The following is a 54368-nucleotide window of genomic DNA, read 5'->3' on the forward strand; positions in this document are numbered from 1 at the left end:
GCGTTCTAGCTCGCCGGCCCTTCGGGCGACACGCGGTCCGCGAACTCGGCGCACTCGCTTTGCAGCACCTCGCGCGCGAATTCGATGATCTTCTGCTTGTTCGCCGTTTCACGGACGGCGAAAAACACGCGGTTCAATTCCAGGCCGAGCACGCTGTTGAGGGCGATGTTCTCGTCGTCCATCGTGGGTTTCCCGCTCTGTACGCCACAGCTTTGTACGCCACAGGTGTAACTTGACGTCACTTCTTCCACAAGTAGATTGAAGCTGCGGAGCAGGTGGATACCGGAGAACTACGGAAGCAGCGAATTGAGGCAGCCCCCGAATACGTGCTATAGCGGACGGCGAGGGTCAGGAAACGCATCGATGTCCGCCGTCGATTATGGCCGGGAAGCGCTCGACTTCATCGAAGGCCTGGATACCTATCGCAAGGTACCGGACGCCATGGACGCGCTTGAAACGGCCTTCGGCCGTTTCGGCTTCGAAACCATTATCGTGACGGGATTGCCGAACCCCGATCAGCGATTTGCGCAGATGGTGCTCGCCAAGCGCTGGCCGGCGGGATGGTTCAATCTCTACACCCAGAACAATTACGACCGCTTCGATCCCGTGGTGCGGCTGTGCCGGCAATCGGTCAATCCGTTCGAGTGGTCGGAGGCGCCGTATGATGCCGAGCTCGAGCCGAACGCGGCCGAGGTGATGAACCGCGCCGGCGATTTTCGCATGTCGCGTGGCTTCATCGTGCCGATCCACGGGCTCACCGGCTATGAAGCCGCGGTGTCGCTCGGCGGCGTGCATCTGGACCTCAATCCCCGCAGCAAGCCGGCCCTGCACCTGATGGCGATGTATGGCTTCGACCACATTCGCCGTCTGCTCGAGCCGACGCCGTATCCGTCGACGCGTCTCACTCCGCGCGAGCGCGAGGTGATCGCCTGGGCCTCGCAGGGCAAGTCGGCCTGGGAAATCGGCGAGATCCTGCACATCACGCAGCGCACCGCCGAAGAGCATCTTGCAACCGCTGCGCGCAAGCTCGGTGCTGTCAACCGTACGCATGCGGTTGCGCTGGCGATTCGCCACAAGATCATCAATCCCTGAGCGACGTACTGGGAAATTTCCCAATATCGAACCTGCCTCTTTTCGCAGAGGGTGCCCCCCATTGAGGCTGAATGGGGGTTTTCATGATTCATGCAATTTCTGCGGTCAATCGCCACTTATACGAAGACGTAATCGAGCAGCACTTCCGGCTGCGCCATGAGATCTTTGTCGAGGAGCGCCATTGGGAGGCGCTGCGCAGGCCGGATGGCCGCGAGATCGATTCCTACGACGACGAGGATACCGTCTATCTGCTTGCGCTGGAGGGCCGGCGCATCGTCGGTGGTCACCGGCTCTATCCGACGACCAAGCCCTCGATGATGAGCGAGGTCTTCCCGCACCTGGCGGCGGTACGCGGCTGCCCCTCGGATCCGCTGATCTGGGAATGGTCGCGCTACTTCGTCGTCCGCGATCGCCGCGACGGCGCTCTCAATCTGCAACTGATGGCGGCGGTGCAGGAGTTCTGCCTCGGCCAGGGAATCGCGCAGGTCAGCGCGATCATGGAAACCTGGTGGTTGCCGCGCTTTCACGAGGCCGGCTTCGTCGTGACGCCGCTCGGCCTGCCGGCTCTGGTCGAGAACGCCTGGACCATGGCGGCCACCATCGACATTCGTCGCCAGACGCTCGATGCCCTGCATGATCGCATCGGCATGGCTTCGATCGTGCAACAGGACGGCCCGCGTCTGGACGCCGTCGCCCGTGCCAACCTCTGCGGCCTCGCTGCCGCGCAACGAAAGAGCGCCTGAAATGTCGAACATGATGCGGGACAGCCAGATCATGGCGCAAATCAAGGACGAGAATCTCGGCTACATGTCCGACATGGCGCTCGAGCTGGCGCAGATGGCGGACGACTCCGGACTGACGACGCTCGCCTATCTGTTCCGGATGGCAGCACTGGAGGCCTCGACGGCAAACAACGTGCCCACCGGGCCGGACGATCTTCCCCACCAGATGACGTCGCACTAGACGCACCCTGCTTTAATTCCTGACAGCTTTCGCACCCTCCCCGCGGCCACCGCGGGGAGGGTGATCGTTTGGGTGCGGCAGGTTGCCCCATGCTGCGCGGCAGCCTTCTTGCATCGCGGGACAGGTTTCGGCCGTTTGCGCCGGGATGCAACAAAGTGCATGTTTGGTGTCAAATCGCTCTTGCCTCGGCACGATACTGCCATTACCCATTTTTCGGCCTTGAAGAGGCAGGGGGAGCTCTTTCACTGATGGCGACTGTGTTCGAACATCGGCGCGACGCTGCGTGCGCCTGAAAGAGTTTTGATGCTGCTCGTCGTCGAACAGTTCCTGAACGGATTGCAGTTTGGCCTGCTGCTGTTCCTGCTCGCCGCCGGCCTGACGCTGGTGTTCGGGATCATGGATCTCGTCAACCTCGCGCACGGCTCGCTCTACATGATGGGCGCCTATTTCGCCGCGACCTTCGCGGCCTGGACCGGCAGCTTCCTGCTCGGTGCGCTGATGGCGCTCGGTGCAACGCTCGTGCTCGGCATCGTGCTCGAGATGACGGCGCTGCGGCATCTCTACGGCCGCGACCATCTCGACCACGTGCTCGCGACGTTCGGCCTGATCCTGTTCTTCAATGAAGCCGTGCGGCTGATCTGGGGCCCGGCGGGCCTCGCGCTGCCGCTGCCGGCCTGGCTCACCGTGCCGGTGCCGATCCTGCCCGGCATTCACTATCCCGCCTATCGCCTCGCCATCATCGTGGTGGCGCTGCTGGTCGCGCTTCTGCTCTATCTCGGCGTGATGCGCACCCGCATCGGCATGCTGATCCGGGCCGGTGCCTCCAACCGCGAGATGATCGGCGCGCTCGGCATCAACATCAAGCTGCTCTACACGCTGGTGTTCGGGCTCGGTGCGGCGCTCGCCGGCCTTGCCGGCCTGATGCAGGCGCCGATCCTCACCGTGCAGATCGGCATGGGCGAGAACATCCTGATCCTCGCTTTCGTCATCATCGTGATCGGCGGCATCGGCTCGATCCGCGGCGCGTTCCTGGCCGCGATCTTCGTCGGCATGATCGACACGCTTGGCCGCGCCTTCCTGCCCAACCTGCTGCGGCAGGTGCTGAGCGGCGCCGCTGCCTCCACCGCCGCGCCCGCGCTGTCGTCCATGCTGATCTACCTGGTGATGGCGATCGTGCTGGTGGTGCGGCCGGAGGGGCTGTTTCCGGCCAATCGTCGATGAAGGCTTTCACTGTGAGCAAGGCCGTCACGGCCCTAATGCTGGCGGGCCTCGTGCTGCTGCCGCTCTATTCGCAGCTCTCCGGCAACGTCTTCATCCTGACGCTGTTCACCCGCATCGTCATCCTGGCGCTGGCCGCCGCGAGCCTCAACCTCATCATGGGGTTTGGCGGCATGATGAGCTTTGGCCACGCCGCCTATCTCGGCATCGGCGGCTACGCCGTCGGCATGCTCGCGCAGGAAGGCGTCGGCTCCGGCTTCATCCAGTTTCCAGTCGCGCTGGCGGCCTCCGCGACTTACGCGCTGGTGATCGGCGCGCTCAGCTTGCGCACCCGCGGCGTCTATTTCATCATGATCACGCTGGCCTTTGCGCAGATGGCCTATTACGTCGCCTCGGGGCTGGCGCGGTACGGCGGCGATGACGGCCTCACCGTCTACAAGCGCAGCGACTTCTCCGGCCTGGTCAATCTCGGCAACCGCACGCAGTTCTACTATCTCTGCCTCGCCTGCCTGTTTGCCGTGCTCATCCTGATCTGGCGCATCGTCAATTCGCGCTTCGGCCTCGTGGTGCAGGGCCTGCGCTCCAACGAGCAGCGCATGCAGGCGATCGGCTTCCCTGCCAAGCGCTATCAGCTGGTCTGCTTCGTCATCTCGGGCATGATGTGCGGACTTGCCGGCGCGCTGCTCGCCAACAACACTGACTTCATCAGCCCCGCTGTGATGTACTGGACGCGGTCAGGCGACCTCATGGTGATGGTGATCCTCGGCGGCATGGGTACGCTGTTCGGCCCGGTCATGGGCGCCGTGGTGTTCCTGCTGCTGGAAGAATTCCTGTCGCAGATCACCGAATATTGGGCGCTGATCATGGGACCGCTGCTGCTGCTGATCGTGCTGTTCGGGCGCGGCGGCATCATGGGCGTGCTCGGGAGGGCTGGCCGTGGCTGAACCCTTGCTCCGCGTCGAGAAGCTGGTGCGCCGCTTCGGCGGCATCATCGCGACGGACAACGTCTCGCTCGACGTAGCTAGCGGCGAGCTGCACGCCATCATCGGCCCGAACGGCGCCGGCAAGACCACGCTGATCAGCCAGCTCACCGGGCACCTCGAGCCGCATTCCGGCAGCGTTTCGCTGGCGGGGCGCGACATCACCTACCTGCCGGCCTATCGCCGCTGCGCGCTGGGGCTGGCGCGGTCGTTCCAGATCACCTCGCTGCTGCTCGACTTCACCGCCGCCGACAATGTCGCACTGGCGGCGCAGGCCCATGCCGGCACCTCGTTCCGCTTCTTTGCCGATGCGCGCAAGGAAAAGGGCCTGCGCGATGCCGCCCATGCCGCGCTCGACCGCGTCGGCCTGTTGCACCGCGCCGACGTCGTGGTGTCCCGGCTCAGCCATGGCGAGCGCCGCGAGCTGGAGCTTGCGGTCGCGCTGGCCAGCAAGCCGAAATTGCTCCTGCTCGACGAGCCCATGGCCGGCCTCGGCGTCACCGAATCCCAGCGCATGGTCAAGCTGCTCCAGGAGTTGCGGAAAGAAGTCTCGATCGTGCTGGTCGAGCACGACATGCCGGCGGTGTTCGCGCTGGCCGACCGCATCTCGGTGCTGGTCTATGGCCGCGTCATCGCCTCGGGCGATCCGGCCGCGATCCGCGCCAACGATGACGTCAAGCGCGCCTATCTCGGCGACCAGCATGTGGTGACGCACCATGGCTGACACGCTGCTCGACGTCGACGGCATCGAGACCTGCTACGGCCTCAGTCAAGTGCTGTTCGGCCTGTCGCTGTCGATCAAGCCGGGCGAGATGGTCTCGCTGATGGGCCGCAACGGTATGGGCAAGACCACCACCATCCGCTCCATCATGGGCCTGACGCCGGCACGCGCGGGTGCGATCCGCTTTGCGGGCACCGAGGTCAGGCAGCTCCCGTCCTACCGGATCGCCAAGCTCGGCGTCGGCCTGGTGCCCGAGGGGCGCCAGATCTTCCCGAACCTGACCGTGCGCGAAAATCTCGTTGCGGCCGCCGCCGACCGCTTCAGCAGCAGCAATCCCTGGACGCTGGCTTCGATCTACGTGATGTTCCCGCGCCTCGCCGAACGCGCGTCCAACATGGGCAACCAGCTCTCCGGCGGCGAGCAGCAGATGCTGGCGATCGGCCGCGCGCTGATGACCAACCCGAAACTCCTCATTCTGGACGAAGCGACCGAGGGCCTCGCGCCATTGATCCGCGAAGAAATCTGGAATTGCCTGTCGCTGCTCAAGAGCCGGGGACAGTCGATCCTGGTCGTCGACAAGAACGTCGACCACCTCGCCCGCATCTGCGACCGCCACTTCATCATCGAGCGCGGCAAGACGGTGTGGAGCGGCACGTCGCACGAGCTGATGGCCGAGCCGGATCTGCAGCACAAATATCTGGGGATTTAGCGGCGCGTTGAGGTGAGGGGCGGGACGCAGGCGCCGCTCACTCGGTGTCGTCCTGGCGAAAGCCAGGACCCATACCGCGAGGTCTATCTATTTCACGCGGTATCAGTTCCGAACCGCCAGTCTTCGCCAAACCCCTCCCTGGGGTAATCGCGACGAGCGCAAGCGCTCGCGCGGAGGTCCTGGCTTTCGCCAGGACGACGCCGGGGTGCGAACCAATCACCAATAAATCCCGTGCCGATGCAGCTCGCGGATCACGCGCGCCTCGGTGGACGGCTGGCGCTTTGGCTTTGCCGTCTCGGTCGTGGCGACCACCGGTGCGGCGGTGGGCCGAGTGGGTGTTGTCGCAACCGGGGCGGTCGCGACCGGCGCGGCTGCCGTCGGCGGTGTCGTTGCCGTGATTGCGGCTGGCGGCGCTGATGTCGGGGTAGTCGTCGCCGTCTGTGGCGCGGCCGCTGCCGTCGCGGCCGGCTGCTCGGTCGCCTGCTGGCTGGACTTGGTCGCCGCCAGGCTCAGGCTCCGCGAACCGCCGGCATAGGCCTCGGTTGCGAGCAGCGACATTGCCGCGATCAGGATCAGCTTGCGCATGGAAATCCCCGTGATCAGGTCAATCCATCTTACCCAATTCGCACGCGGCTGCGACTAACGCGCGAGGTGGTGCGTGCCGATTTCGATCAGGGTGGTCCGGCAGGACAAGCGATAGATCAGACTGAACAACTGAGCCAACATGACCGAACTCCATTGTTGATCATCGTCCGAAACTCTAGACCCCGTGTCTTTCCGGCGGTTTTCGAGGGGAAAGGAAAATGGCTTCGTCGGATGGGGATGAGATGTCGTCGGAACAGGCGGGACGAAGTCGCCTCACAGGGGCGTGAGGCGTGCGCTATGGCGCTCGCCAGGCCTGCCCGTCGAGGGGTGTCAGAACACCTCGAAATATTCCCGATGCTCCCAGTCGGTGACCTCGGCGAGGAAGCGATCGATCTCGGCGTTCTTGATGTGGGTGTAGTAGTCGACGAACTCGGCGCCGAGCTTCTCCCGGAAGAACGGATCGTCCTTCAGCGCGGCGACCGCATCGCGCAGCGACTTGGGCAGCAGCGGCGCCTTGGTCTCGTAGGGCGTGTCGGCCGACGGGCCCGGATCGAGCTTGCGGTCGACGCCGTCGAGACCAGAGAGGATTTGCGAGGCCATGTAGAGATAGGGATTGGCGGCGGGCTCGCCGATGCGGTTCTCGAGGCGCGTGGCGGCATCGCCGGCAGCCCCGAGCACGCGGATCATCACGCCGCGATTGTCGCGGCCCCAGATCGCGCGGTCAGGGGCCAGCGAATAGGAACGGTAGCGCTTGTAGCCGTTGATGGTCGGGGTGGTGAACACGGTGGACGCGCGGGCGTGGTCGAGCAGGCCGGCAAGGTAGGCGCGGCCGAACGCGCTGAGCGGCTCGCCGCCTGCCTTGACCGTTTCCTTGGCCATGAACTGGTTCTCGCCGCTCGTGCGCGAGACGATTGACTGGTGCAGATGCCAGCCGCTCGCGAACAGGTTCGGCAGTTTCGGTCGGCACATGAAGGTGGCGTGATAGCCGTGGCGGCGGGCGATCTGCTTCACCGCGGAGCGAAACAGCACCATGTTGTCGGCGGGCTCCAGCCCCTTCCTCGGCGCGAAGGTGAATTCGCACTGGCTTGGCCCGAACTCGACCTCGACCGAGCGCAAGGGCAGCCCGAGTGCGACGACGTCGCGGCGCAGGATCTCCAGCACCGGCTCCATCTGATCGAAGCGCTGCTCGGTGAGATACTGGTAGCCGTGGCTGAGCAGGCTCACCGAGGGCGGCGTCCCGGGCTGGCCGGCGTCCTCCGCACGCATATGCGGATCGTCGAGCTTGAAGATGTGGAATTCGACCTCGAGCCCCGCGACGAAATCGTGGCCGCGGCCAGCGAGATCATCGAGCACCTTGCGATAAAGCCCGCGCGTTGCGAACGGCACCGGGCGGCCGTCATTGAAATAGAGGTCGCACAGCACCCAGCCCGTCGTCGGCGCCCATGGCAGCACGCGGAACGTGGTGGGATCGGCGACCATCAGTACGTCGGCCGCACCCTCCATCTCCTTCATGCCGAAGCCGCCGCCCGATGTGAACACCGGAAACACCGTGCGGTGCGAGGTGTCTTTCGCCAGCATGGTGGTGGTGATGGAGCAGCCGCTCTCCAGCGCGGCGATCGCCTCGGCGGCGATGATGGTCTTGCCGCGCAGGATGCCGTGCTGGTCGGGGAAGGCGAGGCGGATGACTTCGAGGTTTTTCTCCTCGACGATGCGCCGCATGCGCGTCGCCGCGTCCCTCTGCTCATCCGACCACAGCGCATGACGCACGACGAAGGTCACTTTGCCACTCCTTCAACTGCCGTAGGGTGGGCAAAGCGGAACGTGCCCACCACGTCTGTCGTTTGCATGGTAACATGGTGGGCATGGCGCTTCGCGCCTCTGCCCACCCTACGGGCGCCGACCACAGGCCTCACTCCGCCGCCGTCAGCCGATGCACATTATCCGCGATCTCCTTTGGCACCGGCGCGGTCCAGGGCGCGCCGCGGCGGCGCTTGACGTCGACCTCCATCCAGTAGGTCTCCCAGCCCCGCGTCGGCCCGATGCCGTCCATGGTGGCCGGTCCCTGGATGCTGCGCGCATTGGCCTCGTCCAAGAACAGCATCGGCCTCTCGCCGCCGCCGACCTTCTCGATCTCCTGCCGCAGCAGGCGGCGGTATTGCACGATCGCCTTGTCGCTCTGGCCGAGATGCTCCTTGGTGCGGTCCTGGATCGCACCCATCGACTCCACCGCCCACTGGTCGTGGACGTTGATGTCGTTGCCCATGCCGGTATAGGTCGCCGTCTGCTGCTCGTGCGGATCGAAGCCGTAATCGTTGCTGCGGTTCTTGCGCGATTTGTAGTCGGGCAGCTCATAGAGCTCGAGCCGCTGGTCGCGCATCTTCTGCTTGTCGACCGGGTTCGAATAGCTGGTGAAGATCGCGTACCAGTAGCAGTTCTCGTCGTCGACCGGCACGTGCCACTGCGTGATCGTCATCTCCGTGCTCATGGGAATGACGAAGCCGTGCGGGAACAGCTGGTTGGTGACGCGCACATGGGTGCGCTCCTCGTCGATCTCGCGCAGCGCGATCAGCCGCAGGCCGTATTCGGTGTGCTCGACATTGATGATCGGACGGTCGTATTCGCGCAGGATCTTCGTCATCGGCAGGTCGCTGCCCGCGGAGGCGCCGCGGAACTGCTTGCCGTAGGCGGTGGAGGTGTCCTCGTCCTCGAAGAAACGATGCAGGTAGGACGCGTGCGCGGGATCGATGCCGACCTCGAGCGCCTGGAGCCAGTTGCAAGCCATGTGGCCCTTGAACGCAAACGTATGCGTGCCGGGTGCGACGAAGCAATCGATCTCCGGAAATGCCGGTGGCTCACCCTCGCCGAGATAGGCCCAGAGGATACCGCTCTTCTCCACCACGGGATAAGAGCGCTGGCGGATGTTCTGGCAGAGCTTTGAATCCTTCGGCTCGGCCGGGGTCTCGATGCACTGGCCGGTGGCGTCGAACAGCCAGCCATGGAAGGCGCAGCGCAGGCCGCCATGTTCGAGCCGTCCGAAGGCGAGGTCGGCGCCGCGATGCGCGCAGTGGCGGTCGATCAGGCCATAGCGTCCGGTGTCGTCGCGGAACAGCACCAGGTTCTCGCCGAGCAGTTTGACCGGGCGGATCGGCCGCGCACCTTCCAGCTCGTCGACCAGCGCCGCCGGTTGCCAGTAGCTCCGCATCAGCTTTCCGCAGGGGTCCTTCGGCCCGGTGCGGGTGATCAGGTCGTTCTGCTCCTGGCTCATCATGGCGGTCGCGTCCTTTGTTGCTCGAACAAGCAAGTCGAGCCGGTGTGCTCTTCGCCTCTCCCCGCGTGCGGGGAGAGGCCGGATTGCATCGAAGATGCAATCCGGGTGAGGGGGGCTCTCCGCGAGTCCCACTGTCGCCGACCCTGCGGAGACTCCCCCTCACCCCACCCTCTCCCCGCAAGCGGGGCGAGGGAGATCGCGAGCGTGCCTGCCTAACGAATTTTGTTCGTCTATTGAACGAATGGGCGAATTATGACATGCCTTGGATTGGCAGCAAGCACTATTTTGCAGGAAAGTCCCGGCGCCATGCCCAAGCTGAAGCGAAGCGAGAGCGACGAGCGCGCGACGGATTTCGTCGAAAGCCTCGATCGCGGCCTGCGCCTGCTTCAGTGCTTCGGCACGACGGTCGGTCCGATGACCTTGAGCGATCTCGCCCGCGCCGCCGATCTTCCGCGCGCCACCGCCCGGCGGATGCTGTTCACGCTCCAGCGTGGCGGCTTCGTTTCTGGTGACGGCAAGCTGTTCTCGCTGACGCCGCACGTGCTGACGCTGGCGGCGTCTTATCTGCGTTCCAATCAGCTCGTCACGGTCCTGCAACCGGTGCTCGATCGCGTCGCGACGGCGGCAAACGAAATTTCCTCGCTCGCGGTGCTCGACGGCGACGACGTCGTGTTCGTCGCGCGCAGCAGTCCGGCGCGGATGTTCTCCGGCGGGCTCGAAATCGGCTACCGCCTGCCGGCCTTCTGCACCTCGGTCGGCCGTGCCATGCTCGGCCAGCTCGACGATGCCGAACTTGCCGCACGGTTGAAGGCGATGAAGCGTGAGGCGCTGACGCCGCAGACGGTGACCGATCCCGGGGCGCTGCTCACGCGTATCGCCGCCGACCGCGCGCAGGGCTACTCGCTGGTCGACCGCGAGGCCGAGCCGCATTTCTGCTCGATCTCCGTCCCCGTCCACCGTTACGACGACGTGATCGTCGCAGCCATCAACATGGGCGCCCATGTCGATCGCGTGCCGGCACAGGAGCTGATCGACCGCTTCCTGCCGCTGCTGCGCGAGGGCGCCGAAGCGGTGCGTTCGCGGTTGCTGTAGCGCGTAGCCGGGTGAGCCAACGGGTCGGCGCGAAGCGCCGCCCGATGACAGGCTCCGCGCTACCCGGGAAAGTGTCGCAGACCCCGGATGTCGCTTCGCTCATCCGGGCTGCGCGACTATAATGCGCTCCACCCAAGACGAGGGAGGATGCCATGCAACATACCATGGTTCCCAGTGATCGCGTGGAGCACGTCGCCGTCTACGGGCGCGACGGCACGAAGCTCGGCACGATCGAGCGGCTGATGCTCGACAAGGTCAGCGGAATGGTCGCCTATGCCGTGATCAAGACCGGCGGACTGCTCGGTGTTCATCACCATTATCCGGTGCAGTGGACCGCGCTGAAATACGATCGCGGCCGTCAGGCGTTCCAGGTCGAGATGACGATGGACGAGTTCAGCAGCGGTCCGTGCGAGTTCGATGGCGACGAGTTCGACTGGGGCGACCGCTCGCGGTCCTACCCGCATCCGAACTATTGGTCGGTCTGAAGAGCAGAACGGGTTCGCAGCCGGATCGCGTTTGCGGGCTCGATCGAGCTTTCCGCGCCCGCCGAGCAGCATCAGATGCGACCGTCCGGCCTATCCCGGCAGCGGCCCTTCGCCGACCTTGGGCCAATAGGTTCCAAAGCTCCAGAGGCCGCCCTCGGGATCGCGCGCCGCGAAATCGCGGCTGCCATAATCGGTGTTGTAGGGCTCCATTTCGATCGTTGCGCCGGACGCCTTCACCTTCTCATAGAGTGCGTCGGGATCATCGACAGCCAGATAAATGGCATCCGTCCGGTGGCCGCCGATGTCGCCGACCCGTTTTGCGTAATCATCATCGCGATGCGCACCGAGCATGAGGATCGACGATCCAAATGCCAATTCGGCGTGAACGACCGTGCCCTCTTTGCGATAGATCACGCGTTCGGCGAAGCCGAGGACGTTTTTCAGCCAGGCGATCATCGCCTCCGCGTCCTTGCAGCGCATGGTGTGGTACAGGCGCGGCGCTTCATAGCCATTCTGCTGGTTCATGAAATGCTCCAGGTCCTTTGCAACGCCAACCCTAGTTCGGATCGCGCCAGCCGGGCTTGAACAAATGGGACCAGGCGCTATCCGCCGCCGTCCCGCATCAGGCGTGGATCCGCAAGATCGAGCCGCGCGGCCCATCCGGTCGGCGTCTCGCCGCTCAACATCCGGAAGTCGCGGGCAAGATGCGCCTGGTCGGCATAGCCGGCGTCAGCCGCGACGGCTGCCCAGCCGCCTGTCCCGTCCGTGCGGGCCAGTGAGCAGGCCCGATGAAAGCGCAGCATCTGGGCCATTGTCTTGGGCGGCACGCCGATCTCGTTGTGGAAGCGGCGCGTGAGATGCTTGCGGCTCCAGCCAATGTCGGAGGCGAGCTGGGTGATCCGGACCGCGCCGGCCCGTCGCCAGAGCGTATCGAGGGCGAAGGCGATCGCCGGCGAGGGCTCATGCACAGCGCGACGAAGCACGAAGTCTTCCACGATCTCAAATCGTCGCTGCCATCCGACCGCCTCGGCAACCCTGGCGCGGAGGTTCTCGCCATCCCGTCCCAGAATGTCGTCCAGGCCGACCATGCGCGCGGTCAGATCCGGCACCGCTCCTCCGAAGAAGCGATACGCTCCAAGCGGGGTGAAATCGACCTGAACGCATTCGGCGCGGCCATCGGATTCGATGAGGACCGGTCCGGGAAAGAGGCCTGCCGCGAAACTCGGCTGAGCGTCGGCAACATCCGGTTCGCGCCCAAGTGCAATGCGGAAGGGTGTCCCCAAATTCACGAGAAGAGGCAGCGCAAGCGGCGCCGCGTGCCGGAAGCCGGCCAACCCGACGCCGCGCTCGCGATAGAACGAGATGCTGGAGACCAGCCGCGCGAGGCGCGGCGAGGCGGGCCGACGGATGACATCGGGGTTTGCGGCAGCGTCCATCGCGCGCAGCATAGCGCCGCAATGGTGCCCCTCCAAGTGCAGGGCGCGCCCCGCCTTGCCTGTAGGGTGGCTAACGGTTGCGCATCCAGTCGGCGAGGCCGCACAGCGCCTTGTCGAGGTCCTGCCGCGCGGCAGCGTCCGCGACCGTCTCCTCCAGCGCGCCGCGCATGCAGGTGAGCCACGCATCGCGTTCGGCATCGCCGATGGCAAAGCCGATATGCCGCTGGCGCAACCGCGGATGGCCTTTCTCGACCGAATAAAGTCTCGGTCCGCCGGTCCATTCGGTGAGATAGCGCTTCAGCACGTCCTTGATCAGGCCGAGATCGGCTGCGTGCATCACGCGGATGGTGCGCGCCTCCGGCAGCGTATCCATCCGCTCGTAGAAGCGGTCGACCAGAAGGTCGATCGTGGCACCGCCGCCGATCCGCTCGAACATGGAAATTGCGACGTCGCTATCGGTCATCATTGGTCCTGATGTTTACTGCGAGCCTCTTCATATCGTTCTCTTTCGAGAAACGAAAAGGGATGCAAAGCGCATCCGAGCGCGCAACTGCGCTCCCTCCCCCCTTGCGGGGGAGGGCAGGGGAGAGGGGTGGCTCAGGAAGAGGTGTTCGTTGTTGTGAAGATAAGACTCTCGCGCGATCGATGGAGTTCCCGTGTGGCACCCCTCTCCCTAACCCTCCCCCGCAAGGGGGGAGGGAACGCAGCGAGTGTGCGGCGAGAGATCGCCCTACAGCGCCACGCTGCGCAGACCAAAACTGCGCGCTTCGTTCTGCAGCACCGGGCGCACCGCGTCGATCAGGCGCGCGGCGGCGGCATCCACGCTGAGTCCCGCGGTATCCACCACCGCCGTCGCACGCGCATACAACGGCTCGCGGCTGCGCAAAATGTTGCGCAACTCCGTCATGGCGGAACGATCGTCCGCCATCGGTCGAAGATCGCCCTGGCGGCGGACACGGGCCATGTGCTCCTCGGGCTCGGCCTTCAGCCAGATCGTGTAGAACGACGACAGGATCTGGTCGAAGGTCAGGGGCTCCGAGACGATGCCGCCGCCGGTCGCCAGCACCATCAGCTCGTTGCGCGCGAGCAGCTGTTGCAGCGCCGCCTGCTCCATGCGGCGAAAGCCTTCCTGGCCGTACAGCGCGATGATCTCGGCGACCGAGAGGCCGTTCTGCTGCTCGACCTCCTTGTTGAGCTCTACAAAACTCCAGCCGACCTTCTTCGCCAGCATCCTGCCGAGCGTGGATTTGCCGGCGCCGCGCAGGCCGATCAGCGCGATGCCGCAGAACGGCGCGCGCCGCTGCGCCGATGCGCTGCCTCCGGCGAGCAGATCCTTGGCCTGCGCGATCTGCGCTGGCGTCGCCTTGCGCAGGAGATCGCGAAACATCTGCCAGTCCGGCGTCGGATCGGCGCTGGGGAGCAGATCTTCGAGATGCGCACCCATCGCGTCGGAGACACGGCGGAGCAGCACGATCGAGACATTGCCCTTGCCGCTTTCGAGCTGCGCGATGTAGCGCTCCGAGATTCCTGATACCTTGGCGAGCACTTTGCGCGACATGCCGCGCAGTGCGCGCATGGTGCGCACGCGCTGGCCGAGCTGTTCGAGAAATCGGGATTCGGCGTCGGGACTGTCGGTCATGAGCCTTCTTTTGCGGATGTCCTGCGGCGCGTTTTAATGAAACATAATGCCTGCTAGCATTGACAGCAAGCCGCCGCGGTGTCTTTCTATGAATTATAATTCTAAATTCGGGGGAGAAGTCCGTGAGCGAGGGATCCTATAACGCGGTGACCTGGCTGCTCGACCGTAACGTCGAAGAGGGGCGTGGCAACAAGCTCGCCTTCGACGACACCGTCTCGCGGCTCACCTATGGCGAGCTCCAGCGCGAAAGCCGCCGCGCCGCCAACATGCTGCGCCGTCTCGGCGTCCGCCGCGAGGAGCGCGTGGCGATGATCATGCTCGATACGGTCGATTTCCCGATCGTGTTCCTGGGCGCGATCCGCGCCGGCATCGTGCCGGTGCCGCTCAACACGCTGCTGACCGCGGATCAATACGCCTACATCCTCGCCGACTGCCGTGCCCGCGTGCTGTTCGTCTCCGAAGCGCTCTATCCCGTCATCAAGGACGTCGTCGGCCGCATGCCCGATCTCGAGCATGTCGTGGTCTCCGGCGCCAAGCAGAACGGCCACAAGCAACTCGCCGAGGAGCTCGCGGGCGAGAGCGATCAGTTCACCACCGCCGCGACGCATCCGGACGAGCCGGCATTCTGGCTCTATTCGTCCGGCTCGACCGGCATGCCCAAGGGCGTGCGCCATCTGCATTCGAACCTGCAGGCCACCGCCGACACCTACGCAAAGCAGGTGCTCGGCATTCGCGAGAGCGACGTCTGCCTCTCCGCGGCAAAGCTGTTCTTCGCCTATGGTCTCGGCAATGCGCTGACCTTCCCGATGTCGGTCGGCGCCACCGTGGTGCTGAACAGCGAGCGTCCGACGCCGGCGCGGATGTTCGACCTGATGAACCGCTACAACCCGTCGATCTTCTACGGCGTGCCGACCTTGTTCGCGGCCATGCTCAACGACGAGACGATGAAGAGCGAGCGTGGCGGAAAATCGCTGCGCATCTGCACCTCGGCCGGCGAGGCGCTGCCGGAATCCGTCGGCAACAGCTGGAAGGCGCGCTTCGGCGTCGACATTCTCGACGGCGTCGGCTCGACCGAGCTCTTGCACATCTTCCTGTCGAACGCGCCCGGCGACATCAAATACGGCTCCTCCGGCAAGCCGGTGCCGGGCTACGCGGTGCGGCTGGTCAACGAGGCCGGCCAGGACGTCGCCGACGGCGAGGTCGGCGAGCTCCTGGTCGATGCGCCTTCCGCCGGCGAAGGCTACTGGAACCAGCGCCACAAGAGCCGCCGCACCTTCGAGGGCCCGTGGACCCGCACCGGCGACAAATATGTCCGGGATGCCGAGGGCCGCTACATCTTCTGCGGCCGTGCCGACGACATGTTCAAGGTCTCCGGCATCTGGGTTTCGCCGTTCGAGGTCGAGAGCGCGCTGATCACGCATCCGGCAGTGCTGGAAGCCGCCGTCGTGCCCGAGGCCGATCCGGAAGGCCTCCTGAAGCCAAAGGCTTTCGTCGTGCTGCGTCCGGGCGTGAAGACGGCGGATTTGCAGGAGACGCTGAAGGAGCACGTCAAGAAGAAGATCGGCCCGTGGAAATATCCGCGCTGGATCGACGTGGTGGAGTCCTTGCCGAAGACCGCGACGGGGAAAATCCAGCGGTTCAAGCTGCGGGAAGGGGCGAATTGATTGGCTTCGTCATTCCGGGGCGCGCGAAGCGCGAACCCGGAATCTCGATCCGCAGACTGCAATCTCGGGATTCCGGATCAACTCGCTTTGCGAGTTGTCCGGAATGACGGAATGAATGGAATCGACAGCATGACCAACCTCACCCCCAGCGGCTTCCTGACCATCGGCAACGCCAGCCTCGAATACAAATGGCTCGCGCCGCAATCAGCGGACGCGCCGACCATCGTCATGCTGCATGAAGGCCTCGGCTCGGTCGGCCTCTGGGGCGACTTACCGGAAAAGCTTCGAGAGGCGACCGGTGCCGGCATCTTCGTCTATTCGCGTGCGGGCTACGGGCAGTCGAGCCCGGTCACGCTGCCGCGGCCGCTCGATTACATGCAGCGCGAGGCGCTGGACGTGCTGCCGAAACTGCTCGATGCGATCGGCTTCAAGCGTGGCCTCCTGCTCGGCCATTCCGACGGCGCCTCGATCGCGACGATCTATGCCGGCGCGCATCAGGATCATCGCCTGAACGGCCTCGTGCTGATCGCGCCGCATTTCATCGTCGAGGACATCTCGGTGAAATCCATCGCCGCGATCAAGACGGCCTTCGAGACCACCGATCTCAAGACCAAGCTCGCGCGCTGGCACAAGGACGTCGACAACGCCTTCTACGGCTGGAACGGCGCCTGGCTCGATCCGAAATTCCGCGACTGGGACATCTCGGAATATCTCGCCTATATCCGCGTACCTGTCATGGTCCTGCAAGGTGTGGACGACCAATATGGCACGCTGCGCCAGGTCGAGATCGCGCAGGAAGAGTGTTATTGTCCGGTAGATTTGAAAGTCATTTCAGGCGCGGGACATTCCCCGCATCGTGAAGCGCCGGGGGCGACGCTTGACGCGATCGAGCAATTTGCAAAGGCGGCCCTGCGCGACGACCAGGGCCTTCAGGGACGCGCCGCATGACGTTGCGGAGGCGCACCTTTCATGAGTGCGCCGCCGAATGCGAGCGGCCAATTGCCGTGGCCGCGATGGGCCTATGTGCCGGGCGAGGCCGCCGGGCTGAATGCCGACTACGTGACGCTCGATATGGCCAAGGCGCTGGTGCCCTCGGCCTTTCGCGGCCATGTGCCGGCGCGCCATCCGGCGCTGCGCTACGGGCTGGCGCTCAACGACCGCGGCTATTTCTGGGAAGCGCAGGAGGTGCTGGAGGCGGTGTGGGCCGCGGCGCCCCAGGGCGGCCGCGAGCGCATTCTGCTGCGCGCCTGCATCCACATCGCCAATGCGAACTTGCGGCTGCGCATGCAGAGGTCGCACTCGGCGGCACGGCTGTTCGGCGAGGCGCTGGCAGAGCTGCGCGCGCTGAGCGCGCGCAAGACGGCTGCGGCCGGCGACGGCTTTGTCGAGAGCTTCCCCATTGCGGCGCTGACGGCGTTGCTCCAGGCCAAGATCGGCCGTCCCCAGCTCTCCAAGGCCGACTGGATCGCACTCGGCGCCATCGTGCGGTCCTAGGCGCCGGCATGAAACAAAGTGCATGTCCTGACCGTTAGGGACTAGACGCACTCCAAAATGTGCACTATTGTGCATCTAACGGTTAAACCAAGACGAACTCAAGGGTGGCCCATGGCCAGGGAAGATCGGCGCCTCGCAGGCGGCGCGACATTCATCGATTTCCAGACCGAACCGTCCCGCTACAAGCACTGGAAGCTTGCGGTCGATGGCGACGTTGCGACCCTGACCATGGACGTCGACGAGAATGGCGGCCTGTTCGAGGGCTATCTGCTCAAGCTCAATTCCTACGACCTCGGCGTCGACATCGAGCTTGCCGATGCGATCCAGCGCCTGCGCTTCGAGCATCCCGAGGTGAAGGTGGTGGTGATGCGCTCGGCCAAGAACCGCGTGTTCTGCGCCGGCGCCAACATCCGCATGCTCGCGGGCTCGACCCACGCCCACAAGGTCAACTTCTGCAAGTTCACCAACGAGACCCGCAACGGCATGGAGGATTCGTCCGAGAATTCCGGCCAGCGCTTCATCACCGTGGTGAACGGCTCCGCCGCCGGCGGCGGCTATGAGCTCGCGCTTGCGACCGACCACATCATCCTCGCCGACGACGGTGCGTCTTCGGTGGCGCTGCCCGAAGTGCCGCTGCTCGCGGTGCTGCCCGGCACCGGCGGCCTCACCCGCGTCGTCGACAAGCGCAAGGTGCGCCGCGACCACGCCGACTTCTTCTGCACCATCGAGGAAGGCGTGAAAGGCAAGCGCGCCGTGCAGTGGCGTCTCGTCGACGAGATCGCGCCGAACTCCAAGCTGGAAGGCAGGATTGCCGAGCGCGTCAAGGAATTTTCCACGGCTTCCAAACGCAGCGGCAGCGGCAAGGGCATTGCGCTGACGCCGCTCAGGCGCATCGTCGACGAGACCAGCCTGCGCTACGGCTTCGTCACCGTCGACATCGATCGTGCTGCCCGCATCGCCACCATCTCGATCAAGGCGCCGGAGGTGGCGCCGCCCGCCGACATCGACGGCATGATAGCGCAGGGCGCTTCGTTCTGGCCGCTCCAGGTCGCGCGCGAGCTCGACGATGCGATCCTGCATCTGCGCATCAACGAGCTCGAGATCGCCATGCTGGTGTTCAAGAGCCATGGCGACCGCGCCCATGTGCTCGCAGCCGACGCCTTCCTCGACGCCAACAAGGCGCACTGGCTGGTCAACGAGATCCGTCACTACTGGAAGCGCGTGCTCAAGCGTATCGACGTCACCTCGCGGACGCTGGTGACGCTGGTCGAGCCCGGCTCCTGCTTTGCCGGCACGCTCGCCGAGCTCGTCTTCGCCGCCGACCGCTCCTACATGCTGATCGGCACGCGCCAGGGCGACAACCGGCCGCCGCCGTCGATCGAACTGTCGGCGATGAACTTTGGCCCGTATCCGATGAGCCATGGTTTGACGCGGCTGCAGTCGCGCTTCCAGGCCGACCCGTCCGACCTGGAGCGCGCGGAAGCCACCGTCGGCACCAGCCTGGACGCCGAGGAGGCCGAGGAGCTTGGCCTCGTCACCTTCGCGCTCGATGACATCGACTGGGATGACGAGGTCCGCGTGTTTCTGGAGGAGCGCGCCAGCTTCTCGCCCGACAGCCTCACCGGCATGGAAGCGAGCCTCCGCTTCGTCGGCCCGGAGACGATGGAATCAAAGATCTTCGCGCGCCTCACCGCCTGGCAGAACTGGATCTTCCAGCGCCCGAACGCGGTCGGCGAGGAAGGCGCGCTCCGCCGCTACGGCAGCGGCCAGAAGCCGAAATTCGATATGACAAGAGTTTAGGGAGAAGCACGGCCATGAACATGAACATCATGAACGTCGACTACTCGACCAAGATTCCCAACAACGTCAATCTCGCCGAAGACCGCCAGGTGCTGAAGGCACTCGAGGGCTGGCATCCCGGCTACATGGACTGGTGGAGCGACATGGGGCCGGAAGGTTTTCAGGAGTCGCTGGTGTATCTGCGCACCGCCTACTCCGTCGACCCGCGTGGCTGGGCCAAGTTCGACTATGTCCGCATGCCCGACTATCGCTGGGGCATCCTGCTTGCGCCGCAGGAAGAGAACCGCGTCGTTCCCTTCGGCGAGCATTATGGCGAGCCGGCCTGGCAGGAAGTGCCGGGCGAGCATCGCGCCATGCTGCGCCGCCTGATCGTGATCCAGGGCGACACCGAGCCGGCCTCGGTCGAGCAGCAGCGCCATCTCGGCAAGACCGCGCCCTCGCTCTACGACATGCGCAACCTGTTCCAGGTCAATGTCGAGGAAGGCCGCCACCTCTGGGCGATGGTCTACCTGCTCCAGAAGTACTTTGGCCGCGACGGCCGCGAGGAAGCGGATGACTTGCTGCGCCGCCGCTCCGGCGATGCGGACGCGCCGCGCATGCTCGGCGCCTTCAACGAGGCGACGCCGGACTGGCTGTCCTTCTTCATGTTCACCTACTTCACGGACCGCGACGGCAAGATGCAGCTGCACAGCCTCGCGCAATCGGGCTTCGACCCCTTGTCGCGCACCTGCCGCTTCATGCTCACGGAAGAAGCGCACCACATGTTCGTCGGCGAGACCGGCATCACCCGTGTCGTGCAGCGCACCTGCGATGCGATGCGCGAAGCCGGCATCAGCGATCCCACCGACATCGCCAAGGTCCGCGCGCTCGGCGTGATCGACCTGCCGACCATCCAGAAGAAGCTGAACCTGCACTACACGCTGTCGCTCGACCTGTTCGGCTCGGAGGTCTCGACCAACGCGGCGAACGCCTTCAACGCCGGCATCAAGGGCCGCTATCACGAGACCCAGATCGAGGACGATCACCAGCTCAAGAACGCCACCTATCCGGTGCTCAAGTTCATCAACGGCGAGATCAAGCTGGTCGACGAGCCGGCGCTGACCGCGCTCAACATGCGCCTGCGCGACGATTACAGCCAGGATTGCGTCAAGGGCATACTGCGCTGGAACAAGGTGATCTCGACCGCGGGCTACGACTTCAAGCTGACCTTGCCCAACGTCGCCTTCCACCGCCACATCGGCGAGTTCAAGGACGTCCATGCGACGCCCGACGGCATCCTGATCGACGATGCCACCTGGGCCAAGCGCAAGGACGAATGGCTGCCTTCGACGGCCGACGGCGACTTCATCACCTCCTTGATGCAGCCCGTCACCGAAACCGGCAAGTTCGCCTCCTGGATCTCGCCGCCGAAAGTCGGCATCGACAACAAGCCCGGCGATTTCGAGTACGTGAAGATCGAGTCGTAAGCGCGGCCTCAAACTCAACTGTCGTCCCGGACAAGCAAACGCCTGGCAACGCGTAGCGTTGCCAGGCGTTTGTGCAGATCCGGGACCCATAACCCCAGGGAGAGGTCGTAGCGCGAGCAGCCAACCACGAGTCTTCGCCAAACCACTCCCTGTGGTTATGGATCCCGGATCTGCGCTCGCTTTGCTCGCTTGTCCGGGACGACACTAAATATTATGAGGTGAGGGCGCCGCGTCTATCAACCAGCGCATCTCATCGTCCCCCCGGTTCAGCTACCCCGCAATCTCCAGCCCGGCATTGGCGTAGACCACGCCGCCATCCACCGCGATGGTGTTGCCGACCACGTAATCGCCGGCACGCGAGGCGAGATAGATCGCGACCCCTGCCATGTCCTCGTCGGTTCCGATGCGCCGCGCCGGAATGCGCTTGGCGACCTCGTCCGAATGGTCGCGCGCGGCCCGGTTCATGTCGGACTTGAACGCGCCGGGCGCGATCGCGGTGACGTTGATGTTGTCCTTGATCAGCTTCGTCGCCATGCGCCGCGTCAGATGGATCACGGCGGCCTTGCTGGCGGCGTAGGAGTAGGTCTCGCCGGGATTGACGAAGATGCCGTCGACCGAGGCGATGTTGATGACCTTGGCCGGACGTTCAGCGCTTGCCGCCGCGCGCAGCGGCTTCGCCAGCGCCTTGGTCAGGAAGAACAGCGACTTGACGTTGAGGTCCATCACCTTGTCCCAGCCGCTTTCTGGGAATTCGTCGAACTCCGCGCCCCAGGCCGCGCCGGCATTGTTGACGAGGATGTCGAGCTTCGGCTCCAGCTTGATGATTTCGCCCGCGAGCTTGTCGCAGCCTTCGACGGTCGAGATGTCGATCGGCAGCGCGATACACTCGCCGTCATATTGGCCTGACAGCTCTTTCGCCGTCGCCTCGCACGGCCCCGCCTTGCGCGCGGTGATGTAGACCTTCGCAGCGCCCTGCGCCAGGAAGCCGGCCGCGATCATCTTGCCGATGCCGCGCGAGCCGCCGGTCACGAGTGCGATGCGGCCTTTGAGCGAGAACAGATCGTTGAACATGGTGCCTCCCTTGGTTTGGCGACGTTTTGAGCGGGGAGGAGAGGGGAGTCAAGAAACGGTGGGAGTGTGGTGCGTCAGCCGTTCAACCAACTCGGTGTCGTCCCGGCGGAGGCCGGGACCCATAACCACAGGGAGACGTATGGCGAAGACTCGTTGTCCGGTACTCATACCAACCGCAATCGATAGATTCCGCGGTATGGGTCCCGGCCTCCGCCAGGACGACAGCGGGGATGAAGCTATGCCGCCGCGATCCGGCGGAAGCCGTTCCACATCGCGGTCGCGGCGCCCGAGGTCAGCACCGGCAGGATCCGCGCGTCCTGGTAGTTGCCGTTGAGCGAGACGCGCGGCAGCGCGGTCATGTGGCCGGCGTTCTCGGCGAACAGCATGCCGGGTCGCGTCGTCACCGCGGTCTTGAAGCCGGCCGATGCGGCCAGCGCAAATTCGCGCATCCCGGCAGCCTCGCGGTCGCCATAGGGATAGGCGAGGTGCAGCACGGGACGCTCCAGCGCCTGCTCGATCCGCGTGCGGCTGACCGCCATCTCCTGCGCGGCGATCTCCTCGCTCTGCCTGGCGAGATTGCAATGGCTGATGGTGTGCGCGCCGATCGTGACCAGCGGATCTGCGGCCAACTGCTTCACCCCGTCCCAGGACAGGCAGAGGGTGCGGCACAGCGCTTCCATGTCGACGCCATGCCTGGCGCAGAGCGCGGCGATCTCGCGCGAGAGATCATGCTCGCCCGGCAGCGCGCGCAGCCAGTCGTGCAGGCGGTCGAACGCCGCCTGTTTCGCGGCAGGCGTCGTCGCGTCGAGCCGGAGCGCGGAATTGCCGATTGTTACGTCGATCTGCTCGGCGCCGGCGATCACGGCTTCCAGCGCCGTCCACCACAGCCGCCCCGTGCCCTCGGCAAAATCGCTGGCGACATAGACCGCCAAAGGCGCGTCAAATTCGCGCAGCACTGGCAGCGCATGGTCCAGATTATCGCGATAGCCGTCGTCGAGGGTGAAGGCGGCGAAGCGGCGGGTGAACCGGCCCTGCACCAGCCGCTCATGCAGCTCGTCCATGCTGACGATGTCGATGTCGCGCGAGCGCAGATGGCGCAGCGTCGAGCGCAGGAAATCCGGGGTGACCTCCAGATGCCGGTTCGGCTGGAACGCGGCCTCGCGGGCCGGCCGCACGTGGTGCAGCATGAAAATGGCGCCAACGCCCGACAGGAGCGGGCGCAACAGGTGGTGCGCTCCGCTGAAATAGAGTGCTCCCAGCCCGGCGCGGATGACGTTGTTACGAAGTTGTTTCATGACCCGCTGGCGGACTCTGGCCTTCCGTTTTCAACTTACGGAAGAACCCTTGAAGAAAAAGTTATTCCAATTGTCCACGCAAAGGCCTTGCGAGGGCCGCCATTTCCGGTTTGACAGCCTGCCAAGGGTTTGTTTTGTCTCCGGTTCCAGAGTTCGGGTCGTCGAATGCAGAAGCTTTTCAGGTGGGCCAGCAAATGGTGGCCAGGGCTGATCCCCCTGGCCGTCATGTGGGGATTTGCGGTCTGGAATAACACCTTACCGGTCGAGGCGGACCTGTCTGCCCGCAGCTCGGCGGCGCTCAAGGATACCGTTCTGGACAAGACCCGGATCGCGGTGGACGGCCGCGACGTCAGCCTGGCCGCGGACGCCTTTTCCGAGGAAGGGCGCCGTGACGCCGTGATGGCGGTGGAGATCGTCCCGGGCGTGCGCCTGGTCGATGACCGGACCCGCCTCGTTGCCGAGGCGAAGCCCTTCGTCTGGAACGCCGAACGTGACGTCGTGCGGGTGACGCTGTCGGGCTCCGCGCCCTTGCCGTCGATGAAGGCCCGCCTGACGGAGGTCGCACGCAAGGAGGTCGGCGGCGTCGAGGTGGCCGATCAGATGGGGCTGGCGCGTGGCGCGCCACCGCGTTTCGAGGCCGCCGCGATGCTTCTGCTCGACCAGATCGGCAAGCTCAAGGACGGCAAGATCACGATCTCCGACACAAAGGTCAATCTGTCCGGGATGGCGCGCGAGCTCGGCGGACGCGAGGCGATCGCGGCTGCGCTGAAGAATTTGCCGGAAGGGTTCTCGATCGCCGCCAACGACATCAAGGCGCCGCCCTACATCTTCCAGGCCTACAAGGACCCGGTTGCCGCGACCGTGACGCTGACCGGCTATGTTCCGGACAACAATGTCCATGCGGCGATCGCAACCAGCGCGTCGCGAAAATTCTTCAACGAGAAGGTCGTCGACAATCTCAAGGCCAGCCTCGGCGCGCCCGGCGCCTTCAACCCCGCCGTGGTCGCAGCGCTCGGAGCGCTGTCGCGGCTGTCGACCGGCACGCTCGTGGTGTCCGATCGCGAGGTGAAGCTGTCGGGCGATGCGCTCTATGAAGGCGCTGCCAACGACATTCGCGCCGGCCTCGGCAAGGACTTCCCGAAAAACTGGCAGTACAAGCCGGAAATCACGGTGAAGCCCGCGCCGGGTCCGGTCGACGGCACTGTCTGCCAGCAATTGTTCTCCGAGCTCCTGACCAAGGGCAAGATCCGCTTCGCAACGAAGCGCGCCGACATCGATCCGGACTCTGCGGGAATCCTCGACCATCTGATCGAGACGGCCCTGCGCTGTCCCACCACCAATATCGAGGTCGCCGGGCACACTGATGCCGACGGTGAGGACGCGTTCAACCAGGCTCTCTCGGAAAAGCGCGCGCAGGCGGTGATCGACTATCTGGTCAAGGCCGGCCTTCCCGCCAGCCGCTTCGCCGCGGTCGGCCACGGCAGCACGCAGCCGGTCGCCGGCAACGACACCGACGACGGCAAGGCGCAGAACCGCCGCATCGAATTTCTGGTGAGGTGACGATGCCCTATCTCCTCTCGTTCCATCTGGGCTGGCTGATCGGATCGCTGGTGCTGGGTTTCTGCATGGGCTGGATCTCGGTGGTCCAGCGCGGCAACGGCACCTCGAAGGTCACCGCGCGCTGGCTCGCCGCGCTCGCCGTCGCGCTGGTCGCGGCCTCGTTCGCGCATGTGGTCCCCGGCCGCTTCGGCTACTGGCTCGACCTCGGCCTCATCATGTTCGCCTGCTACCTGGTCGGCTGCACCATCGGTGCCTGGCTGCGCGACCGGGTAGTCTCGCGGAGCCAGCCTGTCGGCTGAGCGCTTACGCGCGAGTGAGGTGAGTGAGGCGGCCATCACTCTCTCGCTCCCTCCCCCCTTGCGGGGGAGGGTCGGGGAGAGGGGTCCCACACGGGGACTCTTTCCATGTGCACTCACATTCGATGCAATAATCGACTGCTTTTCCTGGGCCACCCCTCTCCCTAGCCCTCCCCCGCAAGGGGGGAGGGAACGCACCGCTATCGGGGCGCCAGGCGAGGCATATCCCAGCGAACCTCGATCCGACGTCGCGATAACCGCCTGATCAGCAAGCAAATCGCCGAGCGATCAAACTATGCTTGACAATAATACGTACGTACGTATTATTCGCTCCATGCCAAAGCCCTCGCTCAAAGACGCCATCCTCGACGCCGGCCTCAAGGTCATGTTCCGGACCGGCTATCACGGCACCAGCGTGCGCGACGTCACCGCTGCGGCGGGCGCGCCGCAGGGGTCCTTCACCAACCATTTCCGCTCCAAGGAAGCGTTCGCTGCGGAGGTGCTCGACCGCTACTTCGACGTCACCAGGGGGCTGGTCGAAGAAGCGCTTGAGGACTCCTCGCTGACGCCGCGCGAGCGCCTCAAGCGCTATCTCGACATCATCACCGGCCGGCTCAAGGCCGACGGTTATGGTCGTGGCTGTCTGATCGGCGATCTCAGCCTGGAGGCGACCGGCAGCAGCGAAATGCTGCGCACACGCCTGACCGAGATCTTTGCCGAATGGCGCGTGCCGTTCGCGGCCTGCATCGCCGACGCTCAGGCGCGCGGCGAGATCGCCTCCGATTTCGAGCCCGGGGAGCTTGCCGACTTCCTGCTCGCGTCCTGGCAGGGGGCGATCCTGCGGATGAAGGTCGATCGCAATCCGAAAGCGCTCGAACGTTTCAAGACCATCGCATTTCAAACTGTGTTCAAGGAGCCGACATGAGCAAGCCAATCGAGATCGAGATTCGCAACGCGCCCGTGCTGGGAAGCAGCATGGCTTATCGCGAGACGGGTGCGCAGGATGCGCCGGTCGTGCTGTTTCTGCACGGCAACCCAACCTCGTCGCACATCTGGCGCAACATCCTGCCGTTGGTGTCACCGGTCGCGCATTGCATTGCGCCCGATCTCATCGGCCTCGGCCAATCCGGTAAGCCCGACATCGCCTACCGCTTCTTCGACCATGTCCGCTATCTCGATGCGTTCATCGAACAGCGCGGCATCACATCGGCCTATCTCGTCGCGCAGGACTGGGGCACCGCGCTCGCATTTCATCTCGCCGCGCGCCGGCCGGATTTCGTCCGCGGATTAGCCTTCATGGAATTCATCCGCCCGATGCCGACCTGGCAGGATTTCCACCATACCGAGGTCGCGGAGGAGCAAGACCATGCCGAGGCGGCGAGAGCGGTCTTTCGCAAGTTCAGGACGCCGGGCGAGGGGGAGGCCATGATCCTCGAGGCGAATGCGTTCGTCGAGCGCGTTCTGCCCGGCGGAATCGTCCGCAAGCTCAGCGACGACGAGATGGCGCCCTATCGTGCGCCGTTCCCGACGCCCGAGAGTCGTCGCCCCGTTCTTGCGTTTCCCCGCGAACTGCCGATCGCGCGCGAGCCTGCCGATGTTTATGAGGCGCTGCAATCCGCCCATGCGGCGCTGGCCGCATCTTCCTATCCGAAACTGCTGTTCACGGGCGAACCGGGCGCGCTGGTCTCGCCGGAATTTGGCGAACGGTTCGCGGCCTCGCTGACGCATTGCGCGTTGATCCGGCTCGGCGCGGGATTGCACTATCTGCAGGAGGACCACGCTGACGCAATCGGCCGATCGGTGGCCGGCTGGATCGCCGGCATCGAGGCGGTGCGTCCGCAGCTCGCCGCGTGAGGAGGGATGAGATGTCGGATGTGACGATCACCTATTGCCGTCCCTGCGGCTACGAGAAGCGTGCGAAGGAAGTTGCCGCGGCGCTGCGCCGGCAACTGGCGCTGGAGGCGGATCTCGTGGCCGGCAAGGGCGGCATCTTTCAGGTCAAGCTCGGCGACAGGATTGTCGCCAGCCGCAGCAAGGGCCATTTTCCCGGCACCGACGAGATCGTCGCGGCCGTCGCCGCGGCGCGGCATTGATCCGGGGAGGCACGCAGATGTCGGTTGTCTGGAACGAAGGTCTGGCGGCAATCGACTGGAACGAGCTTTCCGCGCTCTACCGCATCGCTCCGCTCGGCAACAAGACACCAGCCGATCTCGCGCTCGTGTTCGGCAACAGCATGTTCTGTGCCTTCGCTTATGACCAGGGCCGGCTGGTTGGCGCCGGCCGGGCGCTGGCGGACGGCCGCGACTGCGCCTATCTCTGTGACGTCGCGGTGCACCCGGACTATCAGGGGCAAGGCCTCGGCCGCGAGATCATCGAGCGGCTGCTGGCGCGATGCCGCGGACATCGCAAAATCATCCTCTACGCGGTGCCTGGCAAAGAGGGCTTTTATGAGCGTCTCGGCTTCCGCCGGATGACGACGGCCATGGCGATCTTCGACGACCCGGCCAGCGCCTATCGGCGCGGCTATCTGACCGCCCCTTAAGCTGCCGCTGCGCTGCACCCGTCCGGTGCATCGGGAAATCCGTCCAGAACGACCCCGTCGCCCCTCTTTCAACAGCCGGGCGCGGTCCATAGATTGACGTCGGCTTAAAACGTGACGGAACATTGTGCGGCCGAAATCATCAAAACTTCATGGCGCCTGCGCAGGATTGCCATGGAGATTCGCGTCAGCCTTGCCGCCGAAAGCGCCAAACCGTGCATCAGGAGCCCGCAACCCTGCCTAAAATATTGAAGGCACGTGATTTTGTTCGAATTGACGAATTCCACTCCGCCGCAAAACGCGCTAGTGGAGGGGCAGGGGGCACGCGCGATGCCGGAGCCGGCGGCGAGGGTTCGTTGAGTGCCTGTACGTCGTCCGTCTGTTCGCCGGCCGTCCTGGCCGCTGAAGCGTTGTTCGAGGTCTAGATGCTGGAAGCCATACGCAGGGCGACGACGTTGCTGCGGCAGAAGCAAATCCTGCATAAGCTTGGAGTTGTGATCAGCGTCGCGGTCATCGGCATCGCTTGCTATGTGCTCTACCACATGCTGCGCGGCATCGACTTCAACGAGGTGATCGAGGCGATCAAGAGCACCGAGCCGAGCCAGATTGCGATGGCGGCGCTGTTCGTGGCCGCGGGCTATTTCACCCTGACCTTCTACGACCTGTTCGCCGTGCGCGCGATCGGCCACGCTCATGTGCCTTACCGCATCAATGCGCTCGCCGCCTTCACCAGCTATTCGATCGGCCACAATGTCGGCGCCAGCGTCTTCACCGGCGGCGCGGTGCGCTACCGCATCTATTCGGCCTATGGGCTGAACGCGATCGACGTCGCCAAGATCTGCTTCCTCGCCGGCCTGACCTTCTGGCTCGGCAATGCCGCCGTGCTGGGGCTCGGCATCTCCTACCATCCGGAGGCGGCGGCCTCGATCGACCAGCTTCCGCCCTGGCTGAACCGGACGCTGGCGCTGATGATCATCGTGGGACTGGTCGGCTATGTGGTCTGGGTCTGGACCCAGCCGCGCGTGGTCGGCCGCGGGCCCTGGACCGTGGTGCTGCCGGGCGGACCGCTGACGCTCCTCCAGATCGCGATCGGCATCATCGATCTCGGCTTCTGCGCACTCGCGATGTACGTGCTGGTCCCGGACGAGCCCAATCTCGGCTTCGTCGTGGTTGCCGTGATCTTCGTCTCGGCGACCCTGCTCGGCTTTGCCAGCCACTCGCCCGGGGGCCTTGGGGTGTTCGATGCCGCCATGCTGGTCGGCCTCTGGCAGATGGACCGGGAGGAACTGCTCGGAGGCATGCTGCTGTTCCGCGTCCTCTATTATCTGTCCCCTTTCGTCATATCTGTAATCTTGCTGACGTTTCGCGAAGTTATAATCGGCGCCCGATCGAAGCGTTTGCAGCAGGCGGCGCTCAAGCTCGACCCCGGCCCGGCGCGCGAAGCCGCCTATGTGAGAGAGCGCAGCGACAGCGGCGCCTGATCGGCCAAGCCTTTAGGTCAAAGCCTTCAGGACAGGGCCGTCAGGACAAGCCCTTAGGAGAAGCCCGCCCGATGGCGATCGACGCCCCCTCGTCTCCCACCGCGCAGCCCTGGTCCGACCGGCTGCGGCACTCGACGATCATCCTGATCGCCGCGGCGCTGGCGCTGTCGGTCGTGGTCTCGCTCGGCGAATTGTCGGCGTTGCACGCCATTGCCGTGTTCCTCTGCATCGCCGCTGCCGCGCTGATCCCCTGGCGGCTGCACGACACCGCCGCCTCGCGCGACGATGTCAGGCGCATCAATCCGGTCGAGAGCGCCGCGGTGGCCGCGGTCGTCGCCGGCATGCCGGACCCGGCGGTGCTGCTCGACCGCGCCGGCCGCGTCATCCATCTCAACGCGGCCGCGGCCCAGCTCGCGCCGGCGCTGCGCCGGAACGAACTCGCCCAGTTCGCGCTGCGCTCGCCGGAGATCATCACGGCGTTGCGCGAGTCGATCGCGACCACCGAGCCGCGGCGCGCGACCTATCTCGACCACGTCCCGGTCGATCGCTGGATGGAGCTGATCATCACGCCGGTGCCGGTGCCGACCACCTTCGGCGGCGCCGATAAATGCATGCTGATGACCTTCCACGACCAGACGCCGCTGCGCCGGGTCGAGGAGATGCGCGCCGACTTCGTCGCCAATGCCAGCCACGAGCTGCGCACGCCGCTCGCCGCGCTGTCCGGCTTCATCGACACGCTCCAGGGCCAGGCCAAGGACGACCCCAAGGCGCGCGAGCGCTTCCTCGGCATCATGCACAACCAGGCCACCCGCATGGCGCGCCTGATCGACGATCTGCTCTCGCTGTCGCGGGTCGAGCTGTCGGCCCATGTGCGGCCCGACACCCTGGTTGACCTGCTGCCGATCATCCGCCAGGTCGCCGACGGGCTCGAGCCGCTGGCGCGCGAGCGCCAGGTCGCGGTCGAGATCCATCTGCCGGAGCCGCCGGTGATGATCGCGGGCGACCGCGAGGAGCTGCTCCGCCTGTTCGAGAACCTGATTGAGAACGCGCTCAAATACGGCGCCTCGGGCGGACGCGTCATCGTGTCTCTGACCTCGGGGGCCGCGACTGATGGAACTCAGGAAATCCGGGTCATGGTCCGGGATTTCGGCCCCGGCATCGCGCCCGAGCACCTGCCGCGGCTGACCGAACGGTTCTACCGGGTCGACGTCGGCGACAGCCGCCTGCAGGGCGGGACCGGGCTCGGATTATCGCTGGTGAAACATATTCTTAACCGGCATCGCGGCCGGCTTTTGATCGAAAGCGTACCCAAACAGGGCGCCACTTTCACCGCCTGCTTTCCCCAGGTCAGGCCCCCGGCGACAGCCTAAAACTCAAGCGATTTCAATTGCTTGTGGCTGTCATCCGACTGTCACTAAACCTTCGTAAAAGCACAGCCGACCGCTCCTAAAGGGGCGGCACGGGGAGCGCGATCGGGCGCTGATGGCGCTTCGCTCCCCTGTATGGAGACCAGCATGAATTTCCTCAAAACCATCGTCGCTGCCGGCTTGGTCGCCGCATCGACGACCGCAGCCTTTGCTGCCGACATCACCGGCGCCGGTGCGACGTTCCCATTCCCGATCTATTCCAAGTGGGCTGACGCCTACAAGAAGGAGACCGGCAACGGTCTGAACTACCAGTCGATCGGTTCCGGCGGCGGCATCAAGCAGATCCAGGCCAAGACCGTGACCTTCGGCGCCAGCGACGCGCCGCTCAAGGCCGAGCAGCTCGAGAAGGACGGCCTCGTCCAGTGGCCGATGGTGATGGGCGCCATCGTCCCCGTCGTCAACATCGAGGGCGTGAAGCCGGGCGAGATGGTGTTCGACGGCGAGACGCTCGCCAGCATCTATCTCGGCAAGATCACCAAGTGGGACGATGCCGCGATCAAGAAGCTCAATCCGAACCTGAAGCTGCCGTCGGAGGCGATCACCGTGGTCCGCCGTTCGGACGGTTCGGGCACCACCTTCAACTTCACCAACTACCTCTCCAAGGCCAGCGCGGACTGGAAGAGCAAGGTCGGCGAGGGCACGGCCGTCGAGTGGCCGGTCGGCGTCGGCGCCAAGGGCAACGAGGGCGTGTCCGGCAACATCGGCCAGACCAAGAACTCGATCGGCTACGTCGAGTACGCCTATGCCAAGCAGAACAAGCTGACCTACGCCGGTCTCGTCAACAAGGCCGGCAAGCCGGTGCAGCCGACCGTCGAGGCCTTCCAGGCGGCTGCCTCGAACGCCGACTGGGCCAAGGCGCCCGGCTACTACGTCATCCTGACCGACCAGCCCGGCGAGAAGTCCTGGCCGATCACGGCGGCGACCTTCATCCTCATGCACAAGGATGCCACCGACAAGGCGGCCTCGCAGGAAGCCATCAAGTTCTTCCGCTGGGCCTTCAAGAACGGCGGCAAGGCGGCTGAAGAGCTCGACTACATCCCGATGCCCGAGGGTGTCGTGACCCTGATCGAGAAGACCTGGGCTGCCGAGATCAAGAGCTAAGCGCTGCTGTCCCGGACAGCGCGCCGGGATCTCAAAAGACCTCCGCTCCGGATCGGCCCAGCGCCGCATCCGGAGCGCAAGACCAACAACAAGACCGACAGCAAGCGTATATAACGGGTACAGGGGATCGGCGTGGCAGAGATGGCCGTTCAGAGCGATATAATCGACGACGCCGGACCGTATGATCGCGCCAAGGCCTTGAGCGCGTTCAAGCTCGGCGACGTCACCTTCTACTGGATCACGCGGCTCTCCGCGATCTCGGTACTGCTGATCCTCGGCGGCATCATCGTTTCGCTGATCGTCGGCGCTTTCCCGGCGATCAAGGAATACGGCCTGTCGTTCCTGTGGACGCAGCGCTGGGCGCCGTCGGCGGATCCGCCCGTGCTCGGCGCGCTCGGGCCGATGTACGGCACGCTCGTCACCTCCTTCATCGCGATGCTGATCGCCATTCCCGTCGGGCTCGGCATTGCGATCTTCCTCACCGAGCTCTGTCCGCAATGGCTGCGCCGCCCGATCGGGATGGCGATCGAGCTGCTCGCCGGCATTCCCTCGATCATCTACGGCATGTGGGGCTTCTTCGTGCTGGGCCCGTTCCTGGCCAACACCTTCCAGCCCTTCATGATCAAGATCTTCGACGGCGTCCCCGTCTTGGGCGCGATCTTCGCGGGGCCCCCGTCCTATCTCAGCCTGTTCAACGCCGCGCTGATCCTTGCCATCATGGTGCTGCCCTTCATCACCTCGATCTCGGTCGACGTGTTCAAGACGGTGCCGCCGGTGCTGAAGGAGGCCGCCTACGGCGTCGGCTGCACAACCTGGGAAGTCGTCCGCAGCGTGGTGATCCCCTACACCCGCGTCGGCGTCATTGGCGGCGTCATGCTGGCGCTGGGGCGCGCGCTCGGCGAGACTATGGCGGTGACGTTCATCATCGGCAACTCGTTCCGCATCTCCTCCTCGATCTTCGCCCCGGGCACCACGATCTCGGCGGCGATCGCATCCGAGTTCGCCGAGAGCGACGGCCTGCACCAGTCCGGCCTGATCCTGCTCGGCCTTCTGCTGTTCGTGCTGACGTTCTTCGTGCTGGCCGCCGCCCGGCTGATGCTGATGCGGCTGGAAAAGAAGGCGGGGAACTAACGCCATGAACCCGATCTATTCACGCCGCCGCCGCAAGGACTTCATCATCCGCGGCCTCTGCATGGCCGCCGCCGCCTTCGGCGTCACCTGGCTTGCGCTGATCCTGATCACGCTGCTTTACAACGGCATCGCCGGTCTGAACCTTGAGATTTTCGTGGCGGACACGCCGCCTCCCGGCTCGACCGAAGGCGGCCTGCGCAACGCCATCGTCGGTTCGATCATCATGACCGTGCTCGGCGTCGGCGTCGGCGCGCCGCTCGGCCTGTTCGCCGGCACCTATCTCGCCGAGTACGGCCGCAATGACAAGCTGACGTCGGTGATCCGCTTCATCAACGACATCCTGCTCTCGGCGCCCTCGATCATCATCGGCCTGTTCATCTACGGCGCGGTGGTGGTGCCGATGCGCGGCTTCTCGGCGATCGCCGGCAGCCTCGCGCTCGCCGTCATCGTCATCCCGGTGGTGCTGCGCACGACCGAGGACATGCTGCTGCTGGTGCCGAACGCACTGCGCGAGGCGGCGTCCGCCCTCGGCCTGCCGCGCTCGCTGGTGATCAAGCGGATCGCCTATCGCGCCGCCCGCTCCGGCCTCATCACCGGCGTGCTGCTCGCAACCGCCCGCGTCGCCGGCGAGACCGCGCCGCTGCTCTTCACCGCGCTGTCGAACCAGTTCTTCAGCCTCGGCCTGAACAAGACGATGGCGAACCTGCCTGTCACCATCAACAACTTCGTCCAGAGCCCCTACGCCTATTGGAAGCAGCTGGCCTGGAGCGGCGCGCTGCTGATCACGATTACCGTGCTTGCCCTGAACATTGGCGCGCGCATCCTTGGCGCCGAGAGGACCGCAAAATGAGTGAGCTTTCCGTATCGATGAGCGCGGCTGGTGGTTTGCCCCAGGCGCCGGTGTTGCCCGAGGCTCCGGCCAAGGTGACGGTGCGCAACCTCAACTTCTACTACGGCGAGCACCACGCGCTGAAGAACATCAACCTGACGCTCGGCGCCAACCGCGTCACCGCGTTCATCGGCCCGTCGGGCTGCGGCAAGTCGACCCTGCTGCGCATCTTCAACCGGATGTACGACCTCTATCCGGGTCAGCGCGCCACCGGCCAGCTCATGCTCGACCAGACCAACATCCTCGACGGCAAGCTCGACCTCAATCTGCTGCGCGCCCGCGTCGGCATGGTGTTCCAGAAGCCGACGCCGTTCCCGATGACGATCTACGAGAACATCGCCTTCGGCATCCGCCTCTACGAGAAGATCTCGAAGTCCGAGATGGACGGCCGCGTCGAGAAGGCGCTGCGCGGCGGCGCGCTGTGGAACGAGGTCAAGGACAAGCTCAACGCCTCCGGCCTGTCGCTCTCCGGCGGCCAGCAGCAGCGCCTCTGCATCGCCCGCACCGTCGCGGTGCGGCCCGAGGTGATCCTGTTCGACGAGCCCTGCTCGGCGCTCGACCCGATCTCGACCGCCAAGGTCGAGGAGCTGATCCAGGAACTGTCCGAGAACTACACGATCGCGATCGTCACCCACAACATGCAGCAGGCGGCGCGCGTCTCCGACAAGACCGCCTTCATGTATCTCGGCGAGCTGATCGAGTTCGACGACACCAGCAAGATCTTCACGTCGCCGAGCGACCGGCGCACGCAGGATTACATCACCGGCCGGTTCGGCTGAGGAGACGGGACATGGGTTCTGAACATACCGCAAAGGCCTTCGACACCGACCTCCAGGAGCTCACCCGGCTCGTCGCCGAGATGGGCGGGATTGCCGAGCGCATGATCGTCGATTCCGTCGACGCGCTGATCCGCCGCGACGTCGCGCTCGGCCAGCGCGTGGTCGCCACCGACACCGAGCTCGACGCGCTGCAGAAGCGCATCGAGGAGCGCGCCGTGCTCACCATCGCCCGCCGCCAGCCGATGGCGGTCGATCTGCGCGAGATCGTCGGCGCCATGCGCGTTGCGACCGATCTCGAGCGCATCGGCGACCTCGCCAAGAACATGGGCAAGCGCGTCGCGGCGCTGGAGACGGATTTCCATCCGCTCAAGCTGTTCCGCGGCCTCGAGCACATGACCGACCTCGTGCAGCAGCAGGTCAAGTCGGTGCTGGACGCCTATGCCGCGCACGATCTGCCGGCGGCGATGGCGGTGTGGAAGGGCGACGAGGAAGTCGACGCCATCTGCACCTCGCTGTTCCGCGAGCTCCTCACCTACATGATGGAGGATCCGCGCAACATCTCGTTCTGCATCCATCTGATGTTCTGCGCCAAGAACATCGAGCGGATCGGCGACCACGCCACCAACATCGCCGAGACCGTGTTCTACATGATCGAGGGCCAGGCGATCACCGACAAGCGGCCGAAGGGCGACATGACGACCTTCGCCACGACGGTCCCGAATACCTGAAGACGCAAGGAGCGACGACACCATGGGCGCACGCATTATGGTGGTTGAGGACGAGGAAGCTCTCACCGAGCTTCTCCGCTACAACCTCGAAGGCGACGGCTATGACGTCGAGACGGTGATGCGCGGCGACGACGCCGACACCCGCCTCAAGGAACATATCCCCGATCTGATCGTGCTCGACTGGATGCTGCCGGGCCTGTCGGGCATCGAGCTGTGCCGGCGGCTGCGGACCCGGCCCGAGACCAAGCAGCTGCCGATCATCATGCTCACCGCGCGCGGTGAGGAGAGCGAGCGGGTGCGGGGTCTTGCGACCGGCGCGGACGATTACATCGTCAAGCCGTTCTCGGTGCCGGAGCTGCTGGCGCGCGTGAAGGGCCTGCTGCGGCGCGCCAGCCCCGAGCGGCTCGCCACCGTGCTCGCCTATGGCGACATCGAGCTCGATCGCGACAAGCGCCGCGTGGCGCGCTCGGGCCGGCCGATCGACCTCGGCCCGACCGAATATCGCCTGCTGGAGTTCTTCCTGGAGCATCCCGGCCGCGTGTTCTCGCGCGAGCAGCTGCTCGACAGCGTCTGGGGCCGCGACATCTACATCGACGAGCGTACCGTCGACGTCCATATCGGCCGCCTGCGCAAGCTGCTCAATCTCGGCCGCGAGCAGGATCCCATCCGCACCGTCCGCGGCGCCGGCTACGCGCTGGATGATCGCTTTGCGAAGGCGGAGCAGACGTAAGTCTGTGCGGATGTTTTAGGGCTGAGTGCGACCGCAAACTCAGTGGTCGTCCCGGCGAAGGCCGGGACCCATAACCACAGGAAGTGGTTTGGCGAAGACGAGTTGTTCGGAATTGGCACCGCAGACGAGTCGATAGACCTCGCGGTATGGGTCCCGGCCTTCGCCGGGACGACACGGAGTATTTTGAGCCGTCATCGCGCGACACTAGCAGCGCGGGCTTAAACTCACCGCGAGGGCTTGGCCGGTGCGCGCCGGCGATCCGCGGCTGGCTGATACGCCACGCGCGAGTGCTGGGCGCAGTAGGGCAGGCCCGACAGCGCCTTGCCGCCGCAGAAGAAGAAATCCGCGCTCGAGGGATCGCCGACCGGCCAGTGGCAGGTCGCCTCGTTCAGCTCCAGCAGCGACAGCCGCTGGCTCATCGGCACCACGTTGTCGTAGGTGACCGGTTCGGCCTCCACCTCGACCTCGAAGGCCTGCGCCAGCGCGGTGTTGCCGCGCGCAATGGGGCGGCTCACCCGCATCATGTGCTGCGCGGGGCGCGCCTTGCGCGGCCGCGGAGCCGCCGATGACGGGCTCTTGGCGCGGCCGGACAGGCCGAGCCTGTGCACCTTGCCGATCACGGCATTACGGGTCACATTGCCGAGCTCGGCTGCGATCTGGCTGGCCGATAATCCGGCCTCCCAGAGCTTTTTCAACTGCTCGACGCGATCGTCGGACCAGGTCAAAACCGTCATTGCACCCTTTCCCTCGCCGTGCGGCTGCCATCCTGGCGCCTCGCGGCGAATGCCTAAGCCTCGAAAAACCCGTGCCGTCAGAATCCCTTAAGGCTCGCCGGGCGCACCAGATGCGCCCGAACGTTTACGCCGGTACATGAGGACTTAGAGGATCAGAACTGCTGCACGAGATGTCGTATCTGACAAGCCAAACGCTACAATATGGCGTGACTCACGCGCAAGAGTCAGCCGACTCGCTTCCACATGTTCCGTGGCCAAAACCCGGCAAATTTGGCACCGCAAGACTACGGATTCAGCGTTTCGCGAGGCTTTCGGGCGGCATTGACACCGGTTTCACCAAGCATAAGATAGTGTCACGTGCCGCCCTTAAAAGGCGGCACGTTTCGTTTTCCGGGCCGGTCAATGGTGCGTTGCGCAATGCACGCTCACACCGTCCGCAACATCAAGTGACCGTCATGACTAGCAGCGCAGCGCCGCATTTGCTTCCCGTTTTCGCCAGGTCCGACCTCGGTTTCGAGCGCGGCGAAGGCTGCTGGCTGATTGCGACCAATGGCGATCGCTATCTCGATTTTACGTCCGGCGTCGCGGTGAACGCGCTCGGCCACGCCCATCCCGCGCTGGTCAAGGCGCTGCAGGAGCAGGCGACAAAACTCTGGCACATGTCGAACCTGTTCCAGAGCCCGGATGGCGAGAAGCTCGCTACGCGCCTGTGCAATGAAAGCTTCGCGGACTTCGTGTTCTTCTGCAATTCCGGCGCCGAGGCGCTGGAAGGTGTGATCAAGCTGGTCCGCCATCACCACTTCTCCAAGGGGCATCCGGAACGCTACCGCATCATCACCTTCGAAGGCGCCTTCCACGGCCGCACGCTGGCGACGCTGGCTGCAACGGGATCTGCAAAATATCTCGAAGGTTTTGGTCCGCCGATGGATGGCTTCGACCAGGTGCCGCATGGCGACATCGAGGCCGTCAAGAAGGCGATCGGTCCGCAGACCGCCGGCATCCTGATCGAGCCGATCCAGGGCGAGGGCGGCGTACGTTCCGCAACGCCTGCGTTCCTCAAGGCATTGCGCCAACTCTGCGATGAGAAGGGCTTGCTGCTCGCCTTCGACGAGGTGCAGACCGGCATGGGCCGCACCGGCGATCTGTTCGCGCATCGCCGCACCGGCGTCACGCCTGACGTGATGTCGCTGGCCAAGGCGCTCGGCGGCGGCTTCCCGATCGGCGCGATCCTGGCGACCGCGGATGCGGCGGCCGGCATGGGTCCCGGCTCGCACGGCTCGACCTTCGGCGGCAATCCGCTCGCGATCTCGGCTGCAAATGCCGTGCTCGACGTCATGCTCAAGCCCGGCTTCTTCGACCACGTGCAGAAGATGTCGCTGCTGCTCAAGCAGAAGCTCGCCTCCGTGATCGACCGTTATCCTGACATCGTCAGCGAAGTGCGCGGCGAAGGCCTTCTGATCGGCATCAAGGCCGTGGTGCCATCAGGCGATCTCGGTGCGGCGCTGCGCAATGAAAAACTGCTCACGGTCGGCGCCGGCGACAATGTCGTGCGTTTCCTGCCGCCCCTGATCGTCACCGAGGCCGAGATCGAGGACAGCGTCGGGCGGCTCGAGCGCGCCTGCGCCGCGATCTCGTCCAGTCAGACCAAGCGGGCGGCAAGTTGATGAGCAAGTCGCCGAAGCACTTCCTCGATATCAACGAGCTCCCGCTGTCGGAGCTCAAGAGCATGCTCGACGCCTCCTCCGCCATGAAGGCGAAGCAGAAGGCGCATCAGCCGGTGAGGCCGCTCGAAGGCAAGACACTGGCGATGATCTTCGAGCGCCCCTCGACCCGCACCCGGGTGTCGTTCGATGTCGCCATGCGCCAGCTCGGCGGCGAGCCCATCATGCTCACCGGCGCCGAGATGCAGCTCGGCCGTGGCGAGACCATCGCCGACACCGCGCGCGTGCTGTCGCGCTATGTCGACGCCATCATGATCCGCATCCTCAACCACGACGCGCTGCTGGAGCTCGCGGCCAACGCGACCGTGCCCGTCATCAACGGCCTGACCCGACGCTCGCATCCCTGCCAGGTGATGGCCGACCTCCTGACCTACCAGGAGCACCGCGGCCCGATCGAGGGCCGGACGGTGGCCTGGACCGGCGACGACAACAACGTGCTGGCGTCCTGGGCGCATGCCGCCGAGCGCTTCAAGTTTCAGCTCAACGTCGCAACGCCTCCGGAGCTCGCGCCGAAGAAGGCGATGCGCGACTGGATCAAGACGTCAGGCGCGCCGATCATGCTCGGCACCGATCCGGAAGCCGCCGTGCGCGGCGCCGATTGCGTCGTCACCGACACCTGGGTGTCGATGGGCGACAAGGAGGGCGAGCACCGCCACAACGTGCTCAAGCCCTACCAGGTCAATGCCAAGCTGATGTCGCTGGCCAAGCCCGACGCGTTGTTCATGCACTGCCTGCCCGCCCATCGCGGCGAGGAGGTCACCGACGAGGTGATCGACGGCCCGCAATCGGTCGTGTTCGACGAGGCCGAAAACCGCCTGCACGCGCAGAAGGGCATTCTGGCCTGGTGTTTTGACGCGGTGAAGTAACGGGACGAACTATCCGTCGTCCCGGCGAAGGCCGGGACCCATACCGCGTGATCTCTCGGTTGCGGAAAGTAGGGGTACCGAACGGCGAATCTTCGCATAACCACGCCTTGTGGTTATGGGTCCCGGCCTTCGCCGGGACGACACCGAATTTGCAATATCGTGTGCAATCATAACTGCATCCGGAGCACGCTGCCTCACGCCCCCCTTCCATTTCCCACCCACCGACCCCAGATAAACGGCCATGGTTTCCCAATCCCCTGACATGAAAACCGGGCCTGAAGGCCCGGTTCGCGCACCATCAGCAGTTCCGATCGACGATGCCGTGCTGCCCTACGAGGTCGACGCGCTCGACGTGCGCGGCCGGCTGGTGCGGCTCGGTCCGGCGCTCGACGACATCCTGACCAAGCACGATTATCCCGCTGCCGTGGGCAAGCTGCTCGGCGAGGCCATCGTGCTGACGACGCTGCTCGGAACGGCACTGAAATTCGAGGGCCGCTTCATCCTCCAGGCCCAGACCGATGGCCCGGTGTCGTTCCTGGTGGTGGATTACAAGGCGCCGGATCAACTTCGTGCCTATGCCCGCTTCGACGCCGCGCGCCTCGGTGAGATCAGGGATTCCGGCACGCTGCTCGGCCGCGGCCATCTCGCCATGACCATCGACCAGGGCCCCGACATGAGCCGCTACCAGGGTCTGGTCGCGCTCGACGGCGGCAGCCTCGAAGACGCCGCCCACGAATATTTCCTGCGCTCCGAGCAGATCCCGACGCGCGTGCGTCTTGCGGTCGGCGAGGAGTGGCGCTCGAACGACGGCGGCAAGCATCGCTGGCGCGCCGGCGGCATGCTGATGCAGTTTTTGCCGAAGGCGCCGGAGCGCGCGCGGCAGGCGGACTTGCATCCCGGCGATGCGCCCGAAGGCGCCGAAGTGCACGCTGTCGCTGAAGACGACGCCTGGGTCGAGGCGCGCTCGCTGATCGAGACCGTCGAGGACGTCGAGCTGATCGATCCGGAGCTGTCCGGCGAGCGGCTGCTCTACCGCCTCTTCCACGAGCGTGGCGTGCGCGTGTTCAAGCCGCTGGTCCTGAAGGCGCAATGCTCCTGCTCGCGCGACGCGGTCGCCTCGATGCTGAAGAGCTTTTCGCCGGACGATCGCGCCGCGATGGTCAAGGACGACAAGGTCGTCGTCACCTGTGAGTTCTGCTCGTCGGTGTACGATTTCACGCCCGATGAGGCGGGCGTAGAGGACGCGTAGCAGGGCGCGGTCGTAGTTCGTAGCCCGGGTGAGCGCAGCGATACCCGGGAATCCGCTCGCAAAGGTCCCGGATGTCGCTGCGCTCATCCGGGCTACAGGCCTCATTGCTTCGCTGCGCTAGCAATGAAAATCTGGAAGCAGCGAACGTCGCTCTCTCACCGTCACCCTGAGGCGCCCGCCTTCTCGGCGAGCCTCGAAGGACGACGGAACTGGCGAGGGCGCGCCGAAATCGGCCGCAATGACGGGATTGGGGAAGCTGCGCGCCAGGAACTCGGACATCGTAGGGTGGGCAAAGCGACTTGTCCGCCGTAGCTCGAAGAGCGAAGGCGGAAGCGTGCCCACCATCTTTAAGCGTGACCACCGAAATGGTGGGCACGGCGCTTTACGCCTTTGCCCACCCTACGGCACCGCCCCTAGTTCAACACCCGCTTGTTGTCCGGGCTATCGAGCGAAAACGTCGGCACGTCGATCTCGAAGCGTTCGCCGCTTTCGCTGATCATCTGGTAGCGGCCGGTCATGAAGCCGGAGGCGGTCGAGAGCGGTACGCCGGAGGTGTATTCGAAGCGCTCGCCGGGGGCCAGGGTCGGCTGCTCGCCGACCACGCCCTCGCCCTTCACCTCCTGCTGCCGGCCGGTGGCGTCGGTGATGATCCAGTGCCGCGTCTTGAGCTGCACGGTCTCGTCGCCGGAATTGGTGATGACGATGGTGTAGGACCAGAAATAGCGGGAGCGGTCGGCCGACGACTGTTCCGGAACAAAGTTCGGCTCGACGGTCACTTCGATCTGGCGGGTCACGGCGCGGTACATGGCTGCCATCATAACGAAAACCCGGCCGGGAACCAAACGCCGCAGGCGGCTTTCGCGACATCGAACCGCCAGAATTCGCGGAGAAAGACACCCCCAGGGAAGACACCCTTATGTGATCTGGCCGCTTTGCGAGACGACGGCCGGACCGGTACAATCCTTATTTAACGTCGCGATTTGTGTGAGGGTTTTCAGGCCCCGATGACCATTGCGGACCAAGTGACGGGATCGACGATCGCGGGAGCCAAGCCTGTGGACGCAAAGCCGCGTGCGGCCGCGCCGGCCATCTCGCTGCCCGCCATCGGCGAGCGCGAGCTCCGGCTCGACCTGTTCCGCGGCCTCGCGCTGTGGCTGATCTTCATCGACCATCTGCCGACAAGTCTGCTGACCTGGTTCACGATCCGCAATTACGGCTTCAGCGACGCCACCGAGATCTTCATCTTCATCTCCGGCTACACCGCCGCCTTCGTTTACGGCCGCGCGATGCTGGAGAGCGGCGTCGTCATCGCCACCGCGCGCATCCTGCGCCGGGTCTGGCAGATCTATGTCGCCCACGTCTTCCTGTTCACGATCTTCCTCGCCGAGATCTCCTACGTCGCGACCAGCTTCGAGAACCCGCTCTACACCGAAGAGATGGGCATCATGGACTTCCTCAAGCAGCCCGACGTCACCATCGTGCAGGCGCTGCTGCTGCGCTTCCGTCCCGTCAACATGGACGTGCTGCCGCTCTACATCGTGCTGATGCTGGCGCTGCCTGTGATCCTGTGGTCGATGAAGTGGAAGCCCGATGTCACGCTCGGCCTCTCGGTCGTGCTCTACGTGGTCACCTGGCAATACGACCTCTACTTCTCCGCCTATCCGAACGGCTTCTGGGCGTTCAATCCGCTGGCCTGGCAATTGCTTTTCGTCTTCGGTGCATGGTGTGCGCTCGGAGGTGCGCGGCGCATGTCGCGTATTCTGGCTTCACCGGTGACGATGTGGATCGCGATCGCCTATATCGTCGCGGCGTTCTACGTGACGCTGACCTGGTACCTGCCGCAGCTCTCGCATCTGATGCCGAAGCGGCTCGAACAGTGGATGTATCCGATCGACAAGACCGATCTCGACGTGCTGCGCTTCACGCATTTCCTGGCGCTGGCCGCGCTCACCGTGCGCTTCCTGCCGCGCGACTGGCCGGGCCTGAAATCGCCCTGGCTGCGGCCGCTGATCCTGTGCGGCCAGCATTCCCTGGAGATCTTCTGCCTCGGCGTCTTCCTGGCCTTCGCCGGTCATTTCATCCTGGCCGAGGTCTCCGGCGGCGCCGTCATGCATGCGGTGATTAGTCTCTCCGGAATCCTGATCATGTGGGGCGTCGCCTGGGTGATTTCGTGGTACAAGCGCGTAGCTGACAAGAGCGGTGCGAAAACCAAAAACGCCGTCGGCAACGCCGATATGGCGGGAGGGGGCTGATGAAGGCGAAGGTTCTCCTGAGCCTGATCCTGCTATGCGGTGGCCTCGCCGCGCCGCCGGCGCGCGCGGAGGATGCTGCGCAGCCCGCTCCGGCCGCGCCCGCGGCCTGCGAATTGCCCTCCTATCTGCTCAGCAGCGAAGCCCAGCTTCCCAAGGTCGCCGACGCCATCAAGGCCGGCAAACCGCTCGAAATCCTGGTCATCGGCAGCCGCTCGACCACGATTCCGGCCTCCGAGGACGCTTCCTATCCGGCGCGCATGCAGGCCATTTTGAAGGACAAGCTGCCGCCGTCGGAAGCGGTGCACGTCTCCGTAGAAATACAGAGCAAGAAGACGGCAGAGGAGGCGGCCGCCAGCTTCGTTAAGCTGATGGAAGCAAAAAGGCCTACTTTGGTCATCTGGCAGACCGGGACCGTGGATGCTATCCGAGCAATCGATCCCGACGATTTTCGCGGCGCGGTGACCGAAGGGGTTTCCGCATTGCAAAATGCAGGGGCTGACGTCGTGTTGATGAACTTGCAGTACAGCCCGCGTACCGAAACCATGATCTCGGTGCCGCCCTATCTCGACAACATGCGGGTGGTGGCACAGGAGCATGACATCCCGCTGTTCGACCGTTTCGCGATCATGCGGCAGTGGAACGATCAGGGTCAGTTCGACCTGTTCAGCCCGTCCCGCGGGCCTGAGCTGGCGAAACAGGTCCATGATTGCCTTGGCCGGGCGTTGGCACAGTTCGTGATTGATGCTGCCCATCTGGGGCCGGCCCAGCAGCAAAATTGAGGTCTAGCGTTAATGAGTTCTCTCCGCCCTTTTGGCCTGACGGCATGGCTGGTTGCGCCCGCGGCGGCGGCGCTGTTGGTGCTGACGCCTGCTTCGCAATCGCGCGCGCAGGCGCAAGCCGCGCAGGCGACGCCCGCGCAGACCGCTAATCCCGCCCCCGCTTCGCCCTCCCAGACCACCGTCGCCGTGACGTCCCCCGAACAGCGCGGCATCACCGCGCGCGCCATCGACAAGGTGAAGCAGGTCGCGAAATCCGCCGGCGACGTCTTCAACCGCGTTCCCTGCCTGCCGCCGAAGGGCGGCTCGAAGACGATGGGCTCGCTGCCGCATGTCGCGAACAAGCTCGTCGCCGGCAAGCCTGTCGTGATCGTCGCGTTCGGCTCGTCGTCGACCGCCGGCTATGGCGCGAGTTCACCCGATTTCAACTATCCGAACCGTCTCGCCGCGCAGCTGCGCCGGCAATATCCGACCGCCGACATCACCGTCATCAATGCCGGCGTCGGCGGCGAGGACGCGCCCGAGATGATGAAGCGCCTCCAGAAGGAGGTGATCGACGTGCATCCGGATATGGTGATCTGGCAGGTCGGCACCAACGCCGTGCTGCGCAATCTCGATCCCGGCGACACCGCCAAGATGGTCGAGGACGGCATCTCCCGCATCCAGGCCGCCGGCGGCGCAGATATCGTGCTGGTCGATCCGCAATATTCGCCGGCCGTCAACCAGCGCAAGGAGAGCGCCGGCAAGATGGTGAAGCTGCTCGGCAAGGTCGCCGAGCTCCGTCACGTCGGCATCTTCCCGCGCTTCGAGGTGATGCGCGACTGGCACGAGAACCAATCGATCCCGGTCGAGAGCTTCGTCATCGCCGACGGCCTGCACATGAACGATTGGGGTTATGCCTGCTTCGCCCAGCTGCTCGGCGACGACATCATCCGCTCCGTCGGCCAGATCAAGCTCGGGGTCAACGTGCCCGGGGATGTGCGGGCGTACCGGCCGATGTAGTTCGGCTGCGTAGCCGTAGGGTGGGCAAAGGCGCGCTCTTCGCGCGCCGTGCCCACCATCTATCGTTAGCTCAATAGTGAATGGTGGGAACGCTTCGCTTTGCCCACCCTGCTCGCTCCCCTCACGCCTTCTCCAGCGCCGCCGTCAGATCCTCGATCAGATCGTCCGCATGCTCGAGCCCCGCGGAGAAGCGGATGAAGCCCTCGCTGATGCCGAGCGCGGCGCGGTCTTCCGGCTTCAGGCGCTGATGCGTCGTGGTCGCCGGATGCGTGACGAGGCTCTTGGCGTCGCCGAGATTGTTCGAGATCTTCGCGAGCTTGAGCTCGTTGAGCACGCGGAACGCGGCCGCCTTGCCGCCCTTGACCTCGAAGCCGACCAGCGTCGAGCCGCCGCGCATCTGCTTCTTCACCAGCGCCGCCTGCGGATGATCGGCGCGGCCGGGATAGATCAGCCGCGAGATTTTGGGATGGCTCGCCAGCACCTCGGCGACGCGGGCCGCGGTGTCGGTCTGCGCGCGCACGCGCACGGCCAGCGTCTCCAGGCCCTTGAGCAGAACCCAGGCGTTGAACGGCGAGATCGACGGCCCGGTCTGGCGCATGAAATTGTGGAGGTGCTCGGCGATGAAGGCTTCCGAGGACAGGATGATGCCGCCGAGGCAGCGGCCCTGGCCGTCGATGTGCTTGGTCGCGGAATAGACCACGACGTCGGCCCCTAACGCGAGCGGGCTCTGCCAGATCGGGGTTGCGAACACGTTGTCGACGACGAGCCGCGCGCCGCCCTTGTGCGCGATCTCGGCGATCCCGGGGATGTCGAGCACGTCGAGCGTCGGATTGGTCGGGCTCTCCAGGAAGAACGTCTTGGTGTTCGGTCGCAAGGCCCGCTGCCACTGGTCGAGATCGAGGCCGTCCACCAGCGTGGTCTCGATGCCGTAGCGCGGCAACAGGTCCTGGATGACGTAGAGGCACGAGCCGAACAGCGCGCGGGAGGCGACCACGTGGTCGCCGGCCTTCAGCGGCGCCAGGATCGCGGTCGTTACCGCGGCCATGCCGGTCGCGGCCGAACGCGCCGCCTCGGCGCCCTCGAGCTCGATCATGCGGCGCTCGAACATCGCGATGGTGGGGTTGGAGTAGCGCGAATAGATGAAGCCGGGATCCTCGCCCTTGAACCGCGCCTCGCACTCCTCGGCGCTGTTGTAGACGTAGCCTTGCGTCAGGAACAGCGCCTCCGACGTCTCGCCAAATTGCGAGCGCAGGGTGCCGGAATGGACCAGACGGGTTTCGGGGCGGTAAGCAGCAGGCGACTTCGACATAGGTACCTCCGACATGACCGTCTCGTCGAAAACGGTCACAAAAAAACCGGCCTGGATATATCCACGGGCCGGGATCACAGAGGTCCCCGGCCTGTTTAGCGACTTATTTAACGTGGCTGCAAGCCGGCCGGCTCAAATCACCACGGGATAAGTGATGCTCATATTCCGCAATGGCCTTTCCGTCAAGGCGTCCATCGGATAGCCGTAAAAGGCTAGTATTTCCCACATGTCCGGATGCGTTTGACCCCTGACGAGGACCCCCGGTTGAGTTTCACGATTGCCGCCGACGCCAATGGTATCCTGCCCGACCGCATGATCGCGGCGATGGCGGAGGGCGGCCTCATCCTGCCCGCCTACGACTTCGTCGAAAGCCAGATCCAGCCGGCGAGCCTCGATTTGCGTCTCGGCGACATCGCCTATCGCGTCCGCGCCAGCTTCCTGCCCGGTCCCGGCGCCACGGTGGCCGAGCGCATCGACGAGTTGAAGCTGCACGAGTTCAGCCTTGCCGACGGCGCGGTGCTCGAAACCAACTGCGTCTACATCGTGCCGCTGCTGGAAAGCCTCGCGCTGCCGCCGGAGATCGTCGCGGCCGCGAACCCGAAGAGCTCCACCGGCCGGCTCGACGTCTTCACCCGCGTGATCGCCGACGGCACCCGCCGCTTCGACATGATCGGCGCCGGATATCACGGCCCGCTCTATGCCGAGATCAGCCCGAAGACGTTTCCGGTGCTGGTGCGCGAAGGCTCGCGCCTCTCGCAGGTGCGCTTCCGCACCGGTGACGCCATCCTCAATGCCGACGAACTCGACGCGCTGCATGCGTCCGAGCGCCTCGTCGACATCGACGATGCCGATCTGTCCGGCGGCGTCGCCGTCTCCGTCGATCTGTCCGGCGAGAAGGCCAGCGGCTTCGTCGGTTATCGCGCCAAGCGCCACACCGGCGTCGTCGATGTCGATCGCCGCTCCGGCTATTCCGTCGAGGACTTCTGGGAGCCGATCTCGGCCCGTCCCGACGGCAGCCTGATCCTCGATCCCGGCGAGTTCTACATCCTCGCCTCGAAAGAGGCCGTGCAGGTGCCGCCCGACTTTGCCGCTGAGATGGTGCCGTTCGATCCGCTGGTCGGCGAATTCCGCGTGCACTATGCCGGCTTTTTCGATCCCGGCTTCGGCTATGCCGGCGCCGGCGGGCTGGGATCGCGCGCCGTGCTGGAGGTGCGCTCGCGCGAAGTGCCGTTCATCCTCGAGCACGGCCAGATCGTCGGCCGCCTCGTCTACGAGAAGATGCTGGCCCGCCCCGACGCGATGTACGGCCAGCGCATCGGCTCGAACTACCAGGCGCAGGGATTGAAGCTCTCGAAACATTTTCGGGTGTAGCCACATCCCCAACTGTCATGCCCCGGCTTGACCGGGGCATCCAGTACGCCGCGGCGTCTCGATTCAATCACAACGGCCTCTGGAATACTGGATCGCCCGGTCTTCGCCGGGCGATGACAGCGAATGTGTGGCGTGTTGCGCCGCCTCAGCCGCGATGACACACTCCCGCAAAACAACAAGCCGGGAGCGAACATGACCGCCGCAGCCGACTCCGCGCAGGACGCCCAATGGAAACGCTGGCGCGCGGTCGCCGATCTCTATCACGCCTATTTCACCGGCCTCATCCTGACCGTGGTCACGCGGCGCGGTACGGCGGATGCCGCGGAGTTCGTCTTCCGCGTGTTCCGTCGCCAGCAGCAGGAGCGTTTCCTGCCGGGGCTTGCGAAGCTCGGCCTTAGCCATCTGCCGCCGGCGGTCGCGGCTGCTCAATATCACTATCTCTCCAACTGGATCGGCGGCGTACATGTCGAATACATGTATGAGAGCGACGTTAAGGCCTGGATCCGCTATCCGCCGCCGCGCTGGATCTGGAAGGGCACCGCGATCTGCGGCGTGCCGGGCGAGGTTTCTCGCGCGATGCTGCGCGGCTGGCACGCCAACAACGGCGTGGCCCTCGGGGATCTGCGCCTCGGCTTCGTCTGCACCAAGCAGAGCGTCGACGGCCAGGACGGGCTCGAAGGCTATTACCATCAATACGACCATCCGCTCGAGCTCGACCAGCGACTGGTGTTCGCGCGGCACCTCGAGGCGCCGCTGTTCAATGCTGCGACCGCGCCGGCGCTGCCGGTCGCGAGCTGGCCGAAGCCGCGGCTGGAAAAAGCCTATCGCAACTATGCGATGGAATATGTCCGCACCGCCGCGCCCGTGATGGTGCAGCTGTTCGGCCCGGAAGACGCCGGCTATCTGCTGCATCTCACCGGCAGGCTGATCGGGATGCAGTATTTCGACGAGGTCGCGGCGGCGCTCACGATGAGCCGCGGCGGCGCGAGGGAGTTCGCATCGTTCCTGAACGCGTTGTTCGCCGCGCAGGACGACCGTGTTGAGATGACGCAGTCCGAAGGCACTTTCGAGCTCCGCCAGCAGAGCTGGAAGTTGATGGACGACGTCGCTGACTATCATCGCGCCTGCGCCAAGGTGCTGGAGGGATTGCTCGAGGGATTGGCTGCCGGCTGCGGTCGGCATATCAGCGTCCACATGCGCCCGGCCGCAGGCGGCCGTCCGCCGCTGGTCTGGACGATCGAATAGCGAAGGCTCGATCCGCGGGCTTCGCCTCTCCCCGCGTGCGGGGAGAGGCCGACGCGCGTAGCGCGGCGGGTGAGGGGGGCTCTCCGCGAGTCCAGCTCTCACCGTCCTCGCGGAGACTCCCCCTCACCCCGACCCTCTCCCCGCAAGCGGGGAGAGGGAGAAAAGGCAATTCCACCCACTGAAATGCGCTGCCGCAGGGCACGCCTGCATCAGGCGCAGGAGGAATCGGCGCGTGCCGTGCTAACAAGCCCCTGGCCGCGCCTTTTGCGCGATGAAATTTATTGGCACACCTAGTCATTGCCGCGCCGCAAATGGCGCTCGTGCCCGGGAGAGGACATGTCCGACATCGCCGAGATCCCGGTCGATGAACAAGAACGCCCGCTGCCGCCGCTCCCGCGTCCCGTGAAGAGCGCGCTGGTGGACGGGCCGATCCTGCGCACGCTGCTCTCCCTCGCCTGGCCGAACGTGATCGCGCTGTCGGCCGGCACCTGCACGGTGATCGCCGAGACCTCCTATATCGGCCGGCTCGGCGTCGAGGCGCTGGCCGCTATGGCGCTGGTGTTTCCGACAGTGATCCTGACCATGACGATGTCGGGCGGCGCCATGGGCGGCGCGGTGGCCTCCGCCATTGCTCGGGCGCTCGGCGCCGGCGATCGCGAGCGCGCCGGCACGCTCGCCGCGCATGCGATGCTGATCGGCATCAGCTTCGGTCTCGTCTTCATGCTGGGCATGCTGATCTTCGGACCCAGGGTGCTCGAAATGCTCGGCGGCCGCGGCGATGTGCTCACGCATGCGATCGCCTACACGCAGGTGTTTTTCGGCGGCGCCGTGCTGCCCTGGCTGCTCAACACCATGGCGGGCATCTTGCGCGGCACCGGCAACATGAAGCTGCCGTCGTTCCTCATCCTCAACTCCGCGGCCTGGCAGATCCTGCTCGGCGGCACGCTCGGCCTCGGGCTCGGGCCGGTGCCGCAGTTCGGCATGCGCGGCGTCGCGGCCGGCGCGCTGATCGCCTATTGCTTCAACATCTGCATCATGGGCTGGTACCTGTTCTCGGGACGCGCGCGGATCGCACCGAAGCTGCGCGGCTTGCGCATCCAGTGGGCGATGTTCTTCGACATCCTGAAGGTCGGCGCCATCGCCTGCTTCTCGCCGCTGCAATCGGTGCTGACGATCTCGATCTTCACCCACATGCTGGCGAAGTTCGGCACCGCGATCCTCGCCGGCTACGGCATCGGTGCGCGGCTGGAATTCCTGCTGACCTCGATCGCGTTCTCGTTCGGCATCGCCTCGGTGCCGATGGTCGGCATGGCCATCGGCGCCGGCCGCATCGCGCGTGCCCGGCGCATTGCCTGGATCGCGGGCGCGAGCGCATTCGTCGCGGTCGGTGCGCCGGCGTGCCTGGTCGCACTGTTCCCCGATCTCTGGGTCAACATCTTCACCGACAGCGCGACCGTGCGCGCGACCAGCCACCAATATCTGTCGACGGTGGCGCCGTTCTACGCCTTCATCGGGCTCGCCTCGACGATGTATTTCTCCTCGCAAGGCGCGGCCAAGGTGATCGGGCCGGTGCTGGCGCAGACCGTGCGGCTGATCTACATCTCGGCGACCGGCTGGTGGCTGTCGACGCATGACGCCAGCGCGCAGAGCTTCTTCTGGCTGGCCGCGAGCTCGATGGTCGTGCTGGGCCTGCTGTCGTGCTCCAGCGTGGTGCTGACCCGCTGGGGACCACGCGAGAGCAAGCCCGCGATCAGGCCGGCTCTCTCAGGTGTTGCGGACTAGCGATGCCTGTGGCGGCGATGGCCGCCACCGCCGCCGGCATTGGCGAGCCGCATCAATTGCGGGATCATCGCCATCATGTCGCCACCACTGGTGCCGCCGAGCATGCCCATGATGTCGCCGCCGCCCATGCCGCCGAGCCCCGTTGGCATATAGCCGCCTCCACCCATCGGCGTGTAGCCGCCATAATTGGGCGCACCAAACCCGCCGCCGAGATTGCCGCCACCGAGACCACCGAGGCCACCGCCGCCCATCATGCCGCCGAAGCCGCCGCCGCCGTTCTCCATCATCCGGCTCATCATCGGACCCATGGTCTGCATCAGCATGGCGAAGCGGCGCTTGCCCATCTTCGCCTTCATCATCTCCAGCATCGGCGCCATCTGGGTCATCATGTCCTCGCCGCCGGCACCTCCGCCGCCACCGTAGCCTGCGAACTGCGCCTTCGCGGGCGTGCTCGCGACCGAGAACAGCAGCAGCACGGCGGCTGCCTGGCAGATCACCTTGTCCGCACCTCTCATGGCATGCTCCTCGCGTGCGTGGCTTCGCCGGGAGAGCAGAGCCAACCGGACGCACGCGGCCATGGTTAGGGCCGAGGAGAGGAGGGCTCTGTGAGAAAAATCACAGAGCTGCGGGGCCTGGGCCGCCGTTACGCTGCGGCTGGCGGAAACGCCTTGTGCAAGGCGATCACGGCCTCCCCGGTTTGCTCCTGGACGTAAGCCGCAAGCTCGTTCGGCAGCATGTCGATGGTCCAGAGCAAGCGGCTCTTGCCATCGCCGTCGGCGATCACCTGCACCGAGGCGCTGTAGTGCTTCAGCCGCTCGTTGTTGATGGCATAGACGAGGCGCTGTCGCGCATCGTTGCAATCGACCAGCACCTCGCGCGCAACGGAACCGTTGGCGAAGGTGACGATGCGTGCATCGCCATCGAGCGTGCAGGCCGTGACGAAGCCCGGCACCAGTCGCCGGTGCAGCGCGCCGAAATCGCGCACCGCGTCCCAGACGTCGCGCGCGGGGGCATTGAGGGGGACGTCGTTGTGGATGGAGGCCATGATCAAGTCCTTTGATGTGGAGAGGCGAGCCATGAGGCCGTCAGCTCAAGTGTCATCGCCCGCCTTGTGCGCACTTGCGCACTGGGGCGGGCGATCCAGTACTCCGTGACGCCAGTGATGAAATCGAGAAGCCGCGGTGTACTGGATGCCCCGGTCAAGCCGGGGCATGACGGCGCGCGTGGTGGGGACCATCGCCCTCACACACAAACCGCCTCGACATTGTTGCCGTCCGGATCGATCAGAAACGCCGCGTAATAGGTCGGGCTGTAATCCTTGCGCGGGCCGGCGCCGCCATTGTCGCGGCCGCCGCTCTTCAGGCCCTCGCTGTGGAACGCCTTGACCGCGTCATGAGTCCCGGCGCGAAACGCGATATGCGCGCCGTCGGCCTTCCGCCCCTTGTTCAGGTGCAGCCACAGCGCCGGCTCGCCCTTCGGCCCGAAGCCGGCATAGCCGTCGCCGCTCGAGCACAGGACGTAGCCGAGCGGCGCCAGCACAGCGGTGTAGAACCGCGTGGCGGCATCGAGATCGGCTACGCGAAGTCCGATGTGGTCGTACATGTTCGTCTCCATTGCAAAGCGCGCCGCGAGTGGCGCACGCCGGAGACGAACCTAGTCAATTGAGGGCAGGCCGCTCTTGGAGAATCTTGCGCCCGGCGCCCGGCTAGTTCGCCGGTACGCCCGCCTGCCAGCGGACCACCCGTTTCAGGTGATAGACCTGAACCCACATGTTCGCTCCAATCACGCTGATCGTTGCGACGATCAGGGCTGTGAGCTTCTGCGGTGTATGCAAGGCGAGGACGAGCAGGAACGCGGAAAGGGCCGCCGTGACGCCGAAGCTGAACCAGAGCCCAACGAGCCGTGGTGCAAACCAGGCCGGCTGACCGTCGCTGTCCCACTGCATCGGAATCCTGCGCGAGCTGATCCGGCGGCCGTAATAGAGGGCACAACCCGCGATGAAGGCGAGGCCGACGACAAGCGCGATCAGCGTGGCCGCAATCACGTCACTCGAGGCACTGTTCATCTGCCGGTTCGCCGCGTTGAAGGGGCGCCAGGTCGCCCTTTGGTTGTAGTACCGCGCGATGTACCGCAAGCGCCAGCGCGTCACACCTGTCTGGTCAACAGACTGTTACCCTGCGATGCGGCCGACGTGTCTCAGTTGAGGACGAGGCGTTCCCCGAAGATCCTGCGCTCGCCCTTCGACGCCTGCCGGAACTTCGTCGGCGACACGCCGGCGGCACGATGGAAGGTGCGGACGAAATTGGAGAGATCGCCGAAGCCGACGTCATAGGCGACGTCGGTGACCGCGATGTCGTCCTCGGTGAGCAGGCGCGCGGCGTGTCGCAGCCGCGAGCGCACCAGATATTGATGCGGGGTGACGCCGAGCACGGCCGAGAACAGCCGCAGGAAATGGAACGGGCTCAGTCCCGCCTGCCGCGCGGCCTGTTCAAGGTCGACCTCTTCATGCGAGTTGGCGTCGATCCACAGCGCGGCTTCGACGGCGCGGCGGCGGTCGCGTGCGGTGGGTGTGGCCGGCTTGCGCGCCTTGCCCGAGACGACGTCAACGAAGCGGCCGGCGAGGATCTGGCCGATCTCGTCGAGGCCCAGATCGCTGTTGCCATCTGCCGCCGTCTGGGCGAGTTCGCCCAGCACCATCAGCTCGGGCAGCGGCGGTGTCGCGCCGACCTTCCAGATCTCGCGCCGTCCCCCGAGGGCATCGACCAGGTCCTCGCTGAAGAAGAAGCCCAGGCAGACGTCGCCGCTGACATGCTCATGCGTGCAGGTGTATTCCTCGCCGGGCGCGCCGACCAGCATCGAGCCTGCCACCAGTTCGAAGAAGCCGGCGCGGCAATGGCAGCCGAAGCTGCCGGCGCGGACATAGGCGATGGAATGGCCGGTGCGGCACTCCGCAAACGGCGTGTCGTCCGGCCCCGCATCGCAGCGGAACTCGGAGACCGTGATCGAGCGTGTCGTCAGCAGCGTGGTTGCATCCATGCCACCTATCTAGGTGGAGGGCCTCGGCGGGGCAACGGGCAGCAACACCTCGAACAGGGTCTTGCTGGCGACCGGATGGGCGCCCTCGAGCGCCAGCAATCGCCGCTTGGAGATCACCCCGCCATAGGGCGAGAGCCGGTCGGTGTAATTGCCGGCCTCCAGCACGCGGTGGCAGGGCACGATCAGCATGTAGCGATTTTTCGCAACCGCCTGCGCCACCGAATGCGCCGCGCCGGAGGCCCCCAGCGCCTTGGCGACCTCGTGATAGGTGCGCGTCTCCCCGCGCGGGATCGTGCAGGCGTATTCGTAGACCCGCCGGTTGAAGCCGGGCACGCCGCCGGCATCCAGGCTGACGTCGGAAAAGTCGGGATCGTTGCCCTGCAGCAGGCCCACGATGCCCTCGATCGCAAGCTCGGCATTCAATGGAGGCTGCTGCTCGCGCGCCTCGGGATGGACCTGGAAAATCCGGCGGCGGGTGTCGATCTCCCGCGCCTCCGGCAATTGCACGGCCACAACGCCGGTGCTGCTCCAGATGATGCCGCAGCGCCCGATTGCCGTGTCGAATATCGTATAGCCACGCCCCACCATGCACACGCCCCACTCAGTGCACGTCTCTCCCCAGACACGAGATCATAACACCGCCACAATCCGGCGCACCTGGAATCTTACTGAGACATTAACAACCGTCCGGCTAGGAGCGCCAAACCGCTTGGCGAGACGCGCCGTCTCGGCTAATCAGGACGGGCGTGAGCAGCGCATCCGCGGGCGTAGTTCAATGGTAGAACGGCAGCTTCCCAAGCTGCATACGAGGGTTCGATTCCCTTCGCCCGCTCCATCCTGCTTCGCGCGAAGGCGCTTCGCAGGATTTCCAGTCTTCGGCGACGCAATGCAGGATGCCCTTCGAAGCGTTAGCGGAGAAGGGTGCTAACCTGGCAGGCTTCGCAGAAACTCCACGATCGCAGCGTTCACCTCCGCCGGTCGCTCCTGCTGCGTCCAGTGTCCGCAACCCGGCAGCATCCTGATCTCGCGCAACTGCGGCACAAATTGCTTCATGTTGGCGAGGAGCTCGGCGGTGCCGGGGAAGGCGAGGACCATGTCGTGGTCGCCGGCGATGAAGAGTGAAGGCACCACCACCTTCACACCCTCGAAGGCCCCCATCAGCTCCCAGTTGCGATCGATGTTGCGGTAGTAGTTGAGCGGCCCGCGGAAACCGCTGCGGGCAAATTCGCCGCCGTAATAATCGAGGTCGGCGGCGCTCAGCCATGACGGCAGCGGTACCTGCACTTTCGGCAACATGCCGTCCTTGCGCGAGACCATGCCGACGCCGACGGTCCTGCCGGCGCGCTCGGCGTTGGCGCGGATCGCCGCCGCCCCTTCGCCGGAGCC

At 65.2% G+C, this 54368-nt stretch carries 57 protein-coding genes, 1 tRNA gene and 1 riboswitch (1 of these 59 running past the window's edge); of the genes, 38 read left to right on the top strand and 20 right to left on the bottom strand.

Going from position 1 to position 54368, the window contains the following annotated elements; all coding sequences use genetic code 11:
- Positions 1 to 5 precede the first annotated feature (5 nt).
- Positions 6 to 182 (bottom strand): hypothetical protein, encoded by a 177-nt coding sequence (locus A3M7_RS45975; RefSeq protein WP_167771068.1) that lies wholly within the window; start codon positions 180 to 182, stop codon positions 6 to 8.
- 181 nt (positions 183 to 363) lie between these two features.
- On the opposite strand from A3M7_RS45975, the gene A3M7_RS0101255 reads away from it, so the two are divergent.
- The 7 genes from A3M7_RS0101255 to A3M7_RS0101285 all read left to right on the top strand — a co-directional run bounded on the left by A3M7_RS0101255 (position 364) and on the right by A3M7_RS0101285 (position 5683).
- Positions 364 to 1092 carry a LuxR family transcriptional regulator gene (locus A3M7_RS0101255; RefSeq protein ID WP_025575590.1) on the top strand — a complete coding sequence of 243 codons (729 nt, stop codon included), beginning with the start codon at positions 364 to 366 and terminating at the stop codon, positions 1090 to 1092.
- Between the two features lie 83 nt (positions 1093 to 1175).
- Complete coding sequence (locus A3M7_RS0101260; protein WP_027542280.1) at positions 1176 to 1835, top strand: acyl-homoserine-lactone synthase; 660 nt, start codon at positions 1176 to 1178, stop codon at positions 1833 to 1835.
- 1 nt (position 1836) lies between these two features.
- Positions 1837 to 2055 carry a hypothetical protein gene (locus tag A3M7_RS0101265; RefSeq protein ID WP_027542281.1) on the top strand — a complete coding sequence of 73 codons (219 nt, stop codon included), beginning with the start codon at positions 1837 to 1839 and terminating at the stop codon, positions 2053 to 2055.
- Between the two features lie 303 nt (positions 2056 to 2358).
- Positions 2359 to 3276 carry a branched-chain amino acid ABC transporter permease gene (locus A3M7_RS0101270; RefSeq protein WP_011083884.1) on the top strand — a complete coding sequence of 306 codons (918 nt, stop codon included), beginning with the start codon at positions 2359 to 2361 and terminating at the stop codon, positions 3274 to 3276.
- The gene (locus tag A3M7_RS0101275; RefSeq protein ID WP_027542282.1) at positions 3273 to 4217 is read left to right on the top strand and encodes a branched-chain amino acid ABC transporter permease; all 945 of its coding nucleotides are present in this window, start codon (positions 3273 to 3275) and stop codon (positions 4215 to 4217) included. Before A3M7_RS0101270 ends, A3M7_RS0101275 begins: the two co-directional genes overlap by 4 nt.
- Entirely contained in the window at positions 4210 to 4977 is a 768-nt protein-coding gene (locus A3M7_RS0101280) for an ABC transporter ATP-binding protein (RefSeq protein WP_025575581.1), read from the top strand. The genes A3M7_RS0101275 and A3M7_RS0101280 overlap by 8 nt, the downstream gene beginning before the upstream one ends.
- On the top strand, positions 4970 to 5683 hold the full coding sequence (locus A3M7_RS0101285) for an ABC transporter ATP-binding protein (protein ID WP_027542283.1): 714 nt from the start codon (positions 4970 to 4972) through the stop codon (positions 5681 to 5683). Before A3M7_RS0101280 ends, A3M7_RS0101285 begins: the two co-directional genes overlap by 8 nt.
- A gap of 216 nt (positions 5684 to 5899) precedes the next feature.
- Here A3M7_RS0101285 and A3M7_RS0101290 read toward each other — a convergent pair whose 3' ends face one another.
- The 3 genes from A3M7_RS0101290 to A3M7_RS0101305 all read right to left on the bottom strand — a co-directional run bounded on the left by A3M7_RS0101290 (position 5900) and on the right by A3M7_RS0101305 (position 9536).
- Entirely contained in the window at positions 5900 to 6268 is a 369-nt protein-coding gene (locus A3M7_RS0101290; protein WP_027542284.1) for a hypothetical protein, read from the bottom strand.
- A gap of 330 nt (positions 6269 to 6598) precedes the next feature.
- Positions 6599 to 8047 carry a glutamine synthetase family protein gene (locus tag A3M7_RS0101300; protein ID WP_027542285.1) on the bottom strand — a complete coding sequence of 483 codons (1449 nt, stop codon included), beginning with the start codon at positions 8045 to 8047 and terminating at the stop codon, positions 6599 to 6601.
- 130 nt (positions 8048 to 8177) lie between these two features.
- Positions 8178 to 9536, bottom strand: coding sequence for an aromatic ring-hydroxylating dioxygenase subunit alpha (locus A3M7_RS0101305; RefSeq protein ID WP_027542286.1), 1359 nt, complete (start codon positions 9534 to 9536; stop codon positions 8178 to 8180).
- Between the two features lie 306 nt (positions 9537 to 9842).
- Here A3M7_RS0101305 and A3M7_RS0101310 point away from each other — a divergent pair, with 306 nt between their 5' ends.
- Positions 9843 to 10628, top strand: a complete 786-nt coding sequence (locus A3M7_RS0101310) for an IclR family transcriptional regulator C-terminal domain-containing protein (protein WP_027542287.1) — start codon at positions 9843 to 9845, stop codon at positions 10626 to 10628.
- Between the two features lie 152 nt (positions 10629 to 10780).
- Positions 10781 to 11113, top strand: coding sequence for a PRC-barrel domain-containing protein (locus tag A3M7_RS0101315; protein ID WP_027542288.1), 333 nt, complete (start codon positions 10781 to 10783; stop codon positions 11111 to 11113).
- A gap of 90 nt (positions 11114 to 11203) precedes the next feature.
- On the opposite strand, the gene A3M7_RS0101320 is transcribed toward A3M7_RS0101315, so the two are convergent.
- The 4 genes from A3M7_RS0101320 to A3M7_RS0101335 all read right to left on the bottom strand — a co-directional run bounded on the left by A3M7_RS0101320 (position 11204) and on the right by A3M7_RS0101335 (position 14206).
- Positions 11204 to 11638, bottom strand: a complete 435-nt coding sequence (locus A3M7_RS0101320; RefSeq protein ID WP_027542289.1) for a VOC family protein — start codon at positions 11636 to 11638, stop codon at positions 11204 to 11206.
- Positions 11639 to 11715: 77 nt separating this feature from the next.
- Positions 11716 to 12561 (bottom strand): AraC family transcriptional regulator, encoded by an 846-nt coding sequence (locus tag A3M7_RS0101325; protein WP_084301473.1) that lies wholly within the window; start codon positions 12559 to 12561, stop codon positions 11716 to 11718.
- 58 nt (positions 12562 to 12619) lie between these two features.
- Entirely contained in the window at positions 12620 to 13012 is a 393-nt protein-coding gene (locus tag A3M7_RS0101330; RefSeq protein ID WP_027542291.1) for a group II truncated hemoglobin, read from the bottom strand.
- Between the two features lie 267 nt (positions 13013 to 13279).
- Positions 13280 to 14206, bottom strand: coding sequence for a helix-turn-helix transcriptional regulator (locus tag A3M7_RS0101335; RefSeq protein ID WP_256374843.1), 927 nt, complete (start codon positions 14204 to 14206; stop codon positions 13280 to 13282).
- A gap of 104 nt (positions 14207 to 14310) precedes the next feature.
- Here A3M7_RS0101335 and A3M7_RS0101340 point away from each other — a divergent pair, with 104 nt between their 5' ends.
- From A3M7_RS0101340 to boxB, 5 genes are all read left to right on the top strand, one after another.
- On the top strand, positions 14311 to 15852 hold the full coding sequence (locus tag A3M7_RS0101340) for a benzoate-CoA ligase family protein (protein ID WP_027542293.1): 1542 nt from the start codon (positions 14311 to 14313) through the stop codon (positions 15850 to 15852).
- 129 nt (positions 15853 to 15981) lie between these two features.
- Entirely contained in the window at positions 15982 to 16800 is an 819-nt protein-coding gene (locus A3M7_RS0101345; protein WP_198033677.1) for an alpha/beta fold hydrolase, read from the top strand.
- 21 nt (positions 16801 to 16821) lie between these two features.
- Entirely contained in the window at positions 16822 to 17346 is a 525-nt protein-coding gene (locus A3M7_RS0101350) for a DUF309 domain-containing protein (protein ID WP_027542295.1), read from the top strand.
- Between the two features lie 111 nt (positions 17347 to 17457).
- Positions 17458 to 19146, top strand: a complete 1689-nt coding sequence (gene boxC / locus A3M7_RS0101355; protein ID WP_027542296.1) for a 2,3-epoxybenzoyl-CoA dihydrolase — start codon at positions 17458 to 17460, stop codon at positions 19144 to 19146.
- 14 nt (positions 19147 to 19160) lie between these two features.
- Positions 19161 to 20612: a benzoyl-CoA 2,3-epoxidase subunit BoxB gene (boxB, locus tag A3M7_RS0101360; protein ID WP_027542297.1), complete on the top strand. Its 1452-nt coding sequence runs from the start codon at positions 19161 to 19163 to the stop codon at positions 20610 to 20612.
- Between the two features lie 270 nt (positions 20613 to 20882).
- Here boxB and A3M7_RS0101365 read toward each other — a convergent pair whose 3' ends face one another.
- Together A3M7_RS0101365 and A3M7_RS0101370 are read right to left on the bottom strand one after the other, a co-directional pair.
- Positions 20883 to 21683, bottom strand: a complete 801-nt coding sequence (locus tag A3M7_RS0101365; RefSeq protein WP_027542298.1) for an SDR family oxidoreductase — start codon at positions 21681 to 21683, stop codon at positions 20883 to 20885.
- A 236-nt stretch (positions 21684 to 21919) separates the two neighbouring features.
- Positions 21920 to 22978, bottom strand: coding sequence for a polysaccharide deacetylase family protein (locus A3M7_RS0101370; RefSeq protein ID WP_027542299.1), 1059 nt, complete (start codon positions 22976 to 22978; stop codon positions 21920 to 21922).
- Between the two features lie 165 nt (positions 22979 to 23143).
- Here A3M7_RS0101370 and A3M7_RS0101375 point away from each other — a divergent pair, with 165 nt between their 5' ends.
- The 14 genes from A3M7_RS0101375 (at position 23144) to phoB (ending at position 35639) form a co-directional block, all read left to right on the top strand.
- On the top strand, positions 23144 to 24538 hold the full coding sequence (locus A3M7_RS0101375; RefSeq protein WP_027542300.1) for an OmpA family protein: 1395 nt from the start codon (positions 23144 to 23146) through the stop codon (positions 24536 to 24538).
- A 2-nt stretch (positions 24539 to 24540) separates the two neighbouring features.
- The gene (locus A3M7_RS0101380) at positions 24541 to 24837 is read left to right on the top strand and encodes a hypothetical protein (protein ID WP_027542301.1); all 297 of its coding nucleotides are present in this window, start codon (positions 24541 to 24543) and stop codon (positions 24835 to 24837) included.
- Between the two features lie 331 nt (positions 24838 to 25168).
- On the top strand, positions 25169 to 25759 hold the full coding sequence (locus A3M7_RS0101385; protein WP_027542302.1) for a TetR/AcrR family transcriptional regulator: 591 nt from the start codon (positions 25169 to 25171) through the stop codon (positions 25757 to 25759).
- Positions 25756 to 26688, top strand: coding sequence for a haloalkane dehalogenase (locus tag A3M7_RS0101390; RefSeq protein WP_027542303.1), 933 nt, complete (start codon positions 25756 to 25758; stop codon positions 26686 to 26688). The genes A3M7_RS0101385 and A3M7_RS0101390 overlap by 4 nt, the downstream gene beginning before the upstream one ends.
- 11 nt (positions 26689 to 26699) lie before the next feature.
- Positions 26700 to 26927 carry an Rdx family protein gene (locus A3M7_RS0101395; protein WP_027542304.1) on the top strand — a complete coding sequence of 76 codons (228 nt, stop codon included), beginning with the start codon at positions 26700 to 26702 and terminating at the stop codon, positions 26925 to 26927.
- 17 nt (positions 26928 to 26944) lie between these two features.
- Positions 26945 to 27376 (top strand): GNAT family N-acetyltransferase, encoded by a 432-nt coding sequence (locus tag A3M7_RS0101400; RefSeq protein WP_027542305.1) that lies wholly within the window; start codon positions 26945 to 26947, stop codon positions 27374 to 27376.
- A 422-nt stretch (positions 27377 to 27798) separates the two neighbouring features.
- On the top strand, positions 27799 to 28854 hold the full coding sequence (locus A3M7_RS0101405) for a lysylphosphatidylglycerol synthase domain-containing protein (RefSeq protein WP_027542306.1): 1056 nt from the start codon (positions 27799 to 27801) through the stop codon (positions 28852 to 28854).
- 71 nt (positions 28855 to 28925) lie between these two features.
- Positions 28926 to 30224, top strand: a complete 1299-nt coding sequence (locus A3M7_RS0101410; RefSeq protein ID WP_027542307.1) for an ATP-binding protein — start codon at positions 28926 to 28928, stop codon at positions 30222 to 30224.
- A 144-nt stretch (positions 30225 to 30368) separates the two neighbouring features.
- Positions 30369 to 31382: a phosphate ABC transporter substrate-binding protein PstS gene (gene pstS, locus A3M7_RS0101415; RefSeq protein WP_027542308.1), complete on the top strand. Its 1014-nt coding sequence runs from the start codon at positions 30369 to 30371 to the stop codon at positions 31380 to 31382.
- A 141-nt stretch (positions 31383 to 31523) separates the two neighbouring features.
- Positions 31524 to 32513: a phosphate ABC transporter permease subunit PstC gene (gene pstC / locus A3M7_RS0101420; RefSeq protein ID WP_027542309.1), complete on the top strand. Its 990-nt coding sequence runs from the start codon at positions 31524 to 31526 to the stop codon at positions 32511 to 32513.
- 4 nt (positions 32514 to 32517) lie between these two features.
- The gene (gene pstA, locus A3M7_RS0101425) at positions 32518 to 33363 is read left to right on the top strand and encodes a phosphate ABC transporter permease PstA (RefSeq protein WP_027542310.1); all 846 of its coding nucleotides are present in this window, start codon (positions 32518 to 32520) and stop codon (positions 33361 to 33363) included.
- The gene (gene pstB, locus A3M7_RS0101430) at positions 33360 to 34181 is read left to right on the top strand and encodes a phosphate ABC transporter ATP-binding protein PstB (RefSeq protein ID WP_027542311.1); all 822 of its coding nucleotides are present in this window, start codon (positions 33360 to 33362) and stop codon (positions 34179 to 34181) included. Before pstA ends, pstB begins: the two co-directional genes overlap by 4 nt.
- Positions 34182 to 34192: 11 nt before the next feature.
- Complete coding sequence (gene phoU / locus A3M7_RS0101435; protein WP_011083915.1) at positions 34193 to 34909, top strand: phosphate signaling complex protein PhoU; 717 nt, start codon at positions 34193 to 34195, stop codon at positions 34907 to 34909.
- A gap of 22 nt (positions 34910 to 34931) precedes the next feature.
- Entirely contained in the window at positions 34932 to 35639 is a 708-nt protein-coding gene (phoB, locus tag A3M7_RS0101440; protein WP_008143479.1) for a phosphate regulon transcriptional regulator PhoB, read from the top strand.
- A gap of 224 nt (positions 35640 to 35863) precedes the next feature.
- On the opposite strand, the gene A3M7_RS0101445 is transcribed toward phoB, so the two are convergent.
- A complete protein-coding gene (locus tag A3M7_RS0101445) occupies positions 35864 to 36373 on the bottom strand; it encodes a GcrA family cell cycle regulator (RefSeq protein WP_027542312.1) in 510 nt (169 codons plus the stop codon).
- A gap of 455 nt (positions 36374 to 36828) precedes the next feature.
- Here A3M7_RS0101445 and A3M7_RS0101450 point away from each other — a divergent pair, with 455 nt between their 5' ends.
- From A3M7_RS0101450 to A3M7_RS0101460, 3 genes are all read left to right on the top strand, one after another.
- Positions 36829 to 38037, top strand: a complete 1209-nt coding sequence (locus A3M7_RS0101450; protein WP_027542313.1) for an aspartate aminotransferase family protein — start codon at positions 36829 to 36831, stop codon at positions 38035 to 38037.
- Positions 38037 to 38960 (top strand): ornithine carbamoyltransferase, encoded by a 924-nt coding sequence (argF, locus tag A3M7_RS0101455; protein ID WP_027542314.1) that lies wholly within the window; start codon positions 38037 to 38039, stop codon positions 38958 to 38960. Before A3M7_RS0101450 ends, argF begins: the two co-directional genes overlap by 1 nt.
- A gap of 241 nt (positions 38961 to 39201) precedes the next feature.
- Entirely contained in the window at positions 39202 to 40209 is a 1008-nt protein-coding gene (locus tag A3M7_RS0101460) for an Hsp33 family molecular chaperone (protein WP_027542315.1), read from the top strand.
- A gap of 413 nt (positions 40210 to 40622) precedes the next feature.
- On the opposite strand, the gene apaG is transcribed toward A3M7_RS0101460, so the two are convergent.
- Positions 40623 to 41015, bottom strand: a complete 393-nt coding sequence (apaG, locus tag A3M7_RS0101465) for a Co2+/Mg2+ efflux protein ApaG (RefSeq protein ID WP_027542316.1) — start codon at positions 41013 to 41015, stop codon at positions 40623 to 40625.
- A 198-nt stretch (positions 41016 to 41213) separates the two neighbouring features.
- Between apaG and A3M7_RS0101470 the strand changes: the two genes are divergently transcribed.
- From A3M7_RS0101470 to A3M7_RS0101480, 3 genes are read left to right on the top strand one after another with little or no spacing between them, the layout of a single operon-like run.
- Positions 41214 to 42461 carry an OpgC domain-containing protein gene (locus A3M7_RS0101470; RefSeq protein ID WP_027542317.1) on the top strand — a complete coding sequence of 416 codons (1248 nt, stop codon included), beginning with the start codon at positions 41214 to 41216 and terminating at the stop codon, positions 42459 to 42461.
- Positions 42461 to 43240, top strand: coding sequence for a lipolytic enzyme (locus A3M7_RS0101475; protein WP_027542318.1), 780 nt, complete (start codon positions 42461 to 42463; stop codon positions 43238 to 43240). Before A3M7_RS0101470 ends, A3M7_RS0101475 begins: the two co-directional genes overlap by 1 nt.
- Before the next feature lie 12 nt (positions 43241 to 43252).
- A complete protein-coding gene (locus A3M7_RS0101480; protein ID WP_027542319.1) occupies positions 43253 to 44239 on the top strand; it encodes an SGNH/GDSL hydrolase family protein in 987 nt (328 codons plus the stop codon).
- Between the two features lie 121 nt (positions 44240 to 44360).
- On the opposite strand, the gene A3M7_RS0101485 is transcribed toward A3M7_RS0101480, so the two are convergent.
- Entirely contained in the window at positions 44361 to 45548 is a 1188-nt protein-coding gene (locus A3M7_RS0101485; protein ID WP_027542320.1) for an O-succinylhomoserine sulfhydrylase, read from the bottom strand.
- A 74-nt stretch (positions 45549 to 45622) separates the two neighbouring features.
- A riboswitch (SAM riboswitch) is annotated at positions 45623 to 45702 on the bottom strand.
- A gap of 80 nt (positions 45703 to 45782) precedes the next feature.
- Here A3M7_RS0101485 and A3M7_RS0101490 point away from each other — a divergent pair.
- From A3M7_RS0101490 to A3M7_RS0101500, 3 genes are all read left to right on the top strand, one after another.
- Positions 45783 to 46919 carry a 2'-deoxycytidine 5'-triphosphate deaminase gene (locus A3M7_RS0101490; protein ID WP_084301481.1) on the top strand — a complete coding sequence of 379 codons (1137 nt, stop codon included), beginning with the start codon at positions 45783 to 45785 and terminating at the stop codon, positions 46917 to 46919.
- A gap of 192 nt (positions 46920 to 47111) precedes the next feature.
- Positions 47112 to 48164: a hypothetical protein gene (locus tag A3M7_RS0101495; RefSeq protein ID WP_027542322.1), complete on the top strand. Its 1053-nt coding sequence runs from the start codon at positions 47112 to 47114 to the stop codon at positions 48162 to 48164.
- Positions 48165 to 48500: 336 nt separating this feature from the next.
- Positions 48501 to 49946: an MATE family efflux transporter gene (locus A3M7_RS0101500; protein ID WP_027542323.1), complete on the top strand. Its 1446-nt coding sequence runs from the start codon at positions 48501 to 48503 to the stop codon at positions 49944 to 49946.
- Here the strand turns inward: A3M7_RS0101500 and A3M7_RS0101505 are convergent.
- The 6 genes from A3M7_RS0101505 to A3M7_RS0101530 form a co-directional block, all read right to left on the bottom strand.
- Positions 49943 to 50461: a hypothetical protein gene (locus tag A3M7_RS0101505; RefSeq protein WP_027542324.1), complete on the bottom strand. Its 519-nt coding sequence runs from the start codon at positions 50459 to 50461 to the stop codon at positions 49943 to 49945. The genes A3M7_RS0101500 and A3M7_RS0101505 overlap by 4 nt on opposite strands.
- 128 nt (positions 50462 to 50589) lie before the next feature.
- Complete coding sequence (locus A3M7_RS0101510) at positions 50590 to 50991, bottom strand: SRPBCC family protein (protein WP_027542325.1); 402 nt, start codon at positions 50989 to 50991, stop codon at positions 50590 to 50592.
- Positions 50992 to 51188: 197 nt separating this feature from the next.
- Positions 51189 to 51548 carry a VOC family protein gene (locus tag A3M7_RS0101515; RefSeq protein WP_027542326.1) on the bottom strand — a complete coding sequence of 120 codons (360 nt, stop codon included), beginning with the start codon at positions 51546 to 51548 and terminating at the stop codon, positions 51189 to 51191.
- Positions 51549 to 51651: 103 nt separating this feature from the next.
- On the bottom strand, positions 51652 to 52080 hold the full coding sequence (locus tag A3M7_RS43655; protein WP_198033678.1) for a hypothetical protein: 429 nt from the start codon (positions 52078 to 52080) through the stop codon (positions 51652 to 51654).
- A gap of 62 nt (positions 52081 to 52142) precedes the next feature.
- Positions 52143 to 52982: a helix-turn-helix transcriptional regulator gene (locus A3M7_RS0101525; RefSeq protein ID WP_027542327.1), complete on the bottom strand. Its 840-nt coding sequence runs from the start codon at positions 52980 to 52982 to the stop codon at positions 52143 to 52145.
- Positions 52983 to 52991: 9 nt separating this feature from the next.
- Positions 52992 to 53570 carry a methylated-DNA--[protein]-cysteine S-methyltransferase gene (locus A3M7_RS0101530; RefSeq protein ID WP_027542328.1) on the bottom strand — a complete coding sequence of 193 codons (579 nt, stop codon included), beginning with the start codon at positions 53568 to 53570 and terminating at the stop codon, positions 52992 to 52994.
- 173 nt (positions 53571 to 53743) lie between these two features.
- On the opposite strand from A3M7_RS0101530, the gene A3M7_RS0101535 reads away from it, so the two are divergent.
- Positions 53744 to 53817, top strand: a tRNA-Gly gene (locus tag A3M7_RS0101535).
- An 89-nt stretch (positions 53818 to 53906) separates the two neighbouring features.
- On the opposite strand, the gene A3M7_RS0101540 is transcribed toward A3M7_RS0101535, so the two are convergent.
- Positions 53907 to 54368 carry the end of an alpha/beta fold hydrolase gene (locus A3M7_RS0101540; RefSeq protein ID WP_027542329.1) on the bottom strand. It continues 531 nt past the right edge of the window, so 462 of the gene's 993 nt are visible here — the last part of the coding sequence; the start codon falls outside the window, past its right edge; the stop codon is at positions 53907 to 53909.

It is taken from the genome of Bradyrhizobium sp. WSM2254 (assembly GCF_000472645.1).
GTDB classification, from domain to species: domain Bacteria; phylum Pseudomonadota; class Alphaproteobacteria; order Rhizobiales; family Xanthobacteraceae; genus Bradyrhizobium; species Bradyrhizobium niftali.

What these genes read in the sequence shown, in the direction of transcription:
- A3M7_RS45975 (WP_167771068.1), bottom strand. Translation starts at nt 182, where the DNA reads ATGGACGACGAGAACATCGCCCTCAACAGCGTGCTCGGCCTGGAATTG.
- A3M7_RS0101255 (WP_025575590.1), top strand. Translation starts at nt 364, where the DNA reads ATGTCCGCCGTCGATTATGGCCGGGAAGCGCTCGACTTCATCGAAGGC.
- A3M7_RS0101260 (WP_027542280.1), top strand. Translation starts at nt 1,176, where the DNA reads ATGATTCATGCAATTTCTGCGGTCAATCGCCACTTATACGAAGACGTA.
- A3M7_RS0101265 (WP_027542281.1), top strand. Translation starts at nt 1,837, where the DNA reads ATGTCGAACATGATGCGGGACAGCCAGATCATGGCGCAAATCAAGGAC.
- A3M7_RS0101270 (WP_011083884.1), top strand. Translation starts at nt 2,359, where the DNA reads ATGCTGCTCGTCGTCGAACAGTTCCTGAACGGATTGCAGTTTGGCCTG.
- A3M7_RS0101275 (WP_027542282.1), top strand. Translation starts at nt 3,273, where the DNA reads ATGAAGGCTTTCACTGTGAGCAAGGCCGTCACGGCCCTAATGCTGGCG.
- A3M7_RS0101285 (WP_027542283.1), top strand. Translation starts at nt 4,970, where the DNA reads ATGGCTGACACGCTGCTCGACGTCGACGGCATCGAGACCTGCTACGGC.
- A3M7_RS0101290 (WP_027542284.1), bottom strand. Translation starts at nt 6,268, where the DNA reads ATGCGCAAGCTGATCCTGATCGCGGCAATGTCGCTGCTCGCAACCGAG.
- A3M7_RS0101305 (WP_027542286.1), bottom strand. Translation starts at nt 9,536, where the DNA reads ATGATGAGCCAGGAGCAGAACGACCTGATCACCCGCACCGGGCCGAAG.
- A3M7_RS0101310 (WP_027542287.1), top strand. Translation starts at nt 9,843, where the DNA reads ATGCCCAAGCTGAAGCGAAGCGAGAGCGACGAGCGCGCGACGGATTTC.
- A3M7_RS0101315 (WP_027542288.1), top strand. Translation starts at nt 10,781, where the DNA reads ATGCAACATACCATGGTTCCCAGTGATCGCGTGGAGCACGTCGCCGTC.
- A3M7_RS0101320 (WP_027542289.1), bottom strand. Translation starts at nt 11,638, where the DNA reads ATGAACCAGCAGAATGGCTATGAAGCGCCGCGCCTGTACCACACCATG.
- A3M7_RS0101325 (WP_084301473.1), bottom strand. Translation starts at nt 12,561, where the DNA reads ATGCTGCGCGCGATGGACGCTGCCGCAAACCCCGATGTCATCCGTCGG.
- A3M7_RS0101330 (WP_027542291.1), bottom strand. Translation starts at nt 13,012, where the DNA reads ATGACCGATAGCGACGTCGCAATTTCCATGTTCGAGCGGATCGGCGGC.
- A3M7_RS0101345 (WP_198033677.1), top strand. Translation starts at nt 15,982, where the DNA reads ATGACCAACCTCACCCCCAGCGGCTTCCTGACCATCGGCAACGCCAGC.
- A3M7_RS0101350 (WP_027542295.1), top strand. Translation starts at nt 16,822, where the DNA reads ATGAGTGCGCCGCCGAATGCGAGCGGCCAATTGCCGTGGCCGCGATGG.
- boxC (WP_027542296.1), top strand. Translation starts at nt 17,458, where the DNA reads ATGGCCAGGGAAGATCGGCGCCTCGCAGGCGGCGCGACATTCATCGAT.
- boxB (WP_027542297.1), top strand. Translation starts at nt 19,161, where the DNA reads ATGAACATGAACATCATGAACGTCGACTACTCGACCAAGATTCCCAAC.
- A3M7_RS0101365 (WP_027542298.1), bottom strand. Translation starts at nt 21,683, where the DNA reads ATGTTCAACGATCTGTTCTCGCTCAAAGGCCGCATCGCACTCGTGACC.
- A3M7_RS0101370 (WP_027542299.1), bottom strand. Translation starts at nt 22,978, where the DNA reads ATGAAACAACTTCGTAACAACGTCATCCGCGCCGGGCTGGGAGCACTC.
- A3M7_RS0101375 (WP_027542300.1), top strand. Translation starts at nt 23,144, where the DNA reads ATGCAGAAGCTTTTCAGGTGGGCCAGCAAATGGTGGCCAGGGCTGATC.
- A3M7_RS0101380 (WP_027542301.1), top strand. Translation starts at nt 24,541, where the DNA reads ATGCCCTATCTCCTCTCGTTCCATCTGGGCTGGCTGATCGGATCGCTG.
- A3M7_RS0101385 (WP_027542302.1), top strand. Translation starts at nt 25,169, where the DNA reads ATGCCAAAGCCCTCGCTCAAAGACGCCATCCTCGACGCCGGCCTCAAG.
- A3M7_RS0101390 (WP_027542303.1), top strand. Translation starts at nt 25,756, where the DNA reads ATGAGCAAGCCAATCGAGATCGAGATTCGCAACGCGCCCGTGCTGGGA.
- A3M7_RS0101395 (WP_027542304.1), top strand. Translation starts at nt 26,700, where the DNA reads ATGTCGGATGTGACGATCACCTATTGCCGTCCCTGCGGCTACGAGAAG.
- A3M7_RS0101400 (WP_027542305.1), top strand. Translation starts at nt 26,945, where the DNA reads ATGTCGGTTGTCTGGAACGAAGGTCTGGCGGCAATCGACTGGAACGAG.
- A3M7_RS0101405 (WP_027542306.1), top strand. Translation starts at nt 27,799, where the DNA reads ATGCTGGAAGCCATACGCAGGGCGACGACGTTGCTGCGGCAGAAGCAA.
- A3M7_RS0101410 (WP_027542307.1), top strand. Translation starts at nt 28,926, where the DNA reads ATGGCGATCGACGCCCCCTCGTCTCCCACCGCGCAGCCCTGGTCCGAC.
- pstS (WP_027542308.1), top strand. Translation starts at nt 30,369, where the DNA reads ATGAATTTCCTCAAAACCATCGTCGCTGCCGGCTTGGTCGCCGCATCG.
- pstC (WP_027542309.1), top strand. Translation starts at nt 31,524, where the DNA reads ATGGCCGTTCAGAGCGATATAATCGACGACGCCGGACCGTATGATCGC.
- pstA (WP_027542310.1), top strand. Translation starts at nt 32,518, where the DNA reads ATGAACCCGATCTATTCACGCCGCCGCCGCAAGGACTTCATCATCCGC.
- pstB (WP_027542311.1), top strand. Translation starts at nt 33,360, where the DNA reads ATGAGTGAGCTTTCCGTATCGATGAGCGCGGCTGGTGGTTTGCCCCAG.
- phoU (WP_011083915.1), top strand. Translation starts at nt 34,193, where the DNA reads ATGGGTTCTGAACATACCGCAAAGGCCTTCGACACCGACCTCCAGGAG.
- phoB (WP_008143479.1), top strand. Translation starts at nt 34,932, where the DNA reads ATGGGCGCACGCATTATGGTGGTTGAGGACGAGGAAGCTCTCACCGAG.
- A3M7_RS0101445 (WP_027542312.1), bottom strand. Translation starts at nt 36,373, where the DNA reads ATGACGGTTTTGACCTGGTCCGACGATCGCGTCGAGCAGTTGAAAAAG.
- A3M7_RS0101450 (WP_027542313.1), top strand. Translation starts at nt 36,829, where the DNA reads ATGACTAGCAGCGCAGCGCCGCATTTGCTTCCCGTTTTCGCCAGGTCC.
- argF (WP_027542314.1), top strand. Translation starts at nt 38,037, where the DNA reads ATGAGCAAGTCGCCGAAGCACTTCCTCGATATCAACGAGCTCCCGCTG.
- A3M7_RS0101460 (WP_027542315.1), top strand. Translation starts at nt 39,202, where the DNA reads ATGGTTTCCCAATCCCCTGACATGAAAACCGGGCCTGAAGGCCCGGTT.
- apaG (WP_027542316.1), bottom strand. Translation starts at nt 41,015, where the DNA reads ATGTACCGCGCCGTGACCCGCCAGATCGAAGTGACCGTCGAGCCGAAC.
- A3M7_RS0101470 (WP_027542317.1), top strand. Translation starts at nt 41,214, where the DNA reads ATGACCATTGCGGACCAAGTGACGGGATCGACGATCGCGGGAGCCAAG.
- A3M7_RS0101475 (WP_027542318.1), top strand. Translation starts at nt 42,461, where the DNA reads ATGAAGGCGAAGGTTCTCCTGAGCCTGATCCTGCTATGCGGTGGCCTC.
- A3M7_RS0101480 (WP_027542319.1), top strand. Translation starts at nt 43,253, where the DNA reads ATGAGTTCTCTCCGCCCTTTTGGCCTGACGGCATGGCTGGTTGCGCCC.
- A3M7_RS0101485 (WP_027542320.1), bottom strand. Translation starts at nt 45,548, where the DNA reads ATGTCGAAGTCGCCTGCTGCTTACCGCCCCGAAACCCGTCTGGTCCAT.
- A3M7_RS0101490 (WP_084301481.1), top strand. Translation starts at nt 45,783, where the DNA reads ATGCGTTTGACCCCTGACGAGGACCCCCGGTTGAGTTTCACGATTGCC.
- A3M7_RS0101495 (WP_027542322.1), top strand. Translation starts at nt 47,112, where the DNA reads ATGACCGCCGCAGCCGACTCCGCGCAGGACGCCCAATGGAAACGCTGG.
- A3M7_RS0101500 (WP_027542323.1), top strand. Translation starts at nt 48,501, where the DNA reads ATGTCCGACATCGCCGAGATCCCGGTCGATGAACAAGAACGCCCGCTG.
- A3M7_RS0101505 (WP_027542324.1), bottom strand. Translation starts at nt 50,461, where the DNA reads ATGAGAGGTGCGGACAAGGTGATCTGCCAGGCAGCCGCCGTGCTGCTG.
- A3M7_RS0101510 (WP_027542325.1), bottom strand. Translation starts at nt 50,991, where the DNA reads ATGGCCTCCATCCACAACGACGTCCCCCTCAATGCCCCCGCGCGCGAC.
- A3M7_RS0101515 (WP_027542326.1), bottom strand. Translation starts at nt 51,548, where the DNA reads ATGTACGACCACATCGGACTTCGCGTAGCCGATCTCGATGCCGCCACG.
- A3M7_RS0101525 (WP_027542327.1), bottom strand. Translation starts at nt 52,982, where the DNA reads ATGGATGCAACCACGCTGCTGACGACACGCTCGATCACGGTCTCCGAG.
- A3M7_RS0101530 (WP_027542328.1), bottom strand. Translation starts at nt 53,570, where the DNA reads ATGGTGGGGCGTGGCTATACGATATTCGACACGGCAATCGGGCGCTGC.